The organism is Marinifilum sp. RC60d5, from assembly GCF_052400665.1.
Classification (GTDB): domain Bacteria; phylum Bacteroidota; class Bacteroidia; order Bacteroidales; family Marinifilaceae; genus JBQTGK01.
The window spans coordinates 57,672-115,342 of the sequence record NZ_JBQTGK010000003.1 but is presented as its reverse complement, the minus strand read 5'-3'; the positions used below and the strand labels follow the sequence as shown (position 1 = coordinate 115,342).

The window sequence follows — 57,671 nt, the reverse complement described above, 5'->3', positions numbered from 1 at the left end:
GTAGTTCCGTTATTAAAACGATCTGTTAATAAAAAATACAGATTGGCTCCTTCCCAAACAAAAGGTGTTTTAGCTATTTCAACTTTCTTATCTACTGTAGAACAGCCGGCAAGAAAAAACAGCAATGCTGCAAAAATGCTGAATGTTTTGATCTTCATTATTTCGCTAGTTTTATGGTGATTGATTGATTAATATCTTCTTTAATAAGTCCTTTAAATCGAAGAATTTTTGATTTTTTATCCCATTTAAAGTCTATAGATTGTTTATCTATTAAAATTTTCTTTGGCGATTTTTTAATATTATGAACAATCCAGCTAACAGATTTATTCCCTGAACTGTATTGACTACCTCTTTCGGTATTTACATTTAACTCGAGCTTATGTTTTGAAGTTTTAGACGTAAATGTCATGAACTCATATTCTCCTTTTTCATAAGCCTTAGAAGTTTCTCCATTATCGTTATACAGTTCGCCATTACTTTTAGCTACCGATGAATTGTAGTAAAAATGCAAATCGAAATTTTCCAAGCTGTAATCTCTCGTATTTCTCATTCCAGTTTTCATGGGAATAAACGATCCTGCGCGAACAAAAACAGGAATATGATCTTCCTCTGTTTTTATAGCGTAGGTTTTACCTCCTGCATATTGTTTATCCGATTTAAAATCGAACCAATTAGATCCTTTAGGCAGATAAACATTTTTGATTTTTAAGCCTGCATCGGTAATGGTAGACACTAAAAATGCATCTCCCCATAAATAAGTATCTGCTACAGTAAGCAGTTCTTTATTCTCTGACTCCTCGAAAAATAAAGGGCGCATGAGCGGTAAACCTGTCTGATTATTTTTGAATGCCATTGTATAGATATATGGCATAAGCTGATATCTTAATTCTATTGATTTTTTAGCAAGAGATTTTGTTTTTGCCTCACGAAATACGGGTTCGGAAGGAACAGCTTCTTGCGCATGCGGACGAAAAATTGGCTGAAAAACACCATATTGTAGCCAACGGGTATACAACTCATCATCCAGATTATCACCGGCAAAACCACCTAAATCGGAGTGCATATAAGAAATTCCCTGCAATCCCATTTGCAAGGATATCTCGCTTTGAGGCTTTAAACCATCCCACGATCGACTTACATCACCAGTCCAGGGAATCATGCCATAACGCTGCGAACCAACTGCACCTGCACGCATTAAAATAAAAGGACGCTGATTCGGAAAATCTTTTTCATAACCTTCGTACACCATTTTAGCCCAGTAATGACCATAAATATTGTGAACCTCATCGGCAGATCCCTTAACATGTTGCAATGCTGATGGATGAACTTCTGGTTCACCCAAATCGCCCCACCAGCCAGCAACACCTTTGTTGGCTAATCCTTTATAGATATTCCAAAACCAATTAATTGCTTTGGGTTTGAAAACATCAACCAAGCCGGTATTCCCAAAATAAAAATCGTAAGTATATGGATTACCAATTGAATCGGTTCCTAAAACATCTGTTTTTACAGCCTCATTCCAACGATTCGAAGTTGTCAAAATAAATGGTTCTGTAATTAAAATTGTTTTAACTCCTTTGGCTTCTAAATCAGCAATCATTTTCTCTGGTTCAGGAAAAGAATCACGATGAAAAGACAGGTTTCCCATTTCACCTTTCATCTCTTTTCCAAACCAAAACAAATCCAGAATTATGGCATCAACAGGAATCGAATCTTTCAAAAACTGATCAATAGTTTCTAAAGTTTCCTTTTGAGAATGATATCCGAAACGACTCGAAAAATTACCAAAACTCCAACGAGGCAGCATTGGTTGTCTGCCAGTAAGACGGGTTAGTTCGAAAGTAAAATCGGCCCAGGTATCTGCGGCAATTACCTGATAAACTTTTCTACCACTAATGGTTTCGTAGCGAAGTGTATTGGTTTGTTTACTATCTAAATCTAAATACCCAATGGGAGCATTATCGAAATGAACAGCATATTTTTTCGATGAAACTACCAATGGCATGGTATAATTCATTAACTCGGAATGAGTTCCATATCCGTAATGCGCTCGATTATACAGTTGAAGTCGATATCCACGATGATTCATCCCCAAAACGCGAGCTCCACCTCCAAAAAGAACCTCATCCTTATCAATTGTAAAATCGATATTTTCGCTTGTATCAGTTTTAATGTATCCTTCTTTTTCTGCAATTAATTCTTTTCCCTTATAGCTATAGCTAATTTTAAATGGCGATTTTGAAATGCTAACATCTATTCCGGCCGATTCATAAAAAAGGGTATTTTTCTTATCAACAATTTTTGAAAATCCTTTTTGTGGTTTCATTACCACAGCATGCGATTCTATACTCTCTTTTTCTCCTTTCGGGATAAAAGCAGTTTCCACAATATTTTGATTGTAAAATTGAATTTTATAGGTCCCCTGATTGGTAAAAATCTCTAGCTGCTGATTACTTAATTTATAGGATTGATAAGTTCGCAAACTATTTTGACCAAGTGCAGAAAAAGAGGCACTTGCCACAAGAAAAAGGATACTAACTTGTAATACAATTCGTTTTATACAACTCATATTCGGAGATTTATTAGCTACATGATTTTCCAATCATAATAAGCCAATTGATAATTATTTTAATTCTAATAGTAATGGTGTCATAGCTTTTAAAGAGAGACTTGCTTTCGACAAATCAATATCTCGACCACTAATTATATTTTTTGCTGATTTATATTCATGTAAACTCTCAGAAAACCTGTCGAGCTTAAGCTTATGTATTTTTTGGCTGGCATTTAAAACAATCATAACTGTTTTTTTATTGTTCGATCTAAAATAAACATAAACATCGTTTTCGGGAATGTAGTGTATCAATTTACCGGTATGAATTACCGGATTATTCTTGCGCCAGTTTAGTAATTTACGGGTAAAATTAAATGCATGATTTTCTTCATCTGTTCTCCCTTTGGCAGTGAAAGTATTTCGTTTATCATCTTTCCATCCTCCAGGAAAATCGATTCTCATTTTTCCATCTCCATCGCTTTTTTTGCCTTCCATTAAAATTTCAATTCCCGAATAAATTTGAGGAATTCCTCTTGTGGTCATTAGGAAAGTCATCATTAACTTAAACTTATCAATATCACCTTGTAAGGTAGACATGATTCGTTGCGTATCGTGATTTTCAGAAAAAATAAGGATATTATTTTTATCGGGATACAAATAATCGGCCGACAAACTTTTGTACAAACGTACAAGGCCATTTTCCCATTCCTGTTTTTCGGAGAAAGCTTTTTCCATCGCAAAAAACAGTTGAAAATCCATTACACATGGCAAATAGGAATTATATCCGTCGGCGTTAAGCTTATCTTTTTGCCAGTAAGCAATATCGGCAGCCAATTTATACCAAGTTTCCCCAACAATATTCAAATAAGGATACTCCTTTAAAAGAGCTTTTCCCCATTTGGACATTCCTTTAGGATCGTTGTACGGATGCGTATCCATTCTAATACCGCTTAAATCGGCATATTCAACCCACCATATACTATTTTGAATCAGGTAAGTCATTAACAATTCGTTTTGCTGATTTAGGTCGGGCATACTTTTATCAAACCAACCATCCGAGAATTGAATTTTATCTACCTGCGAAGCATAAGGATCGAGAATTGTAGATTTCCTATGATTTGAATTTGTGTATTCTTTATGCTGATGAATCCATTTTTTTTGTGGCAGGTCCTTCATCCACCAATGTGCGCTGGCACAATGATTAAAGACCATATCCTTAATAAGTTTTATTCCGCGCTTTTTACATTCCTGTGATAATTTCAGGTAGGCTTCATTTCCTCCCAAACGGGCATCGATATTGTAATAATCGGAAATTGCGTAGCCATGGTAAGATCCTTGGTTTTCGTTATCTTCAAGTAAAGGTGTATTCCAAAGTGCGGTAACTCCCAAATTCTGCAAATAATCTAAATGATCTATAATCCCTTGAATATCGCCACCATGACGGCCATCTGGATTATTTCGATCTGCTTTTTCTACTAATCCTTCTACAGAATCATTCTTTGAATTTCCGTTTGAGAAACGATCGGGCATCAATAAATAAATTACATCCGATGAATCGAAACCTTTTCGCGCAGCCGATTGCTTAGCTCGTTCTTTCAATTCATATTTATGAATTATATTTTTTCCATGCTTATTTTTAAAACTAATATCGAAAACACCAGGTTTTGCAGTATTAGTAATCGATAAATCTAAAAACAGATAATTCTTACTCTCAACCTTGTGTATACATTTTAGGTTCACTCCATCATACGAAATCTCAACTTTACATTCACCAATATCAGTACCATAAACCAATAGCTGAAGGTTTGGATTTTCCATTCCAGTCCACCAAAACATTGGTTCTACTCTCTCAATTTTAGTTTTCTGTGCAAATGTTGTTAAACTAAAAAAAGAGAAAAATAAAATTGGGAACAAGGATATTTTTGCTGAGTTCATACAATAAGATTTGTAATATTAAAAATTCAGAATAAGAGGCATGCTCTTATTCTGAATTACCAAAACTAACTATTAGGCGTGTTCTATTACTAAACTACTTTCTTTTTCAATTTTATATTCATCGTCTTGAATAAATAGACTGATATCTTCCCCTTCTTCGTTAATAACGCCAACTCCTTCTTCTGAAACTCTAACATTTAAAAGATTTCCGCGGAAACGAATTTTAAATGAATATGATTTCCACTCCTTGGGAATTAAAGGATTCAATACCAATTTACCGTTCACAACACGTAAACCTCCAAATCCTTCAACAATAGACATCCAGGTTCCTGCCATACTTGTAATGTGCAGTCCTTCATGAACTTCTTTATTGTAATCATCCAAATCTAATCGGGAAGTTCGCAAATACAACTGATAAGCTCCATCGATATCTCCAATTTTAGATGCAAGAATAGAGTGAATACAAGGAGAAAGAGACGATTCGTGAACTGTTCTAGGCTCGTAGAAATCGTAATTTTTCTTTATTGTTTCCTCATCAAACTGATCTTCGAACAAATAAACTCCCTGTAAAACATCCGCTTGTTTTATGAAACATGAGCGTAAGATTCTATCCCAGGACCAATGTTGGTTAATTGGTCGAATAGCTGGATCTAAATCGGCAGCTAAAATTTGTTCTTTATCCATATATCCTTCCTGCTGCAAGAAAACTCCGGTTTCCTCATCAATCGGATAAAACATATTTTCATTGATATCTTTCCATTTTGCAGTTTCTACCTCAAAATCGAAATTCAAATTGCTCATAATCTCCTTTAAACGATCAGGATTAGATGCTTTAACTATTTGCAATGCCTCACGAGTATATTTCATACACCAATTTGCAATGGTACTTGTATACCAATTGTTATTGATATTATTTTCGTATTCGTTAGGGCCTGTTACACCCAGCATTACATATTTCTTCTTGGCTTCGGAAAAAGTAATTCTCTGGCTCCAGAATCTCGAAATACCTATAAGAACATCTAAACCATATTCAGCCAAATATTTTTCATCACCTGTGTGGCGTATGTAGTTATAAATTGCAAAAGCAATGGCTCCATTTCTGTGAATTTCCTCGAAGGTAATTTCCCACTCATTATGGCACTCTTCACCATTCATGGTTACCATAGGATATAAGGCTGCCCCATTTGTAAAACCTAATTTTTCGGCATTTTCTATTGCTTTTTGCAATTGCTTATGACGATAAATTAACAAGTTACGGGTAACCTCGGGCTTAGAGGTACTTAAATAAAAAGGTACGCAATACGCTTCTGTGTCCCAATAGGTTGATCCACCATATTTTTCACCAGTAAATCCTTTAGGTCCGATATTTAATCGTTCATCTTCGCCAGTATAAGTTTGGTTCATCTGAAAAATATTGAATCGAATTGCCTGCTGAGCTGCCACATCACCTTCTATAACAATATCGCTATGAGCCCATTTATCGGCCCAGGCAGATACATGCTCTTCCAGTAAAGAACCATAGCTTTTTTCAGAAGCTGCAGAAACAACAACTTGTGCATTGTTAAAAATATCCGCTTTAGCGTGATTTAAAGAACTTAAAACACTTGCATACTTATAAATAGACAATTCCTGATCCTGCTCAACATCAAATTCAACAGTATTGGCTACATATTTTTCTTCTTCTGTTAAAATTGGGTGTAGTTCTTGTTTTTGCCCGTCTTTACAAACCTCATATTTCATTCCCATGCAAACATGAAAATCTAATTTCTTTGTTTTGGCGGCAATATATCCTTCTCCTTTTATTGATTTAACAGCTAATACCTCCCAAAATTTCTCATCATAATTCGAATCCTCATTCATTACATCTGCATCGATATAGGGGGTAAAACTGATTTTACCATCAAAATTTAAAGGAGTAACAGAGTAACGAATTACACCCACTTCGGATGTTACGATACTTAAAAATCTTTTAGCTTCCACTTTTACTTTATTCCCATTAGATAAAGTTGCAATAAAAGATCGCTCTAGCACTCCTTCTTTCATGTTTAGGGTGCGCACAAAATTACTGACCTCACATTTTGCCAGGTCAAGCATTTCTCCATTAATTTTTACATCGATATTAATCCATGTAGGGGCATTAAGAACTTTTGCAAAATATTCGGGATATCCATTTTTCCACCAACCAACTCTGGTTTTATCAGGATAGTAAACTCCTGCCACATAGGTTCCCTGTAATGTTTCTCCTGAGTAATGCTCTTCGAACATGGCACGTTGTCCCATATTCCCATTCCCAAGACTAAATATACTTTCAGATGCGCGGTGGTTTTCAGGCTTAAACCCTTCCTCAATTATGCACCACTCATCATGCTTTAAATATTCATTCATGATAGCTTTTCTTTAAATTAGCATTCAGCCTTAGGCTATTAACTACTTATTGTTTTTAATTGAGCCATAGTAAAGCCTACAAAGCCCGGAATAACAATATTTGCTTTTCCCAGTACCTCTGGCGAACCAATACCTACACATTTCATATTACCATTCACCGCAGCTTCAACTCCTGCTTCGGCATCTTCAAAAACAATACATTCCGATGGAGAAACATTAAGCAATTCAGCTCCCTTAAGAAATACTTCCGGATCTGGTTTTGCTTTACTAACATGCGTTCCATCTACTACAGCATCAAAATAATCAGTCAGTTTCAACTGATTTAATATGGTCATGGCATTTTTACTTGCAGACCCTAAAGCTATTTTTATTCCCTGTGTTTTAAGTTCATTAAAGAAATCTTTTACACCTGGAAGAATTTCATCGGGAGTCATTTTTAAAATGTACTCCACATAGTTTTTATTTTTTTTCTCAGCTAGTTCAAGCTTTGTTTTATCATCTAATTCAACTCCACCAATTTCTAATAAGATATCCAAAGATGTCATTCTGCTAACTCCCTTTAGTCTCTCATTATCCATTTCGGTAAAGTCAAATCCTAATTCATTTGCTAAACTTTTCCAAGCGATGTAATGATACTTTGCCGTATCCACAACCACTCCATCTAAATCAAAGATGCATGCACTTATCTTTCCCATCGGTTTATATAAATAAAATTTAATTTTCTGTTTGCTTAACAAACAGTACAGATATGGATCCTAAAATCATGATAACTCCTGCAAATACAAGAATATAAATTCCCTGTCCGCCAAAAAAGCTTCTTAGAATAGGTCCGCCAAATACACCACTTAAAATTTGTGGCACTACAACAGTTAAATTGAATAATCCCATATAAATACCCATACGTTTTGCAGGTAAAGCTCCAGATAAAATAGTATAAGGCATTGCAAGAATTCCGGCCCATGCAATTCCAACTCCAATCATCGAAATCAATAACATATATTGATTAGAGAAAAGTATGGTAGAAATAAATCCTAAACCTCCGATAAGCAAAGCGCCGGAATAAACAGTTTTACGACTTGTAAGGCTTATTAATTTTGGCATTACAATAGAAAACAATGCTGCAACCAAACTGTACATCGCAAAACACATTCCAACCCAATTTCCTGCCTCATTAAAAGCACTTAAGATATTCTTGTTGGTTTCTGTTTCAGCATTAAAATCAATGGGCACACCAAAATAATGTTGCGAAATGGCTGTAGTTGAGTAAACCCACAATAAAAATAACGGGAACCACGAAAACAATTGAACAATTGACAATTGTTTCATTGTTTTTGGCATGTTCATTAGTAAAGTCCAAAAACTTTCTTTCGAAGATTTATCTTCCTCTGTGATGTTATTGTAGGCTTCAAATTCTTCTGGTGGATATTCTTTGGTTTTGAATACGGTAACCAAAACACTAATTAATAAAAGAGATCCACCAATATAAAATGACCAAATTACAGAAGGAGCAACATTACCACCTGTAGGATCGTTAGAGATTCCTGCAGCTGTTAATATAAAAGGTAAAGCTGATCCTATTACGGCTCCTACATTAATTAAAAAACTTTGCACCGAATAACCTACATTTCTTTGTTCCTCTGGGGTCATATCGGCAACCAAAGCTCTAAAAGGCTGAAATGTAACATTAAATGATCCATCCATTAATGCTAACATTACAACACCAAATATTAATGCACTACCGCCTTTTACAATCATTGGAGCATTTGGCATAAAAAACATTGCCAACATAGAAACAATTGCTCCGAATAAAATATACGGAGATCTTCTTCCTAACCTATTCCAGGTTTTATCGCTAGCCGCACCAACAACTGGCTGAACAATTAATCCCATAATAGGTGCTACCAACCAAAAAAACGACAATTCGTGAGGGTCGGCACCCAGACTAGTTAAAATTCTACTTGCGTTTGCATTTTGCAATGCAAAACCAAATTGCACTCCAAGAAAACCGAAACTTAAATTCCAGATTTGCCAAAAGCTTAAACGAGGTTGTTTCTTCATCTGATCAATTATTAAATACTCTGTCTAAAATATTAGACGCTTGAATTCACAAAATCATTTTAATTACATCAAAAGATGCCATTAAATAATTACAATTAATTAGGAAAGAAGAAATCTGGAAATAATCATGAATCAATGTGTTTGATTCCAAACACAGTACTAAAACCAACTAACCATTAAATATTATATCAAACATTTAATCGATTCTGATCGTTTTCATCTCCTTCATCTATCCGGAAATGAGATCATATTTTACCAGGAAGTTTTTTTATTAAGTCGGAATAGAGGTTTCCCTCTGCGGTCAAAAGTAGAGAAAATTTACGAATTCATCAAAAATCAAAAATCAAAAAAAGCTCTAAAAGCCCCTACTTTAGTAATACAACACCCATAACAAACGTTTGCAACAAAATGCAAAAAAATCTAATTTTTATTAAATATTACCTGTTTATTTACAACTTTTACTTCAGTACATAAAAAAGAGCTACCAATGGCAGCTCTCTCTATATATATTCATTTTTTTATTTACAGCTCTCTCGTAGATCCCCGAACAATTAAATTTGTTTTAACCACTTTGGTTACTGGTTCATAATCCATGTCACCATCACTAATCCTGCCCACAAGTAACTCACAGGCACGCAATCCAACCTCCGATCCATGCTGCTCCAATGTTGTTAATGCAGGATCGGATGTTCGGGACACAACACCATCAGTAAAACCAATTATGGAAATATCTTCGGGAACTTTAAAACCTACTCTTTTTACTACCGATAATGCTCCAGCTGCTGTTAATTCATTTACTGCAAAAATAGCATCCGGAGGCTGAGGTAATCGCAATAAATCAGGTGTTTTAGCTATAGCTTCCTCAAAACTGTCACATTTTAATATTAACTCCTCGTGAATAGGAAGTTTGTGTTTTAGCAGCGCTTGTCGATATCCTTTTTGTCGATTTTGACCTAATAACATGTGCTGAGGAGCAGACAAGTGTGCAATTCTTTTACACCCAATACTTATTAAATGCTCTACTGCTGCAAATGCACCAGCAAAATCATCTACAATTACATTATCCGAGGAAAGCTCATTACAAACTCTATCAAAAAATACAATTGGAATACCATTGTCTTTCAATTCTTTAAAATGACTATAGTCTTTCGTTTCTTTCGACATGGAAACCAAAACGCCATCAACTCTACTGGCAAGTAAAGCTTGTACATTAGCTACTTCCCGTTCATAAGATTCATTCGACTGAAACATCATAACATTATATCCTGCATCATGCGCAATCTTTTCTATTCCGCTAATTACTGATGAAAAAAAGTGATGAACAATTTCGGGAACAATAACACCAATAATATTTGTTTTACTATGGCGTAAACTTAAGGCTACAGCATTGGGTTTATAGTGCCATTCTTTAGCAAGTTGATTAACAGCTAATTTTGTTTTTGAACTTATATCGGGATGATCTTTTAAGGCTCTTGAAACTGTTGAGGCTGATATCCCCAATTCTTTTGCGATGTCTTTAATGGTAACCTGACCGCTTCTCATAAAATTTCTATAAATTAATATTTCCAGAGTTCATACAACTTCAATGTTATCAAAGTATTAATTCGCTTTAATGCACAAATTTAAAAGTTATGACAACCATTGTAAATATAGGTAAAATTAAACAATTGAAAGTTCAAATTTCATTTTTATTTCGATATTATTCAATTATGTCAATATATAAATATCAAACGTTTGCGGTAACGTTTGCGATGATTTATTCAAACTTAATTATCAATGATTTATACTATCATAAAGGCAATATTTATCTTTGATAACAGAAAACTAAGGCTAACTTAAGGATTAGATAATTGAGAATAAAGATGAACAATGGAAGCTTATTAGTCGGAAACTTGAGTTCATATTTTTCTTTCTTTTTTTTAACTATCTTTCCTAATTAACTAATTTATAATTATCTTAAATTTCTATTTTATGGAACTTAACATTAGTATGCTAAGAAGACTGCTTCTCATGCTTGTTATGGTATTTTCTTTTACCATAATACAGGCACAGGAAAAAGTAATTAGCGGAACAGTTACCGATGCAAACGATAGCATGGGTATTCCCGGCGTTTCCGTAGTTATAAAGGGTACTACTATAGGAACAACAACAGACATTGATGGAAGATATACATTAAATGTAGATGCAAATTCTACAATAGTATATTCTTTTGTTGGTTACAGAACTCAGGAAATTATTGTTGGAGAGCAATCTCAAATCAATGTGATTTTAAGTGTCGAAACCGAAAACCTTTCCGAGGTTGTTGTAATTGGTTATGGTACAGTTAAAAAAGAAGATAAAACTGGTTCCGTAACAAGTGTTTCTTCCAAAGATTTTAACAAAGGAAATATTACTTCTCCTCAAGATCTTTTGGTAGGTAAATCTTCTGGTGTTGTTATCACCTCAACAGGTGGAGCTCCTGGAAGCGGATCAACAATACGTATTCGTGGTGGTTCTTCATTAAACGCTTCAAATGATCCTTTAATTATTGTAGATGGAATGCCAATAGAAAGCGTTGGAAACAATGTAAGTGGTAGTTCAAATGCTCTTTCTTTTATCAATCCTAATGATATTGAAACATTTACTGTACTTAAAGATGCATCTGCAACAGCAATTTATGGTTCTCGTGCTTCTAATGGTGTAATTATTATCAACACTAAAAAAGGTGCAAAAGGAAAAATGAAAGTTAACTATAGTGCTAATTTCTCAGTTTCTACACCCGAAGATTACGTTAATGTTTACTCTGGTGATCAGCTAAGACAAATTGCAAACGAAAACAGAGGTCTTTACGATCCATTAAACTATGAAAAACTAGGTACTGAAAATACGGATTGGCAAGATGAAATTTTCAGAACTTCAGTTTCACACAATCATAACCTTGCATTTTCTGGATCAGAAAAAAACGTTCCTTATCGTGTTTCATTAGGTTACACAGATCAGAATGGTATTCTTGAAAATACTGACATGCAAAGATATTCGGGATCATTAAATTTAAGTCCTACATTTTTTGACAAGTCTTTAAAGGTAGATATGAATGCTAAATTCATGATGACCAATAATAATTTTGGTGATGATGGAGCAATTGGCTCTGCAATTTCAATGGACCCAACTCAACCTGTATACGATGGTAACGTTGAATCTGATGGTTACTACCAATGGCAAAACTATGGTGCTAACCTAGGTACTCCAAATCCTGTTGAACAAGCAAAAGCTGTAAACAACAAATCAGATGTTTATAGAATTGTTGCTAATGCCAAATTAAATTACACATTCCCATTCGTTGATGGATTACAAGCTAATTTAAATTTAGCAACAGACTATACTGAAAGTGATGGTCAAAACAATCGCCCAACTACCTCACCTTCAACACTTGTACCATCAGCTTGGGGGAAATTAAGCGATTACACTGCAGAAAACAGAAATAATCTTCTTGATTTTTACTTAAACTATAAAAAAGAGTTCAATTCAGATAACAGAATTGATGTTACTGGTGGATATTCATGGCAACATTTTGAAAGAGAAGGAACTGATTACACTAGATCTGTTGAAGATGCTGATCACCCATTACAAATAGATAATCAGTCTGAATTCAAAACAGAAAACTATCTAGTATCATTTTTTGGTCGTTTAAACTATGCCTTTAAAAATAAATACCTTTTAACAGGTACGTTCCGTTACGATGGTTCATCTCGTTTTATAGACGATAACAAATGGGGATTTTTTCCTTCTGCAGCTTTTGCATGGAAAATTCACGAAGAGTCATTTATGAAAGGAATAGGGGCTCTTTCTAATTTAAAACTTAGATTAGGATGGGGTAAAACGGGTCAACAAGATGTTGGTGATGACTATCCTGCTCAATCAAAATATACAACATCACGACAAGGCTATTATTATCCTATTGATGGAGTATATTCTCCTACTTTAAGACCTAATACTTATGATCCTGACATTAAATGGGAAGAAACAACAACTCAAAATATTGGTTTAGATTTCGGTTTCTTAAATAATAGAATTAGCGGATCGATTGAATATTATTTCCGTGAAACAGAAGACCTTTTGAATGAAGTAACTATTCCTAGTGGTAGTAACTTCTCGAATAGATTATTAACTAATGTTGGTAGTCTTGAAAATAAAGGTATCGAAATCAATATTAATGCTGTACCAATTTCAACACCAGATATGTCATTAAATATTGGTTTCAACTTCACTCATAACGAGCAAGAAGTAACCAAATTACTATTAAATGATGATCCTAATTATATCGGATTAACTTATGGTAGTGGTATGACTGGAACAACTCAAATTACTAGAGTTGGTGAAGAATCTTATTCTTTCTTTGTTAACAAACAAATTTACGATACAGATGGTAATCCGGTTGAAGGACTATATGAAGATATTGCCGGCAATGGAGGAGTAATTAATGGTGACAATGCTAACAAGTATATATACCACAGTCCTACCCCTAAATATATCTTAGGATTTTCAGCAAGATTTAATTACAAAAACTTCGATATGTCAACCTCATTAAGAGCAAACATCGATAACTACGTAATGAATCAAGTTGCTTCTGGAGCATCATATGATCAAATGCAACAAATTGGATATTGGAAAAATATGCCAACCTATTTGAGTGAAACAAATTTTGTAAAACGACAGTTTACTTCAGATTATTTTGTTGAAAATGCATCATTTCTTAAAATGGATAATATCAGTGCAGGTTATTCTTTCCAGGATATTGCAGGAAAAGGAATTGATGCAAGACTTAGCTTCACTGTTCAAAATGTATTCACAATTACAAATTATAGTGGACTAGATCCAGAAGTTGACGGAGGTATTGACAATAACTTTTATCCTAGACCTCGTACATTTACATTAGGTGTAAATCTAAATTTCTAAAACACAACAACAGATGAAGAAAAATATATATATAATATTCGGTTTTCTAGTTTCTGTACTGGCATACACATCATGTACAGATGACCTAGATGTAACTCCAATAGACCCAAATCAAATATTATCGGGAAACCTTGGAGACGATCCAGTCTATATGGAACAAACATTAGCTAAAATATATGCCAGCTTTATAATTTCTGGTCAAGCTGATGGAGACGCAGATATTTCATCGAGTGATGATGGCTTCTTTATTACCATGAGAGCACTTTGGAATCTACAAACAATTACCACTGATGAAGGTATATGCGCTTGGGGTGATGTTGGTATTGCTGATTTAAATACTCAAACATGGAGTGCTCAAAACCCTTTTTTAACTGCAGTATATCAACGTTTAAGTTTAAGTATAACTTATGCTAACGACTTTTTAAATGTTACTGCAGGTAGTACTGATGCTGATATTATTAGATACCGCGCAGAAGCAAGATTCTTAAGAGCTCTTGCTTACTACTGGCAAATGGATTTATTTGCAAATCCTCCATTTACAACTGAAAAAGATGGTGTTGGTAAATATTCTCCAGAGCAAATTCAAAGAGCTGACTTATTTAAGTTTATTATTGACGAATTAAAAGCTATTGAACCAGACCTAGGAGAACCAGGATCTAATTATCCTCAGGCAGATAAAGGTACTTGTTGGATGCTACTTGCTAAAATTTATTTAAATGCTGAAGTATATACTGGAACAGCACAGTGGGCTGAATGTAAAACTTATTGCGATAAAGTAATTGCAAGTCCTGCTTACTCTTTAGCTGATGATTACAGACAAAACTTTAGTGCCGATAATGATCGTGATCATGGAAACAACGAAATGATTTTTGCTTTTGCTGAAGATGGTGTTAATACTCAAGGAAACGGAGGAATCACATTTATTATTGAATCTTCAAGTGATGCAGACTATATTCCTGCTGAAACATTTCATGGTTTAACATCCAATACCAACTGGAATGGTAACAGAGCAAGAAAAGATTTACTGAACATTTTAGTTGATACAATTGCTGTTTACGGAAATGTTCCTGTTCCATCTACAGATCGTTTGTTTGAACAAGCTCCTGATAAAAGAATCTACTTGAGTCAAAAACAGCAAATTGATATTCCAACTCCTTCTTCTAGTGGAGCCTATGGTGTAGGTGTTTATAAGTTTACTGCTAAAAATCACGACGGTACACAAGCAGACAACTATAATCCAACTTTTGCTTCTACAGATTTTCCTGTATTCCGTTTGGCAGATGCTTATTTAATGAGAGCTGAAGCTTTATTTCACATCGAAGGTGCAGGAGCTGCTGTTGCTGATATCAATATAATTCGCGAAAGAGCCTATGGAGATACCAGTGGAAATATTACTGATGCTGATGTAGATGCTGATTTTATCTTAGATGAAAGAGCAAGAGAATTTTACTATGAAGGACAAAGACGTACTGACCTTATCCGCTTTGGTAAATTTACAGGAGGAGACTATGTATGGCAATGGAAAGGTGGAACTCATGATGGAACAAGTACTAGTAGCCATTTGAATATCTTCCCAATCCCAGGTGATGAAATATCATCTAATCCTAACATTAAGCAAAATGATGGTTATTAATCGTTTAAAATATTAAAAAATGAAAAAATACTATATATACTTATTCGCATTAGTTGGAGTTTTAGGCTTCTTCACAAGTTGTGATGAAGACGGAGACCAACTGGTATTAAGCGATAACGTAATAGCTCCTACTCTTACTTTACCCGATTTAACTTTAGTAAGAGCCAATGGTACTGATAACGTAGTTTTTGAATGTACTCCTGTTGATCCTGGATTTAACGCATCTGCAACTTATTTTCTTGAAGCATGTCCAGCAGGAAATAATTTCGAAACTGTTACTCAAATTTACAACGGTGTAACTTGCAATAATATTGAATTAACTGTAAACGAGCTAAATTCAATTTTACTAAACGGTTTTCCGGAAGATGTAACAACTTCTGTCGATTTTAGAATAAGATGCGTACTCGAAGCTGATGCCGGACTCGGAGTTGACGACTTTGTATACAACTCAGAAACAGTAAATGGTAATATAACCATATTTGGTTTACTTCGTCTGGATGTACTAATTGACGGAAAAGATACACAAAAAATCCAATCGCCAGGTAGCGATGGCATTTACGAAGGATATGTGAAATTTGATGCTGGTGATGCATTTACTTTGCATGATCCTGATAATGCAATTACTTACGGAGCCGGAACTAGTGGTCTTGCCGTAGATGGCTCTGCAATTACAGTTGCTGATGCTGGCTGGTATAGTTTCACTGCTAATACCAATGATCTTTCCTATACTATGGAAGCATATAACATTGGTCTTGTTGGTGATGCAACTCCAAATGGTTGGAATGCTCCGGATTCTAAAATGGATTACAACTTAGCTGATCGTACCTGGGATATTACTATCGATTTAACTGATGGTAATTTCAAATTCAGATTAAACGACGGATGGGCATGGAATCTTGGTGGTAACGGAACAGCCGACGGTAGCGCTGACAACTATGATGATGATAACATGACAGTTCAGTTAAGTCAGGGTGGTAAAAATATTCCTGTATCTGACGGAGCTGGTAACTATACCATTAAACTAGACATTAATGGATCAGTAGCAACTGTTGTTAAAAATTAATACATGAATAAATTAAGGGGTGCCATTACACATTGCACCCCTAATATATTATCTATTTTATTCAAAATATTAATCATATTAGTACTAAACATTTAAGTATGAAAAAAAATATATTTACCAAATTAATAGGTCTTACTCTCTCGGCTTTACTTTTAGTATTTGCCGGTTGCGATAAAGATGACCTGGTTAAATTAGATGCCGAAATGGCTACCTGGCAAAACGACGGAATTACTTCTACTTCTGTTGAAATAAGCGGAATGGTAGTAGCCGAAAGCGATGGCATTATTGAGTATGGTGTAGCTGTTGCTACTGCAGAAAATCCAACTATTTATGACAATAGAAATCCTGCTGAAAAAATCGACAAAGCAGTTTACTGGGTAACAGTAGAAGGTTTGGAACATTTAACAACCTACCACTACAGAGCTTATGCAATTATGACTGATGGTTCCATAATTTATGGAGAAGACGAAACATTTTCAACTCTTGCCAACCTTGCCACTGTAACTATTAACGAAGCAAGTAGTATTACTGATATTTTTGCTCAAATAACTGCCAATATTCCTTACGATGGAAAAGCAGAAGTGACCGCAAAAGGTGTGTGTTGGAACATGGAAACTCTTCCAACTATTGAAAATGACACAACTTTAAACGGAAGCGATATAGGTGAGTTTACAGCTGATTTAAAAGGCTTATTACCTGCAACAACCTATTACGCCCGTGCTTATGCAACTAACTCTATTGGAACTGAATATAGTGAAGAAGTGAGTTTTACAACTAGCAATGGTGTTGCGGTACTTACAACCGATAGTGTAAGAGATGTAACAAAAACAGAAGCAAACGTATATGGTAATGTAATTGTAACTGGTGGTGTTGATATTACCGAAAGAGGTTTTGTATATGCAATGGCTGAAAATCCAACTACTGCTGACACTAAAATTTCAGATGCTGAAAACACTACAGGAACTATGACAGCAGCTCTTTCTGGGCTTGCTTCAGGAACTACTTACTTTGTAAGAGCTTTTGCTACTAATAGCGAAGGAACAGCTTATGGTGATAATATCGAATTCTCAACCATAGCAGATATCACTACCTGGTACTTACCTGGCGATTACGTTGCTGATAGTTATCCTGGATCAACGTATAATAACTGGGATCCAGCTAATTCTCCTATTGTGAAAAACACTACCGACAATCCAACTATACTTGAAGGATTTGTATATATGGCTAATGTTGATAACCAATGGAAATTTACTGGTCTTCCTAAATGGAATGATCCAACAAATTACGGTGCTGGTGCAAATGAGGGTGAATTAGATATTACTGGTGGCAACTTCCACTCTCCTGCCGGATATTATAAAGTAAATGTTAATCTATCTAATTCTCCAATTAGCTATACTGCTGTTGCTACAGAGTGGGCAATTATTGGTGATGCTACTCCTGGCGGGTGGGGTCCTGATACCGACTTAACTTTCGATCCAACAACACAAACCTGGAGAGGAAACATGCACCTAACTGCTGGAGAGTATAAATTCAGAGCTAACAATAACTGGCCAATTAATGTCGGTCTAAACGAAGGAGATACTTATCTATCTCAGGATGGTTCAAATATGGTAAATGAAGTTGAAGCAGACTACGAAATTGCTCTTGACCTAAGTACTCCTCATGAATACACTTATGTTGCTAACCGTTGGGGATTAATTGGTGATGCTACTCCTGGTGGATGGGATACTGACACAGATATGACTTGGGATGCTACAAATGAAGTATTCACTGCAACTGTTGATTTAACTGTTGGTGAATTTAAATTCAGAGCTAATGACGACTGGGGTGTTAACTTTGGTGGCGACTTAAGTGCATTAACTCAAGATGGAGCTAACTATCCAATTTCAGAAGCTGGAAACTACACTATTACTTTAAATACTGTAACTAAAGCAGCTACACTTACTAAAAACTAATAATTCTTTCTTAAAAAGAGCATGCCTTTGGTATGCTCTTTTTTTTACACACAGCTTACTAAACCGGATTTGACTCAAGCAAAGCTAATTATGAAAAAATTTTACACTTATATTCTTTCGTTTCTATTACTGATTCCAGTAATTGCAAAAGCACAAATCACTACAGTTCCCGAGTTTCCTAGCGTAAATACAGAGATCACCATCAATTTCGATTCCTCAAAAGAATCTCGACTAGGCACTTTCTCTTCCGATTTATATGCACATACTGGAGTTATTATCGAAGGAAACACCGAATGGCAACATGTAATCGGAACCTGGGGAGATAATTCGGTTCAACCAAAACTCACCAATAATAACGATGGCACATACACACTTGTAATCACCCCAAACATTACAGAATATTATTCTGTTGCTTCAGGAGAAGTTGTAGAACAAATTGCACTTGTTTTTAGATCGGCCGATGGAAACCAACAAACCGATGATATTCTAATTGATGTTTACGAAGATGGCTTAAATGTTAGTTTCTCCTCTCCTGCCAACAATATGCGATTTGCAAAAAATGAAATTATTCAGGTTGATATTAAATCTAATATCAGCGAAAGCTTAAGCTTATATCTTGATGAAACTTTAGTTAAAAACACAACTACCGAACAAGAAATTAGTACTACAATACAAAGCAATATTTTAGGAGATCATAAACTCATAGCCGTAGCAACATACGGTGGCGAAGAAGCGCGCGATACCATCGATTTCTACATTAGAGAAGATGTAATAGTAGAAGACATGCCCGAAGGTATTATAGAAGGTATTAATTATATCGATGACAATACTGTGACTTTGGCAATGTACGCACCCAACAAAGATTACGCTTATGTTACAGGCGATTTTAACAACTGGGAAATTGACGACACCTATCTTATGAAAAAAGATGGTGATTATTACTGGCTAACTCTCGATAACCTAACTGTAGGAAAAGAATATATTTTTCAGTATGTTATTGATGGTAATATAAAAATTGCAGATCCTTATGCCGATAAAATTTTGGATCCATGGAATGATGAGTATATTTCGGATTCAACCTATCCGAACTTAATCGCCTACCCTTCTGATAAAACAACAGAAATTGCAAGTGTTTTCCAAACCGGACAAAACCAATACAACTGGACCGATTCACAATTTACAATGCCTGCCAAAGAAGATCTTGTTATTTACGAATTACTTATACGCGATTTTACCGATGCTGGAAACATAAAAACAGTTACAGATACTTTAGATTATTTACAACGCTTAGGTGTAAATACAATTGAATTAATGCCTTTTAATGAATTTGATGGCAACGATTCATGGGGATACAATCCGGCATTTTATTTTGCTCCTGATAAAGCTTATGGAACAAAAGATGATTACAAAAATTTTATAAATGAATGCCACAAAAGAGGAATTGCTGTATTTATGGATATGGTTTTAAATCATACCTTTGGCCAATCTCCTTTCTTAAGAATGTATTTCGATGGAACAAATCCTACAACTGACAATCCTTGGTATAATGTTACCAGTAACTTTCAAAATCCCGATGCCCAATGGGGATATGACATCAATCACGAAAGTGAAGCCACTCAAAAACTAGTAGATAGAATTAACGCCTACTGGATAAACGAATATCACATTGATGGATTCCGTTTCGATTTTACAAAAGGTTTTTCAAATACATCTTATGGCACTTCTTCGTGGGGAAGCGATTACGATGCCAACAGAATTCGGATTCTAAAGCGCATGAGCGACGAAATTTGGAATGTAAAATCGGATGCTGTGGTAATTTTCGAACATCTTGCTGATAATAGCGAAGAAACAGAGCTTGCTAACCATGGTATTTTATTGTGGGGAAATGCGAATGGAAATTACAACGAAGCCACAATGGGTTACAACGAAAGTGGCAAATCGGATCTAAGCTGGACTTCGTGGAAGCAACGTGGTTGGGATGCTCCCCAAGTAGTAAATTATATGGAAAGTCACGACGAAGAACGCCTGATGTATAAAAACCTTACCTATGGAAATTCTTCTGGAGATTATAATACCAAAGATGTAAGCACCGCTTTATTGAGAATGGAAGAAGCTGCTGCATTTTTCTTCACCATTCCCGGCCCCAAAATGGTGTGGCAGTTTGGAGAATTAGGCTACGACATATCCATTGATGAAGGAGGAAGAACCAGCAAAAAACCAGTTCTTTGGGAATATCAGAATAATTCCGACAGAAAAAAATTATATGAAGTTTATGCTGCTCTTATTAAACTAAAGAAAGAGGAAATTGCCTTCGAATCGAGCGATTTTACCCTAATAACAAGTTCGGCCCTAAAACGAATCGAAATCAACCATACAGATATGGATGTTCGTGTGATTGGTAACTTCGATGTTGAAGCTGGTGAAATAGATCCCAATTTTAGCAAACCAGGAATCTGGTACGACTATTTTAGTGGACAGGAAATCAGCGTAAGCGATGTAAACGCAAAAATAAATTTGGAAGCAGGAGAATATCATATTTACACAACTAAACAGTTAACTACTCCTGATATTGCTGCTGCTCCTGTTGCAAGCAATGTTAAAATCAGTGGAACATTTCAGGAAGATGAAATACTTACAGCTTCTTACGATTACTCTGATATTAATGACGATTTGGAAGGAATATCTATTTACCAATGGTACAGAGCCGATGATTCAAACGGAACAAACGAAGAAATAATTTCGGATGCTACAGGTTTAAGCTATACTCTTTCTGCCGATGACAGAAACAAATACATTCGTTTCGCAGTTACTCCGGTAGCACAAACTGGAGAATTATTACAAGGAAATATTGTTTACAGCAGTTATTCCGACGCAATTGTCTCCATTGTAAATGCTCCTTCGGCCTCAAATGTTTCAATTAGTGGTATTTTCCGCGAAGATGAAACTCTAACGGCTTCATACGATTACTCTGATGCAGAAAATGATGCAGAAGGAAACTCAATATTCCAGTGGTATCGAGCCGATGATACAAACGGAACAAACGAAGAAGCCATTTCGGGGGCCACAGAGCTAAATTATACTTTAATAAGAGCCGACAGAGCAAACTTTGTTCGTTTCTCGGTTACTCCTTTGGCGCAAACTGGCGTAGCCTTGCAAGGGAATATCGTTTACAGCGATTACAGCGACGAAATAGCCTATTCTACCGGCATTAATGATATCTTGGATCAGGAATTAAGTATGTATCCAAATCCGGTAAGAGACATTCTTCATATAGAAAATATGAAAGGTGTGAAATCATTACAATTATTCGACTTATCGGGTAAATTGCTAATGGCACTTAATACACCAAACAAATCAGCAGAAATAGACTTAAGCAAGCTATCGAAAGGAATGTACATAATGGTTTTTGAAATGGAAGACCACTCTAAATTAAGCCGAAAAATAATAGTTCAATAGTAGTTTTTTTTATAGTTTATAGATTAGTTAAAAATCCCGCTAACCAATTCATTTTGATAGCGGGATTATTTATATTTTACGATCCACAAACTCTGCTAATTTTTACCGAACAAATACTTCTATCAGTCTACTAAACAGAAATATTTACAGAAATTTCATCTTAGAAAGAAAATAAATTTAGAAATACCCAACTAAAAAGTATTAATACATTTGTATCTGCGTTTAAATAAAATATCGACCGAGAGACCTATTTCATGCGAATTGCGTGTATAACGAGTATAATTATTAATAGATAATTCGTAGGCATAAAACAGTTTATATATAATATTTTTATTATTTCCATATATTCTTGTTCCTGCCTTAAAAACCAAAGCATGATAATTCTCTCCAGTACCTTCATTTAAATGACTCTTATAAGAAAAACCACCTACCAGCGGATCGGAAGCAAAATCGACACCAATATTCAAATTATTGGCAGCCTTACTGTTTAATACACTTTCTCCTCGTTTTTCATACAACAACCAGGGAGTAATACTAAATTTACTTTTACGATTAAAACTATACATTTTAGTTAGATACTCACTTTGCACATGAAAAGTAAATCTCATTGGAAGTTTCTCTTTTTGTCCCTGAAACGATTCATTAGGGCGAGTAAAATGATGAAGTGCAAGACCTATTGTATGTGTAGCTGCATTTCCAAATATTCCTTCGGTCCGAAAGTTTACCAATCCTCCTAGCGAAAAATCGATATAATTTCTTTTGTTCTGATCGGCTACAAAACTACTGCCATAAATTTTACCATAAATTTCATCCAACTGATCGCTAAATGTCAACCTACTAATATCTATTTTTTTTTCGTTATAACTCGCCGATAATCCCAACTGAAAAAAAGCACCCGAATACTTATCCAAATCACCTCGCCAGGAATAATGTCCCCCAAAAGAATTTGTTGTTAATAGAGATTCTCCTTCAATATCCGACAAAAGAAAAACACCAAATCCATTAGAACTATAACTCTTCCAATCAACATTACAATGTTTCGTACTAAATTCACCAGGAAAATTTAGCCATTGCCTTCTGTAAATAAAATTCGTAGTAATTACGCCTTTCTCCATTCCCGCAAAAGCCGGATTAAAATATGTTCGATTTTGATTAAACAAAGAAAACTTATAATCCTGTGCAAAAACCAATTTTGTTGAAAACAAAACAAACAACCAAATCGTAAACAACACAAATTTTAGAAAAAATCTCAAGTTAAATATTTTTAAAGATTAATATCGAAAATAAAAACGCGTAAATATATAGCATAAAAATTAAAAAAAATAGCTTAATTTTAATTTTTACAATCTAATATAATAATAAGAACTTGCATTTTATTAGATATACTGTATTAATTCGTTATTTTTACGAAAATTTATTAATAAAGTTATTGTATTGATTAATATCAGTTTTAATTAAACAAAACACAATATTACCACTTTAAAAATATTTACAAACCCAATTATTCAATTAACAATATACAAAGAAATACAACTATTATTTAACAATTTAACTCATCACTATAAAGTAATTAATAATATGATCCCATTTTACTCAAAACAAATAAAAAGAATACTTAAAAGTGTAATTATTCTTCTCACACTTTTTACCAGTTTTAATGCATACGCCGAAGATCCACCAAACTGTGACTTTGGAGATGAAGATGGGTACTTTTATCACTGGGATTTTAGTGCTGAAAAATTGGAATTTAAATTCGAATTGAAAAACCTAACGGAAGAATCAATTGCTAATAATATTTCTGAATATACAATTGATTGGGGTGATGGATCTGCGACAGAAACAGTTGCACCAAAGAAATTCCCACTTAAACATACCTATAGTACACAAGATCAGTTTAACCTAATTATTACCGTTACCTATTTAGGAAAAAAATACTCTTATAAGTATATAGTCTATAATACTGTTCCTGATGCAGTAATTGAAAAAATCGAAGGAGATAATGGATGTACTGGACAAAAATTTGTATTTATATTAAAAAACTACAAAAACAATCCTCCAGCAACAACATACCGATGGACATTTGGAGATGACTCAACACCAATAATTTGGGATTATAATGATATTATTGACAACTCTTCCATTATTGATCATACATATACAAAAACTTCTTGTGATTTTGAAGGTGATGAAGATCACTTTGCTACAACTGTAAGCCCTAGAATAAGAATTGATGGGAATAACTTAAAAGGATTTGGAGTAAGTGTAAATGACATTACAATTTCCAAGGATATAAATTTAAACTTAGATCTATCTATAAATGGTGAAAATAAAATCATAACTGACAACCATACTGGCTGCATAAACAATACACTCTTTTATTTTAAAAACGACTCATACTATGGTTTAGATAATGCCTTTTGTGAAGCTACAACCGATCACGAATGGATAGTAACAAAATATGAAGAAGGAACAGAAGTAGGTAATGCTGAATTGGGAACCGAATATTACTTTAAAAAAGGAGATGAAAATTCCAAAGAAGATATATCAATAATATTTTTAGAAACAGGAACCTATAAAATAACTTTTCATTTAGCGAATGCGTGTAGTAGTTCTGAAGTAACTACCGGAGAAATTTCAATCTACGAAAACGAAAACACAACAACCTACACTCCCGACGCTTACTGTCTGGCAGATAATGAAACTGTAAGTTTTACAACTACTGAAGATCCGGAAATTGAAGCCATACAAGAAACTATATATTCATGGACAACTTCATCAGGAGATTACGAGTTTGTTGAAGAAACTGATAAGCATAGCCAAAACCCAAAAATTAAATTTAAGGAAGCAGGTAAACATACAGTATATCTCGAAAAAACCTCACTTTGTGGTACCGAGAATTATGAATACATAGTAGAAGTTTCGGATGTTCCTGTTGTAAGTATAAACATGCCCGACGACTTAAGCGAAGGAGGATATTGTGGAACATATACCTATAGTCCAACCGCAAGCTTTACCGATAACGGAAAAGAAACTTTTAAAATTGAAGACAATGAAATTGATGAGTACAAATGGACCTTCGATAACAATGGAACAATTACAAGTTCTACAAACAGAGAACCAGGAGCAATAACTTTCGACAAATATGGAAAATCAAGTATCAGCTTACAAGCACACAATAATTGTGGATGGTCTGAAATTGATAAAATTGAATTTGAAATATACGAAATACCAACACCTGTAATCGATCGTATTGATCAGGCCTGTCAGGAAGAAGAGATTAGCTATACCGCCCAACCTGATGACATGGCATCTTACCAATGGACTTTCGGCGATGGAACTTCAAACAATACTCAAGAATGTAAACACACCTTTTCCTCTTCGGGCACTTTTACCGATAAACTAACAGTTACATCGAGCGATGGATGTAGTAATTCTATTGAAAAAGAAATAGAAATTATAGCCAAACCAAGTGTTAATGCTGGAGCTAATTTATCAATTTGTAATAGCGATACTTCATTTGAAATAAACGATGCAAATGCCAAAGACTATCTTTCTATTAAATGGACTACAACAGGAGATGGTACTTTTTCTGATGACAAAATTCTTCAACCCACCTACACTTTAGGAACTGAAGACCATACTAAATCATCAATAGAACTGACTTTAACAGTACAAGGAAATGGAACTTGTGGTGAAGAAATAAGTACAAAAACCATTAACATCACTCCTATACCAACAATCAGCTTTGATAAAACATCTGATAAAATTTGCCAATATTCTACCTACGAAATTAAAGGTGTGAATGTTGAAAATGAGAGCTCTGTTGAATGGACTGCAAATAAATCCGGCACATTTGAAAATAAAAATGCAAACGAAACAAGCTTTACCCCTTCTTCCGATTTTTCTGGAACAGTAATCCTAACACTAACAGCTTTCGGTAATGGATCATGTGCTGAAACACAAGAATCGTTTAGCCTTACAGTTGTAAAACAACCAACAGTAAAGGCTGTAGCTGATAGTCAAATTTGCGAAGGAGAAGATATTAACCTAAATGGAACTTCAAGTAGCTCTGTTGTTAAATGGCTAAGCGATGGAGATGGTATTTTTTCTAACGAAAATGCCTTAACCGGCACTTATACTCCTGGCAGTAAAGATATAGAAAATGGATCTGTAAATCTGGAACTACAAGCCTTAGGCAAGGCTCCTTGTGAAATTTCTGATTTTACAAATGTAGAAATATTTAAAAAGCCAAGTGCAAATGCCGGAGCCGATGACAGTATGTGTAAAACTGTTTCGAGCTATACCATTATAACCGGAAGCAATGCAGATATGGCTAAAGCAAATAACTATAGTAGTATTTCATGGACTAGTTCGGGAACCGGGACGTTTACAGACAATACAATTCTTAATGCAACATATACTCCAAGCAAAAAAGATTTAGAAGACGGAAGTGTAGAATTAATCTTAGAAGCCAAAGCCAATGGCGCCTGCTCCCAATCGGCAACCGATAAAATGATTTTAACTTTAACGGATATTCCGGTAGTAGAAGCCGGCGATGACATAACATCATGTCAGGCAAGTCAAATTAATTTAAGCGCAACAGCAAAAAATCACTCCAGTGTATTATGGACTACATCGGGTAAAGGAATTTTTTCAGATCCAACTCAATTAATTACCAGTTACCAACCAGATCCTGATGAAACTGGAAATTACACGCTAACACTCACAGCAACATCTACAGGATCTTGCGATGATGTTTTCGACGAACTGCAAATCACAATAATTGGAAAAGTAAAAGCCAATGCCGGAAATGATGGTGAGGTATGCTCAAATGGAACTTACAATCTTTCCGATGGAGAATCAGGAGCTAGCACATATTCGGCTTCTGAATATGAATGGACCAGTGAAGGAGATGGAACTTTTGACAATCCAAAAAATATTAATGCCAACTATACTCCAGGCTCAAGCGATATTACAAATGGATCAGTAAAGTTGACTCTAACAGCTCAACCTGAAGCTCCTTGTAGCGAAGAACATTCAGACTCTATGATCCTGACAATCACCAAATCGCCAACAGCTAATACTGGAGAAAACAAAGCCATTTGTCAGGGAGAATCTTTTAATATGGAAAATGCCAGCACACAAAATAGCTCTTCTTTAAAATGGGAAACATCCTCATCCGATGGTTTCTTCGAGAACGAAACAAGCCTTAATGCAACCTACCACCCGGGAAAAGATGACACTGGCAAATACACTTTAAGCCTAATTGCTTATGGTGAAGGCTCCTGCTCATTCACAAAAGATGAAATGGAACTAGACATTACTCCAGCCCCAACTGTAAGCATAGAAGATAAAGCAAGCATTTGCGAAGATGGTAATTATACCATTCAAAATGCCCATGTTAATAACAGTCCTGGATATACATGGAAAACCTCAGGACTAGGCACTCTCACAAATACTGACGACCTAACACCAACTTATCAAACTGCCGAAAACGAAACCGGCGACATTACAATAAGCATTACTGCCGAAGGAAACGGAAAATGCGGATCCATAAGCGCTCCTACCACAATATCAATCATTCCTCATCCATTTATTGATGCTGGCGATGACGATGAAGTTTGCTCTAACCAAACCTATGCAATGAACATAGGTAGTGAAATGGGGCAAATTAATGCAAAATCGTGGTCGAGCATTGAATACAACTCTTCGGGAGACGGAGACTTTATCAATCAAGATGGATTACAGGCAACTTACATTCCTGGAGATAATGATAAAATAAATGGTGAAGTTAATATTTCAATTAAAGCCAATTCGATTAGTCCTTGTAACGAATTTGCCAAAGATATAATGACTCTAAAAATTACTCCAGCCCCAGAAATAAACGCTGGAGCCGATGATAAGATTTGCGAGGGAGATTCTTATGAACTAATAAATGCAACACAGCAAAATACATCAGAATTAATTTGGACAAGCTCGGATGGTGGTTCTTTTTCGAATGCAAATATTCTTCAAACAGTTTATACTCCCGAAACTGGTAAAACTGGAAATGTAACTCTTCAATTAACAGGAAAAGGCAATGGTTCATGTATAGAAAAATCTAGTTTAATGTCTTTACAAATTGTACCTGTTCCTAAAGTAAAAGCAGGTGATGATGCCAGTATCTGCTTTAATAAGAATTATGATTTAACATCAACAATTGCCAGCTCATTCTCAACAATACTTTGGACTACCAGCGGCTCGGGCACATTTAGCAATGCCAGTGAATTACATCCTACATATCTGCCAAGCAAAGAAGATTACGAAAGTGGCAAAGTAACACTTACCATTACCGTACAAGGCCTTACTCCCTGTTTACTAGAAGACAGCGATGAATTAGAATTACAGTTTATCGAAGCTCCTTTTGTTTTTGCTGGTAACGATGATGAAATTTGCGAAGAAAATGGAAAATATACCATTAAAGAAAAAAGTGCCGAAAACCCAACAGGTGCAGAAATAAATGGTGTTAGTTCATACTTATGGGAAACAAACGGTAAAGGATCTTTACAAAACAGTAATACTATAACACCTACCTATATTCCTGCCGAAAACGAGACAGGAGTTATTCAAATTACCTTAAAAGCTGTGGGATTTTCAAATTGTGATAATACCGAAGACACAATGGAATTAACAATTATCCCAACTCCCGAAGCTGATTTTAGCATAGGAACAAGCTGTATAGAAAGCACTGTTGCTTTTTCTGATAAAAGTGATGGTAAGATGTATTCCATTGAAAAATGGTCGTGGAACTTTGGTGATGAAAGTGTTTCTGAAGAGCAAAATACAGATCATGAGTTTACCGAATTAAAAGACTATACTGTTACTTTATCGGTTACCAATAACAAAGGCTGTTCCTCTTCAATAGAGAAAACTGCAAGTATTCATCCGCTACCCGAAGTAAAGTTTTCTCATGATACTTACGCTGCAATAGATATCCCTACCAAGTTTATAAATGAAAGTACAAATGCAGTAAGCTACTTATGGAATTTTGGCGATGAAAGCACATCTTCCGAAATCGATCCATCGCATACTTACGTAACAGAAAATGTTTTTAATGTACTACTAGAAGCAGAATCGGCAGATGGATGTTTTAATTCTTATAGCTCAACAATTGAAGTAATAGGAAAACCCGAAGCAGGTTTCACAAAAACACCCGATGGATGTGGTCCTTTAAGTGTAGAGTTCACCAATACTTCGAAAGGAGAATACCTAAACTATTTCTGGGATTTTGGTAACGGAATCACCTCATTGGAACAAAGCCCTAAACCAGTTACTTTCGAACCTGGTAAACTAGCAGACACAACTTATACTGTAGTGCTAAAAATTGAAAATAAAGCAGGAGTATCGAGTTTTACCGATTATGTAGTTGTTAAACCACTACCAATTCCGGCATTCGAAATTCTACCTACTTCCTATGGCTGCTCTCCGGTTGTTCGTAGTATTTATAACTACTCGAAAGGTTTACCCGATAAATATTCTTTTGATTTTGGTGACGACGAAACTTATGAGTACGAATCTAAAGATATTGAACGCCCTTTCGAGCATACTTTCTTTACCGGAGATACAAAAACAATATATCCAATTAACCTTACTGCAAGTAATGAATGTGGCGATAGAAGCATTACAAAAAATATGACGGTATTTCCTAACACAGCAGTTGCTGTATTTAAGGCCGATCAAATGGAAGGATGCGCACCTCTTACGGTAGCATTTGAAAACCTATCGAAAGGTGCTGGAGATTATTTGGAATCGGACTGGATTTTTGAAAACGGAGAAGTTGACATTAGAGATACAAAAGGAGAAACCGTTTATCACACCTTCGAAAAAGCGGGTGTTTACGAAGTACAACTTAGTGTTCACGACACTTGTGCAAGCGATATTACAACACAAAAAATAACTGTTGTTTCGGCTCCCGAAATCGACTTTGAAATTAAAATGGATAATCTATGCGATCAGGAGCAGGTATATCTTTCGGTAAGCGAAGACACAAAAAGCATGTTTACCAATTTTACCTGGGACATGGGAGATGGAAACTCTAAAACCGGAGCCGAAATCACGCACAAGTATACTTCTGCCCAAATTTTCACTATTCAATTATCGGCTATTTACTTAGATAATGGATGTGAAAAATCAGTAAGTAAAAAAATTGAAATTAATAAAAAGCCTAAAGCAGAATTTGCAATCAGCAATATAGAAGGATGTGAACCTCTTAATGTAAGCTTCACAAACAATTCGGCTGATTCTGATTTTTACCAATGGAATTTTAATGATGGGGCAAAAAGCACAAAAGAAAACCCTGAACATACTTTTAGCACGGGAGATTATGAAGTTTCTCTTATTACTGAAACAGAAGAGGGCTGTCTGGACACCATAACAATGAATGTTTTGGTACACCCAACACCTATTGCCGAGTTTAGTATTTCTAACAAAACAGCTTGTAGTGCTCCCTTCAGCTTAGCTGTAACAAATACTACTGCAAATAAAGAATTAAATTCATATACCTGGGATTTTGACAATGGAACAATTAGTAATGCAACAAATCCTACAGAGGAAACTTTTAATGACTATGGAGATTTTTCAATTAGTCTGATAGCCGAAAATCAATTCCTTTGTGCCGATACATCTGTTCTCGAATTTAATATTTATAAAAAGCCTATTCCTGCCTATCAAATTATTTCTAAAACTACCTGCGAAGGAGAAGTGATTGAATTTCAGGACTTATCGGAAAATTCACTACAAACCTATTGGGAATTTAGCGATGGATTTACAACAGAAGGCAAAAGTGCAAGCCATATTTTTACCAGTTACGGACAATACAATTTGCACTTAAAAACTGTGGGAGAAGGAAATTGTGCTGATAGTATCCTCGAAAAAAAAGCAATTAAAATTTATCCTATTCCAGTTGCCGATTTTTCGTGGGAAAATATCAATACTCTTCCCGAGGGTGTTGAAATAGACGAAGGAGAAACACTACCTAATAATGGAACAGTACAATTTAATAATTTAAGCGATGAGTTTAATGATGATTGGATTGCAGAACAATGGTGCAATTACAAATGGGATTTTGACGATTTAAATTCATCTTATGAAAAAAGTCCTGTTCATAAATACACTAATAACGGCGATTTTTATGTCACTTTATTTACCGAATCGCCATATTCTTGTAAAGATTCTATTACCAAAACTGTGGAGGTAGATTTAATGAGTGGCTTGTTTGTTCCTAATGCTTTTAATCCTGGTAATCCAGATCCTCAGGTTAGTTTATTTTTACCAAAAGGAATTGGATTATTTAAGTACCATATAGAAATATTAGACAGCTGGGGAAATTTTATCTGGGAATCGGAAAAAATAGAAGAAGGCAGACCTGCCGAAGGTTGGGATGGAACCAAAGATGGAGAAGTTATGCCACAGGGAGTTTATATTTGGAAAATAAGAGCTGTATTTAAAAATGGAGTAAGCTGGCAGGGAATGAAAATTAATGGTAAGTATTACCGTGAAGGTTCCGTTACCTTAATTCAATAGATTACTAAAATTCAAAATAAAATAATGGAGAGTCGGAATAAAATTTTAATTCCAGCTCCCCATTATTATGTCGTAACAAACTTACTACTAATCTTTATTTATAGGATGTGTAAAATAAAAAGTAGTTCCAAGACCAACCTGAGATTCCAACCATATTTTACCCCCCAATAATTCGCTTAAGCTTTTAGATATAGACAAACCTATTCCTACTCCATTATATGTTCTGGCCAAACTTTCATTTGCCTGTCTAAAAATTCCAAAAATATTATTTTTCTTTTCGTCGGGGATTCCAACGCCTGTATCTTTCACAAAAAATGTAAAAGGAATATTCGAATTTAAATCATTTTGTTGCATACCAAATTCTATAAATCCTTTATCTGTAAATTTTAATGCATTCTTTAACAAATTTTGGAAAATTTGCTTAAATCGATTCGGATCGGTTTCAAAAACCAAATGTTGATATCCATCTGGCAAAACCATTTTTAATTCTATACATTCTTTATCTAAAGCCTGTTGTTCCATTTTTATAACAGCATATACTTCATGAAGAATTTCTTCCAAACGGCATTTTTTCTTTTCAATTTTTACCGCTCCCGACTGTATTAAACTAATATCAAAAAGATCTTCAACAATATTTAATAAATTCAAGCCACTTTGATTAATCATCTTACAGTATTCAATAGCCAAATCCATAGAAATATCCTCATCAACCAGCTCCGAAAATCCAATAACAGCATTTAAAGGAGTTCGCAATTCGTGAGACATAGTCGCCAAAAATACAGACTTTAAGCGATCCGATTCTGTAGCATCTTTCAAAGCTTTATGTAACTCCTGTTCTGTTCTTTTTTGTTCAATAGATATACTAATCTGATGAGAAACCAATTCCAGCATTTCCCTATCATTTTCACTAACTGCATTTTCGTCATCATAACTTTGAATAACCAAAACACCAATAATTTTCTCTTTACCTTTTAAAGGCATTCCCAGCCATATTTTTGATGGTTCTCCTGCTAGCTCAACCTCTCCTAATCTCTCTAGTTCATCCAGTCTATCAACTGTACCCATAAGAACTTCTTCATGATCGACAACCCATCCCGAAAGTGATTTCCCTTTCGGAAAAGACTCAACAGAATCATATTCATCATCGTGATAGGGCATATTAAAAAGCTGTTTTTCGTGATCATACAGGGCAACAAAAAAGTTAGTTGTATCAATTATTGCAGATAACTCTTGTCGAATAAAGTGGATAAATTCAACCAATGTATTTTGAGAAAATACAGCATTGGATATATTTAAGATTATCTGTTGTATTTGTTCCTGCCTTTTGCGCTCGCTTATATCTTCTTTAACAGCAATAAAATTAGTTATTTCACCTTCATCATTCTTTAAAGCCGAAACTGTTGCAAATTCCCAAAACTGCTCACCGTTTTTTTTCAGATTCTGAAATTCACCTCTCCAAACATTTCCCACTTTAATTTCCTGCCACAAACTTTGATAACTTTCTGCAGGAATAAAACCAGAGCTTAAAACTTGCGATTTTTCTCCTTTCAATTCCCCTAAGGAATATCCTGTTAATTCTTCAAACTTAGGATTTACATACTCTATATCTCCATTAAAATCAGTAATAACAACCGAAGTTGGACTTTGTATAACCGACTGAGATAATTTACGAAATTCATTTTCTACACGAATCTGATTACTAACATCACGAATAGACAGTAAACATACCTCTTTCCCTTTAAAAATGGAGTTTTTAATATGAACTACAACTTCTTTTCTTATTTTATTTTTAGTAATGCCCTCAGCTTTAATCTTATGTCTAAACTGCTGAGCTTTTGTAGTGTATGGAGTAAACCAGTATTCCCTTCCTATAAATTTAAAAATAGACATCGTCGCCAATTCCTTCTCTGAATATCCACTTATTATTTCAGCACGCTTATTTACATCAACTATTTTATCACCTTCAACAATAAAAACAGCCTCATTACTAGCACTAGCTAATGTTTTATATTTATTCTCGCTTTCCTCAAGCTTCCTGATCATTCCATAACGATCAAGCACAATTCCTGTTATACTAGCAAGCTCACTAATCATAATCATATCCGCCTCATTCGGATAATAAATCTCGCTATGATATATTGCAAAAGTTCCTAGTATTTTTCCTAAAGGATCCTTTATTGGCTCGGACCAACATGATGCTAAACCTGCCTTTTGAGCAAGCTTCCTACTATTTTTCCAGTAAGGATGAGTATTTACATCTTCTACAATAACTCGTTTGCCCGTAAATGCCGAAGTACCACATGATCCATTTCCCAAACCAATGGGAAAATTGTTTATGGCTTTATTGTAAAAGTCAGGTAAATCGGGCGAAAATCTCAGAAGTAAATGCTTCCCTTCCTCATCTAGGCATAAAATCGAACAAATTGCACCGGAAGAAACACGCTGTGCTCTCAAAACTATTTCGTTTAAAATAAATTCTTCCGATTTTCCTTTATACAATAAATCCAATATATTCGATCGTAATGCTTTCATATAGTAAAAATATTATATTTTTCGATTTATAAAAAACTATGATAATTTTTGTTGTATTTGTCATCTCTTCCATTAATCACAAACAGATCTGACAAAGAAAAAAAGTGCTGTCCGTAAGAACAACACTTTAAATTCACAAATAAAATCTGTAAAATAATTTTATCCTACTAATCTTCCTTTTGGTTTTTGGGCCGCAAGCATTTCTTTTGTTTTGATATCTAACTTAGACTCTTTCTCCTCTGGCTGAGTAATTTCTCCTGTTGCCTGAGTCGAATCTCCTCCCATACTATACAATCCTTTTAGAATCATTGCATGTTTTTCTTCGGCAGGAATTGCTTTGTAAGCAGCTTTTTTCTCATCTTCTATTCTTTGCTTTTCAGCTTCTGCAGCTTCTATTTTAGCATAGTAAGCATCCGCTTTTTTGTTCTTTAAAAAAGGTCCGGCTACTGTAGGAAACAATTCCAATAGTAACATTTCTTTCTCATTTTCGGCAAGTTTAACCCCACCAAACTCTTCCAATACTGGATTCTCTGGCGATTTGTATTTGCTTACATCAAAATCGGATGCATTAAACTGTCCACAAATTTTTTCACGAAATTCCGGATCAATATCGATAGGTGTTTCACCATACTCGCCTTTTACAAGATTAAAAAACTGGTTATTAACATTTGTATATGGCTCTTTACCTGAGTTCACATCTAAAACATAGTTTACTGCCTGAACACCTACAATTTGAGATGATGGAGTTACTAATGGAGGACAACCAGCAGCTACACGTACCTCAGGCACTTTTTCCAATACTCTAGGTAATAAATCCTCTAATCCCAGTCCTTTTAACTGGGCCAGCATATTGGTGTACATACCTCCTGGTATCTCAGCGGCTTTTACTTCTTCGTTTGGAGCTGGAAAATTGAAGAATTTATCAATTGCACCACAAACCTCTAACAATTCTGCTTCCTTATCTACTTTAGCTAATTCAATAGCTCTATCGAATAATGCATCAATATCTTTTGGTAGATAATCAGCCGTAATATCAAATTCTAATGGAAACATTTTATATGAATCGAATTCTGCAATTCGCTCACGTATTCCTTTTAGTTCTTTATTTATTTTAACAACAGCATCTAAATTTACGCCAGTATCTAAACCCAATTTATCAGCAAAAATCTGAATAATTTCGAATGCCGGGGCAGCTGGTCCACCAGCAAAATTCAAGATGTTAGTATCCACAATATCAACACCATTAACAATAGCCATTAAAACAGCACCTAAACCATAACCCGGAGTACAGTGAGTATGAAAATCGATAGGTACATTCAACTCATTTTTCATTCTTCTAATAATCTTACCCGATAATGATGGAGGAATCAATCCAGCCATATCCTTCACGGTAATCATATCAGCACCCAAAGCTTCCATTTGTTTTGCTTTGCTTATAAAATAATCTACATCAAAAATCTTTTTAGGTAATTTTTTACCTGCTAACAATGCTTTTAAACGTTGCTTTCTTGTGAATTTAGGATCAACGGTATAACAAACAGCACAGTCGGCAATACCGCCTGCCTCTTTCATATACTTTATGGTAGTCTCCATGTTCTTTACATCGTTCAGACAATCGAAGATACGCATGATACCCAAACCTGATTTCACCGCATTCTTATTGAATCCTTCGATTACGGTTTCTGGATATGGAGAATATCCAAACAAATTTCTGCCACGAGACAAAGCTGTTAAATGAGATACATCACCAATTACTTCTTTAATTGACTCCAAACGATGCCATGGATCCTCGTTTAAGTAACGCATTACCGAATCGGGAATTGCACCTCCCCACACTTCCATAGCATAAAAATTAGCATCCTTATACAAAGGCAATACCGATTCAATCTCTGCTTGAGGAACACGAGTAGCAAATAATGATTGCTGACCATCGCGAAGGGTAAGGTCACGAATCTTTAATTTACCAGTACGCTTAATTGCAGCTCTTTCGGCAGCAATTTTCTTACGATTTTCTGCTCTCTGCGCTTCAAATTCTACTTTTCGTTTTCCTTCTAAATAACCTTTAGCTACCAATGGGAAAAGTTCAAGCAACATATATTCCTTATCATCCTTAGCCAATTTAACATTTCCAAATTGTGATAATATTGGATTTTCTGGCGATACATAAGCATCTACATCATAATCGATTTTTTCTGCTTTGCCGGTAATTTTCTTACGAAATTCCGGAGCGATATCAATTGGTGTTGTTCCATACTCTCCTTTTACTAAATTAAAGAACTGGTTGGATACATTGGTATAAAACGGACGACCAGAATTTTCATCGATTACACAATTTACAGCCTGAACACCAACAATTTGAGAAGAAGGAGTTACCAATGGCGGACAACCTGCATCCAAACGAACCACCGGCACCACTTCTAACACTCTCTCAAGCAGGTTTTCCAAACCTAAAGCTTTCAACTGGTTAAGCATGTTAGTATACATACCTCCAGGAATTTCCGCATCTTTAACCATTTGGTTTGGAGCTGGAAAATTAAAATATTCTTCAATTGCATGACAAGCTTTCAATAAGTCTTCTTCATTATCGGTTTTTGCCTGCTTAATTGCCTCATCAAATAACTGATCGATGTTTGCAGGCAATTTATCTTTTGTAATATCGAATTCGATTGGAAATTGCTTGTAGCTATCAACATCGGCTAAAGCATTGGTACGAATTTCTTTTAGTATTTTATTGATTTCCACTACTGTTTTAGCATCTCCATCTAATTCAATGCCTAATTTCTCGCAGAAAATATAGATTAGTTCATAAGCCGGAGCAGCAGATCCTCCAGCAAAATTCATAATATTGGTATCAATAATATCAACACCATTAATAATTGCAGTAAGAGCAGAAGCCAAACCATATCCTGGTGTAGAGTGCGAATGAAAATCTACAGGAATACTTAACTCCTCTTTAAAACGACGAATAATTTGACCTGCAAAAGAAGGTGAAGCCAATCCGGCCATATCTTTTAGTGAAATCATATCTGCACCTAAAGCTTCCAGATTTTTGGCCATGTTCACAAAATAATTAATGTCAAAAATCTGATCTGGAAGATTCTTTATGGTTAATCTTTCCAAATCTTCTTTTTTAGTAGGGAATTTAGAATCAACGGTAAAACATACAGCACAATCGGCCATACCTCCAGCTTCTTTTACATACTTAATGGTAGACTTCATATTCTCGATATCATTCAAACAATCGAAAATACGCATGATACCCAAACCAGACTTTATAGCCTGGGTATTAAAGTTTTTTATTACTGATTCAGGATATGGGCTATAGCCAAAAAGATTACGACCACGAGATAAGGCTGTAAGTTTGGAAACATCGCCTATTTCTTTTTTGATGGACTCTAAACGGTACCAGGGATTTTCATTTAAGTAACGCATCACAGAATCAGGAACTGCTCCTCCCCATACTTCCATTGCATAAAAGTTAGCCTTCTTATATAGATGTAATACTTTTTCAATTTCTGCCTGAGGCATTCTTGTAGCAAAAAGAGATTGCTGACCATCTCTTAATGTAAGATCTCTAACTAATAATTTCCTTTTTTTCATACCCTGACTTATTAAATTATTATCCCCACTTAGTACTCGAGAGAGTTGTTTTAAATTTGGTATAGAACTAATGTTATTTAATCCTACATCAAAAATAAAAACATTTTTTCATTAAGGAAATATTTCTATATTAATACCTGTATGTTCTACAATATCTGAATACATGGGTGTAATTACCCATGCACAATACTGATTTTTTTCTTTAATAATTAGAGCAAAAATTCGCAATCGATATAGAAAAATTAAAAGAAAAGAGAAGAAATTAGAAAAACATCAATAAAACCAAGTCTATTCTGCAAAAGATCGCATCTAAGTCTCTAATTAACCATTATAGTCTACTGTTTAATTAAAAGCAGAGGAAAACACCCATTCCCTAATTTTTGATTTACAAAAAAATGTTTTATAACATATTTTATAAGCTAGAATCTCATAAATAAAAAAATTTATCCATTACATTTTCAAATAAAAAACGACTCAGGCATTCTCCTAATATTCATAAATAAAACAGTTTTGTAATTTCTCTCTCATTTCGTAAAAAGATGTGTACTTTTATGGCGTTAAAATTGAAACTTTAGAACCTAATTTGAAGCCCATATTATCCCTGGGTTCAAATCATTAAATATCACACTGTGAGTATGATCGGACAATACGCAGAATTAAAAGTTGCCAAACTAGTTGATTTTGGCGTTTTTTTAGAAGGAGAAGATGAAGCATTAATATTGCTTCCTAATCAATACGTACCACCAAAAACACAATTAGACGATACTATTAAAGTATTTATCTATCGCGATTCGGAGGACAGAATTATAGCAACAACATTAACTCCTAATGCTACTGTAGGCGAATTTGCAGTTATGAAAGTAAAATCGGTTACCAATATTGGAGCATTCTTAGATTGGGGACTTGCCAAAGACCTTTTGGTTCCTTTTAGTGAACAAAGGGAAAAATTACAAGAAGGTCTCTCCTATCTTGTTTACGTTTATCTGGATAGTTCTACAGGTAGAATTGTTGCTACTGCAAAAGTCGATAAAATCCTTAAAGATGTTGAAGTATCTTATGCCGAAGGAGATGAAGTGGATATTTTAGTGGGCAAAAGAAATGATTTAGGCTTTCAGGCCCTTATTAACGACGATGCTTTAGGTATTATTTATAAAAATGAAGTTTTTGGCCATTTAAAAATTGGAGACAAAAGAAAAGCATATATCAAAAAAATCAGACCCGACGGAAAAATAGATATCAGCTTGCAAGAACAAGGATATCAGAATGAAGTACCTAAATTGGGTCAGCAAATTTTAGATATGCTTAAAGATGAAGAAGGATTTCTTCCTTTAAACGATAAAAGTTCACCCGAAGACATTTATTATTTGCTTAAAATGAGCAAGAAGAATTTTAAAAAATCAATTGGACTTCTTTACAAACAAAGATTAATTACCATTGAAGAGGCTGGAATTTATTTGGTTCAATAAACTAAAAAAATTACTTAAAAAACAAAATACGTAAACCACAACTAAGCTAACATGAACAATTCCCTTAAAACTTTTTCCTTAGCTGTCTTGTTACTATTTTCACTAACCTCAAAAGCTCAGGATAAATCCGATTGGAAAGCTGGAGTACCAGAGGGTTGCACCACAATTACTGTGGGTAAAATGGCTACCACAGACGGATCGGTTATTACATCTCACACCGATGATAGTCATCGTACCCGAGCATGGATGAATATTGTTCCTGCAAAAAAACATAAAAAAGACAGCAAGTTTTTCTTGTATGAACGATCAGCATATGATAGTTTGACAATGCCTACTTATCAGCACAAAAAAATTGGAGAAATCAATCAGGCAGAAACAACTTATCAATATCTGAACACTGCTTATCCGTGTATTAACGAAAAACAGTTGGCTATTGGGGAATCTACCTTTGGCGGAAGAGAAGAATTATTTTCGAAAAAATGCTTAATAGACTGCCAGCGATTGCAGCAATTAATGTTGGAAAGATGCTCTTCTGCCCGCGAGGCAATTGCTTTAGCCGATGATTTACTAACTAAATATGGATGGAGAGATTTTGGTGAATGCTTAACCATTGCGGATAAAAAAGAGGTTTGGCATTTCGAGGTTGTTGGTCCGGGAAAAGGAAAAATTGGTGCCGTTTGGGTGGCTCAGCGAGTACCCGATAATCATATTTCGGTAAACGCCAATGCAAGTACCATTAAAGAAATAAATATTAATGATTCTGATTCCTTCTTAGCATCCGAAAATATTTATAGCCTTGCCAAAGAAAATGGATGGTGGAAAGAAGGTGAAACATTTGTCTGGAATAAGGTTTATGCACCTAAAAGTCGTTTATCATTAGCTTCACGCAGAAGAGAATGGCGTGTTCTTTCAATGGCAGCTCCATCACTAAAACTGGATGCCAACGATAAAGACTATCCTTTTTCAGTAAAACCGGATAAAAAAGTAAGCTTGGACGACTTGGTCACAATTTTTAAAGATTATTACGAAGGAACACCTTACAACTTTGTAAAGAATATTAAACAAGCCAATAAAGAAGGAAAAGAAGTATTATCTCCTTTTGCAAATCCGTTTATGCCATACGAAATGAATCGTTTATTTAAAGTAAATGGCGGATGGGGAGAACTTGGCGAAAGAACCATTGCTCGCTGGTATACGATGTATGCCACTATTATTCAATGCCGAGACTGGCTACCCGATGAAATTGGAGGAATTGCCTGGCTGGCTCAGGATAATGTTGCAACATCTATATATATTCCTGTTTATGCTGGTACTACCGACTTAGCCGAAAGCTATAAAGTAAAAGCCCGAAGAACAGGTTATACACGCAAATCGGCATGGTGGGCTTTTAATCGATTAGGAACTTTAAGTGCTCAACGCTGGGGAGATATGCGTAAAGATGTTGATAAAGTATTTATTCCTTTGCAGAGCAAATATTTTGAAGAACAAGCAAAAATTGATGAACAATATTTAAATCTTAACAAAAAGAAACGGAAAGAGTTTCTTACCAATAGAAGCAAACAACTGGGAGGCGAAGTTGTTGAAAAAGCCTGGGAAATTGGCGATCATATTTGGACCAAATATGATGAAAAGTTCTAGTTTTAAAATAGGTCTTTTAAAAACATATACAAAAGCTTTATAAAAGCTATCAATAAAAATACATTTAGTTGCAATAGCTGAAACTTTACATTTTAGTTATTGCAACTTTTTTTTATCTGGTAAACTCACCTTGTCATTCTATAAAAGAATAAATTAAATACATGCACATTACGAATTTGCCATAAAAAACTCATTATCAAAAAAAAGGAACGAATCGACATTAAAAATCTTATGTGAAAAAGATTACACCCAGAATTATCGAATATAAATCAGAACCTATTTTTTGCGTTCTAATTCTCGTAAATTTTCCATTTTTTTCATCGATAAATAGGAGTTAATATCACCTAGATGTTCTTTTACCTTCTTATTTCCAAACTCGTAAACCTTATCAACTAAACCATCCAGAAAATCTCTATCGTGCGACACAACAATTACGGTTCCGTCAAAATCTTTTAATGCAGCTTTTAAAATATCTTTTGTTTTCATATCCAAATGATTGGTTGGCTCATCGAGAATCAACAAATTCACTGGTTCAAGAAGTAACTTAATCATTGCCAACCTTGTTTTTTCTCCTCCGGAAAGAACTTTCACTTTCTTCGTTGAATTATCGCCGCCAAACATAAAAGCACCTAAAATATCCTTTAACTTGGTACGAACATCTCCTTTTGCCACATGATCGATCGTTTGGAAAACCGTTAAATCCTCATCCATTAAAGAAGCCTGATTCTGAGCAAAATACCCAATCATACTATTATGGCCTAAAGTCAGAATTCCACCATGATCGATTTCCTGCATAATGGCTTTCACTAAAGTAGATTTACCTTCACCATTTCTCCCCACAAAAGCAATTTTTTCGCCTCTTTCGAGAGTAAAATTCACATTCTCGAACACCAAATGATCGCCGTAATACTTATCCACATCCTCCATAATTACAGGATAATTTCCCGAACGTGGCGAAGGTGGAAATTTTAATCTCAAAGCCGAAGTATCTTCTTCATCCACCTTAATAATATCAAGTTTATCCAACATCTTTACACGCGATTGAACCTGCAAAGTTTTTGAATATGTTCCCTTAAATCTTTCAATAAATGCCCTGTTCTCAGCAATCATTTTTTGTTGTTCGTCGTAAGCTTTTTGCTGATGAATTCGTCTGTCTTTTCGCAACTCCAAATACTCAGAATAAGTTGCTTTGTAATCGTAAATTCGGCCCATTGTAATTTCAATGGTTCGCGAAGTAATATTATCGACAAATGCACGGTCGTGAGAAATAACCATTACTGCTTTTCCCGAATTGATCAAAAAATCTTCTAACCACTGAATAGACTCAATATCCAAATGATTGGTTGGCTCATCCAAAAGAATTAAATCAGGTTTCTTTAATAAAATTTTTGCCAGTTCGATTCTCATTCTCCAACCACCACTAAACTCGCTGGTTGAACGAGTAAAATCGTCACGCACAAATCCCAATCCTAAAAGAGCCTTCTCTACTTCTGCATCATAATTAATCTCTTCAATTGAATAAAACGATTCACTTAAAGCTGATACATCTTCAATAAGTTTGTAGTAAGCTTCCGACTCAAAATCGGTACGGGAAGCCAACTGCTGATTCAAATCCTCAATTTGCTTTTCCATCTCAAAAATATGAGAAAAAGCCTGTGCTGTTTCCTCAAAAACAGTTCTGGTATTGGAAGTCATTAAATGCTGAGGAAGATAAGCAATGGTTTTATCCTTTGGGGAAGATACTCTTCCACGGCTAGCCGTATCTACTCCCGCAATAATTTTTAGAAGGGTAGATTTTCCCGCACCGTTTTTTCCCATTAAAGCAATACGGTCCTTTTCATTAATTACAAACGAAATATCTTTAAACAGAGTTGTTCCTCCAAACTCAACAGCCAATGCGTCTACACTAATCATCTTTTCAGTTTTAATAAGCCGCAAAGATAATTACTTTCCTGAATTCCAAAATATCCTCTCACAATTCTATTCAATAGAAAATTTTAAACTAAAAAAGCACCCCATAATGGGATGCCTTTATTACAAGCTCTGCTTATATCTATTATTTTACAGCTACAACTAAATATTTCGAAGCCTTCCAGAATTCTTCCGGATTAAGAATTGTAATTGCTTCAATCTCTTTTTCGTTTCCTTCTATTCTGTACGAATCGCTTGGATGTGAAGTAACAATACTCACTTTTTTACCCGATACGGGGATACTTGTTGTTTGAGTAATATCAATATCATTAAAATTTTCGGGATTAATTTTTTGGTTCAATTTATTTGTTGATCCAATTCCCAATAATCCACCTTCACTTGTAACAACTTGTTTCAATTTTAATTCTTTGATATCACCAATTACATAATGACCTGTATGCAAATTGTTTATTTGTTCTTCAATTATTTTATCCTTGTTATCATTTTCAGTATTTAAAGCAACAAGAGTACCATTTAATTCAGTTACCTGTCCATTTAAATTATCAACTTCAACATTTAATTGTGCTACTTGTTCTGTTAATGCTGTTAAAGAAGCATCTTTCTCTTTAATTTGTGCTTTTAGTCCTGCAACCAGTTTCTTCAATTTTGAGTTTTGGTACCAGCTATTCTTTAACTTCTTATCAAGACTTTCTATTTTCGCTTTGTTCTCTTCTAAAAGATCACGAACTAAACTCAAGTCGTTAACAATTTGTTCTTTCTGGCCTACCGAAGGATTCTCATTTGCATTAACAGCAATAATTTGCTCTTTTTCTTTAATAATATTCAAATTTGCAGCAATTACATCGAACGATTCTACAAAATCATCAATGGTAGAATCTTTTTCCTGAGCCATTTGCGTAAGCTGAACATTTTGCTCACGAAGTTGTTTTAGTTCTTTTTGGTTACAAGCCGTAAAAAATGGCAACACTAATAATGCTAATAATAACTTTTTCATAATTTTAATTTTTTATCAGTTTACATCAATTCAAATTCAGGATTACTTAAGAGAATACTGTGCCGCAATTTCTACTTGCAACAAGCACTTTTAGCTAAAACACTGAATAACTGACCACTTTAGTGTTTATTTTTTTCTAACTAAAAAAAATAATGCAAATTTCAGCTTTAAAAGTGTGGCAAAGTTTCTACAATTTGTAGAATTTAATTCTACAAAAAAAGCCTGTACTAGACAGGCTGGAGGAATGAGCTTTCAAAAAATCGAAAGCATCGGTTTTTATATATTACTAATTTTTATTCCATATTAAAGCAGCAGCTCCTAAAACAGCTGCATTATCCTTAATGCCAGAAGGTAATACCTTAATTTTATTCCTATAGATAGAAAGCAATTCTTTTTCTAATGTTTCGCGAACCGGATCAAACAGAATATCTCCTGCTTTGGTTAATCCTCCAAAAAGAAATATCGCTTCGGGACTAGTTACTGCTACCACATTTGCCAAAACTTCGCCTAACATTTTCGCGGTATAAGAAAAGGTTTCTTTGGCAACCAAATCTCCCCTACCTGCTGCTTCAGCCACCATTTTTGCTGTTAGTTTACTAAAAGGAATATCTCTTAACTCACTATCGCCTAAATGGCGGGCCAATAGTTTATAAACAGTTCTTTTAACTCCCGTTGCCGAAACATAGGTTTCTAAACATCCCTTTCTACCGCACCCGCATTCACGTCCGCTTTTACGTACAATCATATGCCCTACTTCACCAGCAAAACCATCGTGTCCGTATAACAAATCACCATTTACAATAATTCCACTCCCCAATCCGGTTCCCAATGTAATCACCATAAAATTATTCATCTTCTTGGCTGCACCAAATACCTTCTCGCCCATGGCTGCCGCATTGGCATCGTTAGTAATACTAACAGGCACATCAATTCTTTTTTTAACCAAATCAACCAAAGGTATACTTCCCTTCCATCTTAAGTTAGCAGCATTTTCAATAGTACCCGAGTAATAACTAGCATTAGGAGCTCCAATTCCTACTCCAATTATTTCCAACTTCTCTTTCGATTTATCAAGAATACTGTTCACATTATCAAATAACTCATCCAAATAGTTATTTATATCTTCATGCTTTTGAGTGGGTATATTTCCAGTAAGTAAACATTTTCCTTCCTCGTCGATACAACCAAAAACAGTATTAGTTCCACCTATATCGATACCTAAAACAACTTTTTTCATTGTTAATATTTTTCAAAAAATTAATTCGAATGTTTATGTCCTTTTAAAGCATAAAACAATATATAAGCATAACATAAAATGGCAACAACAAAGGAATTAGCTAAGCCAAAACTATCTGCTAAGATTCCCATAATCATTGGAACAACGGCGCCACCAACAATTGCCAGACATAAAATACCTGATCCCTGACTGGTATATTTTCCTAATCCATCAATGGCCAAAGTAAATATGGTTGGAAACATGATTGAATTAAATAAGCCAACCAAAACAATACTCCAAAGAGCAACATAACCACTTGTTAACATACTTGTAATAATTAAAACCACAACCATTACCGAATTAAATGCCAACACTTTCGATGCTGATATTTTTTGCATTACCGCTGACCCGATAAAACGACCGACCATTGCTCCTCCCCAGAAAATAGAAAGGTATTTGGTTGCATCAGCTTCGCCAAACAAGTGTAATCCTTCATCGCCAAAATACATTACCAAAGTACTTCCTATGGATACCTCTGCTCCTACGTAAGTAAAAATTCCAAGAGCTCCTAAAACAAGGTGTCGAAATTTCCAGGCAGAACCTTCAGCTTTAGCTTCTTCTGTATCCTGAATTTTAGGAAGTTTTACAAAAGCAAAAACCAAAGCAATAAGTACCAAAGCCAAAGCCAAACCTACATAAGGCATCTGAACTGCCTCGGCCTTACTGTTTATATCCTGACTTACATTATCTAATATTAACCATCCTCCAAAAATTGGAGCTACAGTAGTTCCCAACGCATTAAATCCTTGCGTTAAATTTAACCGACTCGATGCAGTTTCGGGTGTTCCCAGCTCGGCAACATAAGGATTCGCTGCAACCTGCAACACTACAATACCACAAGCCAGGATAAATAAAGCTCCTAAGAAAAAACCATAAGACAATAGAGCTGCAGCAGGATAAAACATTAATGCTCCTAAACCAGCAATACCTAATCCAGAAACAATCCCCATTTTATAACCTATCTTTCCAATAATCCAACCTGCAGGAAGCGACATTAGAAAATAAGCACCAAAAAATGTAAACTGCACCAACATTGCCTGTGTAATGCTTAAATCAAATAATCCCCTTAAATGTGGAATTAAAATATCATTCATACAGGTAAGAAATCCCCACATAAAAAATAAGGAAGTAAGCAGAGCTAAGGCTCCTTTTAAATTCATTCCCGTTTTAGGGGAGCTATTATTAGATGTTACATTTGTATTAATAGATACCATATCTTAAATTTTTCAATCGTTTGAATAAGTAATTGCAAATTACGATCATTTTAAACAAAGAATATTTTACTATTTTGCCATTTACTTGTACTATATTTGCACTTATTAACTTTTTACATCTTATCCATGATAATTTATTGTAATTTACAGATTGTAAAATATCATTAACAGCTATTTTTATTAAAAAAACAAGTTTAACAGTAACACAGCCGCAAGACATTAAAGTTATAACAAAACATTGCAAGTATGTCCTTAATACTCGAAGAAATATCTGTAAAAAACGAACACTCGTTTCGATCTAAAATAGACGTTTTATCTCATATTGAAGTGCCCTGGCATCATCATCCCGAGTTTGAGCTAATTTATATCGAAAAAAGTAAGGGTACTTTGGTTGTTGGCGACTGTATCGATCATTTTAAAGATGGAGATATGGTTTTTATAGGCCCCAATACACCACATGTAATGAAAAATGATGATTCTTACTATCAGAATAAGTCAGAGCTGAAAGCCATAGCCTGGGTTGTTCACTTTAGAGAAGATTCTTTTGGTAAAGAATTTTTTCTACTGCCCGAAATGCAAAAAGTCAGACAATTTCTGATCAAATCTTTTCAGGGAATAAGAATTGAAGGAAATAGTAAATACAAAATTATTCAGCTGTTAAAAAACTTACATTCTGCCGATTATTCTGAGAGGATTATTTTCCTATTACAAATTCTGCGCATTATTTCTTTATCGGATGAGTTAGAATATCTGGCCTCGAAAAGTTTTGTTGATTCTTTTAGCCAAAGTAGCAATCATAAATTGTATAAAATATACGAATATGTAAGCAAAAATTTTCAGGATAAAATTGAATTAGATGAAGCTGCAAAAGTAGCAAATATGAGTAAAACTGCATTTTGCCGTTTTTTTAAAAGTAAAACACAAAAAACCTTCTCGGAATTTCTAAATGAAATGCGCATTAATTATGCTAAAAAATTACTGGCCGAAGGAAAATTAAGTGTCTCGCAAATTGCTTACGAGTGTGGTTTTAACAGCCCATCATATTTTAATAAACAATTTAAGGCCAGTACCGGAAAAGCACCTTTACAACTTCGTGGGCATAGTTTATAGCTAATTAATACAAATCCCGACAGTGCTTCAATAATTCTTTCGAATTGGCATAATTTTCATCAGCACTTATTAATAAATATTTCTTTTCCAGATCACCTAAACATCCGGCACTTGTACAAATTCTAAGCTGATGTTCTCCAACGGTTTCAGCCCCGTAATGGGCAGCAATATGTCCACATACCAAAGTGTTCATAGGCCTGTCAATTCGGTCTTCACTACTTAGTTTTAACAAATCATCAATATACTTTAAATAGTCATCTCCATATTCCTTTTCGTTTCCATTCATTAAAATATCCCATAAAAGTTCGCCTTTCGCTGTATCCATAAAATTAAAACCAACATGCATATTATATTTGTCGATACTCGCTATATGTTCTTGAAAATTCTGCTTGTGATTCAATCTTTTAAATCCTGCAGGCACACATCATGTTTTGATCCAGAACGCTTAGAGGCTCCGGTATGATTAATTAGAACACCACCGTGGGTGCGAATCATAATAGGCATATCCATAAAAAATGTAACAATCTTTTTCCGAACCTTCTTAATTCTATTTTCAAACCACAAAGTAAATTCTAAAGGCCCTTTTTGCAAAGGGATATGATAAATATGTACAAACTCATGATTACCAAGCAAACAAATGACATCACTCTCTTTGGTGTTTGCCTTAAGATGTATTAACTCCTGTATTATCTCCAACGATTCGTCTTTCTGTTTTCCTGGGTATGCATGAATCAAATCTCCTAAAAAAATCAAATAATCTGTCTCCACTCTCTTTTAACCTGTTATAGGTTTTCAAAACTTGTCTAAAATCAAAACCATTACCATGTATGTCCGACACAATCATTAACGTACCTATGGAAATATCGCGAATCATATTTATAAAATATTAAAATTACCCATTAATAGATCTGTAAAAGTTCTATATTTTTAATAAATTAAGAAAGTTTGATCTATTTTTAAGTAACATTTTAAAATTAATATAGCATGTTAAAAGAATTAATAAAAAACACTCACAAATATTTTTGGAATCTTAACAGCGACGGAGATGTTATTTTAGGAAGTTCGGATTTGGACCCAAAAGCAAGAGTAACTTTTACTTATACTAAAAAATGGATTCATATAGCTCCCATAATTGAGGAAATGCCAGGTGTTTATATAGGTAAACCAAAAATTTTCCTAAAAAAAACTGAAGAGTTCGAACTAGTTGTTGAATTAATAAAATTGGTAAAGGCCTTTTTAAAAACAGATACCAAATTAAATCCTGATAAAACATACAAAAATACGATGAAACTGTTACACAAATATTATCAGTAATAATATTCAGATGAGAACATCACAACTCTTCATTTTTGTTTGCTGCCTTTTTTTTGCCTTGAAAGGATATACACAAACATATAAAAAGCTAGCAATAGGAGATTCCTTTCCCAACATAAAAGGAAAACTACTCTCATCTAAAGAGATAAGTATTCCTGAACATTGCAAAGGTAAAGTGTCTGTATTAATCGTTGCATTTAAACGTGAAACTCAAGATCAGGTTAATACATGGACCCAACCTTTACTACAAGAATTTGGTATGCATAAAGATTTCCGATTTATAGAAATTCCTATGATAAGTAGCTTATTTAACTGGATGTCGGGCTATATTGACAATGGAATGCGCAAAGGAATTGCTTCTGCCATGCATAAAAATGTTATGACCTATTATGGGCCATTAAACTCCTACTACAGATATTTTGATGTTGAAGACAAAAAACTATGCTACCTATTTTTATTGGATAAAAATGGTACTATTCAATTTATTGATAAAGGAGAAGCACAAAAACAGAATCTACATTTATTAACAAATAAAATTAAAGAACTAATTGGTTCATAAATACATTAATTTCAATTGCACCTTTTTCCTGATTTTTTCTGAAGTTTAGCTAATAAAATATAATTTTACGCTTTCAACATAAACACAAACAGAATGAATAAAAGAGGATTTGCAAGTGATAATTTTTCAGGTGTACTCCCTGAAGTAATGGCAGCTATTAATGAAGCCAACAACGGACACGTAATGGCTTATGGAGGTGATCATTATACAGAATCAGCAATTAATAAATTTAAACAACTATTTGGAGAAAATATTGATGTTTACTTTGCCTTTAATGGCACGGGTGCTAATGTCATAGCTTTATCGAGCTTAACACAATCTTATAATTCCATTATTTGCCCGGCAACTGCACATATTCAGGTTGATGAATGTGGTGCTCCCGATAAATTTACCTCTTGTAAAGTAATTCCTATTGACACTCCTGATGGAAAATTAACTCCCGAATTAATTAAGCCTCAACTACATGGATTTGGCTTTGAGCACCATTCACAACCTAAAGTAATTTCGATTACTCAATGTACCGAACTTGGCACAGTTTATACACCCAAAGAAATAAAAGCCATTTGCGACCTTGCACATGAAAACAATATGTATGTTCACATGGATGGTGCTCGCCTTGCTAATGCAGTAGTAAGTTTAGATATCGATGTAAAAGAAATTACAAGTAATGCTGGAATTGATGTTTTAAGTTTTGGTGGCACAAAAAATGGAATGATGTTAGGGGAAGCGGTAATTTTCTTTAATCCTGAATTATCTAAAAACACCAAATACATTCGCAAACAAAGCATGCAACTTTGTTCTAAAATGAGATACATAGGAGCACAATTTGATGCCATGCTAACCAATAATTTATGGTTGAAAACTGCCAAACATGCCAATGCAATGGTTAAATTATTAAAAACTGAAGTAGAGAAAATCCCGCAAATTAAAATTACTCAAAAAGTTGAATCGAACGGAATATGGGCTTTGGTTCCTAAAAATAAAATTGAAAAATTACAGGAAGAATATTTTTTCTGGATTTGGGATGAACACGCTGGTGAGGTTCGCTGGTTATGCTCATTCGATACCTCTAAAGAAGATATTCTTGGCTTTGTAGAAGTATTAAAAAAAGAACTGGCTTAATTTAAACTCACTCATTTTATAATTACACATCAACTTATAAATGGCCGAATTATACGAAAATTACTCTTTAAAAAAACACAATACTTTTGGTATTGAGGCTTCTGCCAAATACTTTTTCGAATTCGAAAGTCAGAATGAAATTTGCGACTTTTTGGATAAAAATAATATTGTTGATACCAATTATCTAATTTTAGGTGGAGGCAGTAATATGTTATTTACCGAAGATTTTGACGGATTGGTTTTGTATCCATGTATTAAAGGAATTGAAATTTTAGAGGAAGACGAAAACACAGTATTACTTCGCGTAGGATGCAAAGAAGACTGGGACGAATTCGTTGCCTGGTGCGTAGAAAGAAACTATTCTGGAATCGAGAATTTATCATTAATTCCAGGTGTTGTAGGTGCTTCACCAGTTCAAAATATTGGAGCTTACGGTGTAGAGGTTCAAGAGGTAATCGAAAAAGTTGAAGCCGTTTCTATCGAAAGCAGATCTCCTGTAACTTTTAACAAGCTACACTGTGAATTCGACTATCGAAATTCTGTTTTCAAAAATGAATACAAAAATCTTTTTATTATTACTCACGTACAGTTTCGTTTGCAAAAACAAGCCCAATTTAAAGTTCATTACGGAGCTATTAGTGAAGAATTAGAAAATTACAATGAAGTAAACCTCAAAATTATTCGTGAGGTAATTATCAAAATACGCGAAAGTAAATTACCAAACCATGAAGTATTGGGTAATGCTGGTAGCTTTTTTAAAAATCCGATTGTAGAAAAAGAACAAGCCGATAAACTAAAAGCTAAATTTGAAGCGATGCCAACCTACGAAATAAGCGATTTTGAAACTAAAATTGCAGCTGGTTGGTTAATAGAACAATGTGGATGGAAAGGCAAACAAATTGGAAATGTTGGAGTACATAACGACCAGGCTCTTGTTCTTGTGAATTATGGCAATGCAAAAGGATACGAAGTACTAAAACTAGCCAATGACATTCGCAAATCGGTACTATTTAAGTTTGGGATAAAACTCGAGATGGAGGTTAATGCAATATAAAAAACATTACAAAAAAACAATGCCCATCTACAAAAAAACGCAAAGTACTAAATGGTAAGCACTTTGCGTTTTTTTATTTTTTAGCCTGATAATTTATTCGCAAACTGATAGTGCTACTTCATTATCCCTCTTTTATTTAATGCATTTTGATATTTTCGAGCATTGCGATTGTGCTCGCGAAGTGATTTGGCAAAAATATGATAACCAGAAAAATCAGGATTAGCACAAAAATAAATATATCGGTGTTTTTCGTAATTCAATACGGCATTCAAGCCAGATACCGATGCCTGACGAATTGGCCCGGGAGGCAATCCACGATATTTATAAGTATTATAGGGAGAATCTATTCTCTTGTGCTTGTTCAATACTCGCTTAATTGAAAAATCACCCAATGCAAACTTCAATGTTGGGTCGGCATCCAATTTAATTCTACGATTCAGTCGATTCATATATACTCCTGCCACTCGGGCTTTCTCATCTTTTTTTATGGTTTCTTCATCAACAATCGAAGCCAGCGTACTCACCTCGGCAGGAGATAAGCCAATTTCCTTCGCTTTCTTTAATCTATCGGCATTCCAAAATCGCGAATACTCTTCATGCATTCTATCCATAAAAGATTTTGAATCGGTATTCCAATACAACTGATAAGTATTGGGAATAAACATACCAATAATGGTTTCAGCTTTAAATCCATATTTTGCAATTCGCTCTTTATCCTTTAAACTAGCAAGCAGACTAATGGAATCTGCCTCAATCTGTTTGGCTATTTTTCCAGCAAAATCTTCTAATGTTCGGGTGTTATTAAACGTAAGATTAATGGGTACCTGTGCTCCCGATCTTAGCAAATCGACCAAATCGTTATTACACATACCATTTTTAATCTGATATCTTCCGGCATGAATGTGGCGTGCATAATTCTTCTTATCCATTACCCACTCCAATGAACTGATGTTCTTAATCATCTTACCCTCGGCAAATATCTGTAAAATATTGTACTGACTTGCATCGGTAGGAATATACACAAAGCTGCTTTGCTTTTCTCCCAAATCAACATTCGTTGAGAAAATTTTCATATATAAATTAAACAGAATTGCTCCTGCAACAATCAAAATCAACATGATTGCCACAAAAAACACTTTCCATTTTCCTGATCGAATATTACCTAAACGCAATAAATTTATCATTTGTTTACTATTGAATGAGAATACTAAGTTCGCAAAAATAAAAGAAAAAATCAGATCCTATTTTCTCAAGAGAAAAATTTCTTACAATACGTATTTAATTAATAAACACTTCTATCGTCTGAAAAAAGAAATCCTTAATTCAAAATAATTTAAATTCTTATTAACTGTTAAGCGATAAATGTTCTCTGCTAAGCTAGATTTATTATCTTTGAAATGCACACAATAAAACAACATAAATGAACATATCAGCTAGTTTCGATAGTGGTAAAATTAAAGTAATTAAGGCTACTAATCCTCAAGACATTCAGCTTGAAATTCCTAATGACACCAATTCTGAGCATTTTCAATGGTTTTATTTTAGATTAAGCGGAATGCAGGAACAATCGGTAAAAATAAAAATTACAAATGCACATAAAGCCTCTTATCCTGAAGGATATGAACAATACAACACTGTTGCATCATACGATAGAGAGCATTGGTTTAGAATTCCTTCTACCTACAACGGAAAAGAATTATGCATTGAGCACACTCCCGAATATAACTCGGTATATTATGCTTATTTTGCACCTTACACCTACGAACAACATCTCGATTTAGTACACAATGCACAAATGTCGCAAGAATGCGAATTGGTCTCTATTGGAAAAACTATTGAAGGGAAAGATATCGACATGTTAATTGTTGGTGAACCTGATGAAGAAAAGAAAAAAATATGGATTATTGCTCGTCAGCATCCCGGAGAAAGCATGGCCGAATGGTTTATGCAAGGCCTAATCGGAAAATTGCTCGATGAAGATGATCCTGTTTCAAGAACTTTGTTAAATAAAGCAGTTTTCTATATTGTTCCGAATATGAATATCGACGGAAGTATTGCCGGAAACCTTCGCGTGAACACCAAAGGATTTAATTACAACAGAGAGTGGGCAGAACCTAATATTGAAAATAGTCCGGAAGTATTTCATGTTCGTAATTTAATGGATGAATATGGCTGCGACCTAAATTTAGATATTCATGGCGACGAAGCTTTACCATATAATTTTATATCAGGTATTGAAGGCATTCCTTCTTTCGACGAAAGATTAAAAAATTTAACAAAAAATTTCATTAACACATGGGTAGCTACCTGCCCTGATTTTCAAAACACTCACGGCTATCCAAAGAACAAACCAGGCGAAGGAAATTTAGCAATTTGCTCAAAACACATTGGAGAACGATTTAAATGTTTATCTTTGACGATCGAAATGCCATTTAAGGACAATAATGATTTACCTGAACCAGAATGTGGATGGTCTCCAGACCGAAGCATTTTACTTGGAGAATCGGTTCTTCAGCCTATTCTAAAAGTGGTAGATCAACTAAGATAATAAACGATTATACTTTTACTAAGTATATTACTCGAAAGGCCCATACTCAAGCTTCCGTGAGCGTGGGCTTTTTATATACCCCAAACTCTGTAAACTTTCAGGCTCGATTATTGTTCTCATTTTTTATATTTTTATAATCGAACTATAAATATCCGCATGAAGTATAAAATAAAATCCATTCTTATCATTCTAATTTCCTGTTTATTTTTTCAAACAAAAGCTCAGGTTAGTAATCATCTTATAACAATCATTACAGAGTATCCTTCCGATTTTTCATCAACAAACGATCTGGTAAGGCTTATCAACAAAGACTTTAAAAATAAAGAAGAAAAAGCCGCCGCTGCATTTACATGGATTGCCCTAAATATTGCCTACGATACAAAACAAGTGGGTAAACCAAACCGAGTTCGTTTCTCGTACCGAACAGAAGAAGAATTACTTGCCAAAAAGAAACAGTACAGAATTGATTTAGCCGAGAAAAGCCTAAAAAAGAAGAAAGCTTTGTGTGAATCATACTCTACCCTTTATCAGATATTATGTAATAAAATGAATATTGAGTGTAAAATTGTTCCTGGAACAGCAAGAAGATATGTTTCTGAAATTGGCAAGAGCAATCTACCTTCCAATCATGCGTGGAATGCAATTAAAATACATAATAAATGGCTATTAGTAGACGTAACCTGGGCCGCAGGATGGGTTGATTATTCTAAAATGAAATTTCACAAAGAATTTTCACCAGCCTACTTTGCATCATCACCAGAAGAATTTGCCATGAAACATTATCCTGACAATGAGGAGTGGCTACTTAAGCAAACAATCCAAAACAAAACTGATTTTGCACTTCAGCCCATTCCTTTTAAAGCTTTTTTTGGGAAAGGGATTAAATTAATCTCGCCTAAAAAAGGCATTCAAAACATAAAAAAAGGAAATGCTCTAGAATTTAAGCTATTAAACGTAACAAAAGAGACAGAAATTGCCTATCATTTTAAAAGTGACAAATTTGGCAAAAAAGTAAAATCCATTCGCAAAAATAATTCCCTATTATTTAAGATCTATCGCGAATTTAAAGGAAAAAATGAATTAATAATTTACTTTGACAACATACCTGCTTTGGGATATAAAGTAAATAGTAAATAAAAAATCCCAATTCCTAACTAATTTGGGATTTGGGATTTTATATATAGCGCTTGATTTCTCTTAATTCTCTTCTCTAAAAAACAACTTATAATAACTTAAATCGCGAGCCGCATCGTATCCTTTTTCTAAAAATTTTCTTTGTCCATGAATGTAAACATGAAAATTTTTATCGAGCTTTAAGATATGTTTAAAATGCTTTTGCTCGCCTTTTACTGCGTCATTACTAATTTCAAATTCCTGTGCTACCGAAGTTCCACTTTCATTCTGATAATAATCTTTATATTCATCGAAAGCAGTAGCCACTTCAGGCTGTTCAATTACCTCTTGCTTAAATAAATCTTCGTTAAATTCTTTTTTATCCTTAAAAAAGTTAATCGACTTATTCATTAAATCAATCTGATCGGCTTTGGCAACTTCGTTTTCGTCGTTATACACATCACCAATAAAACCTTTACACATATCCAAATAGTTTTGAGTATGATAAAAATTATCTTCACGCAATTTTAAATCCAGAAACTCTTCCTTCCAATACAAAGCATCTTTATTTGGGTTTGTTTTATCAACAATACAAACCTTAAATCCTTTTTCTTTTTCGGTATTAAAAATCAGGCAACCTTTATCTAATTTCTTGATATTTATTCCATTCTCACAGCCCAACTCAAAATTTTCCTGTTTCTGATACACTTTCAAAAAAGTATCTTTATTTTCAGATTTAAAAATCCCTAATGCATCACACACTTCCCCATCAACAACACAATTAGAAAATGCGACCAAATAAAACTCACCTCCTTTTATGTTCGGATGATTCGATTTTTCGAATAAATGAACAGCAATATTGGTAGATTGATCGTAGAAACTCTCATTATTTTCAAAATACTCCGAAGCATAGCAATACACTTCGTTCATGCTTAATCCTTCTTCGTTCTGAAAATGAAAAAACTCTTCTTTGTTAAAGGCTGTTAAAAAGTATTTTAACAGAATATCTCTAACATCGTCATCTTCAATCTGAATTTCAGATTTTGAAAGTTTCAAATCTTCCTCTAAATGTTTGTTTCCAACATTGTGAACCACAATGCGATCCAAATTTATATCTTCAAAATTAAACATGTACTAATTATTTTAAGAACGCCACAAAGATACTCACTTTCGTTAAATAACATGAAAAATATTCTTAGCTTGTTGGCGAATTTAATAATCCTATTATAAACAAGCTGTTTAAGACATTCTCTTCTTGTTCGGATACTCTCTATAATAAAGAAAACTACTTTCAAACATTGTAAGTGTAACTTAACACTTACTTCTTTAGTAAAATAATTCTTTACAAATCAATTACAATTGCTAAATTTAACTAAACCAAACAATAAAACATGCCTAAAACTTATCTACTCATCATCCTATTTTCACTTTTCTTAATTGATAAAATGCAGGCTCAACAAAAAGAACAAAGCTCTAAATTGGGGATTAAATATCTTGAATATTTTCCTGAAATTATCGAAGGTAAGGATAAGCTTCCACTCCTTATTTTTCTTCATGGAATGGGAGAAAGAGGCAATGATCTAAATAAATTAAAAGTTCATGGTCCTCCATCTTTTCTAGATAATAAAAAAGACTTCCCTTTTATTACTATTTCACCTCAGTGTCCTGATACTGTGTATTGGAATGAGGAAATTCTTCTGCCTTTTTATGAGGAAATCATTAACAAATATCCCATTGATAAAGATAGAATTTACATTACAGGTTTAAGCATGGGAGGTTTTGGCACCTGGGGATCGATAGTTGCTAAGCCTAACTTATTTGCTGCTGCAGCCCCCATTTGCGGCGGAGGAAATCCGAACAAACTTGAAGCTGTAAAATCAATGCCTATCTGGGTATTTCATGGAGCCAAAGATAATGTTGTTCCAATCATCAGATCGCAAGAAATGGTAGACCGCTTAAAAAAGTTAGGAAGCAAGGTAAAGTTCACTATTTATCCTAAAGCAGATCATAATTCATGGACCATAACTTATGCAAACCCGGAATTGTATAAATGGTTTTTATCGCATAAAAAGAAATAAATCCAGAAATTAGTTGCTTAGTATTCTTTAAAAATGCTAAGCAACTCATCTTTTTCAAAGCTTTTTTTACTTCTGTTTTCTATACAACAAATATCCTACAATTAATATCCATAAAATGGATAAGCCTGCCAGAGGAATAAAAAGAATATAAAATCGCCCGAAAATGTATTGATAAATTCTTCCTGTGTGTATTTCTAAACACAAATTCCATAAAGACATTTCACTCTCTTGAATTTTTGGGGGCATTTGAGCAAATCCAGAATTGTCAGTTAAATTACCTGCCCCTAAATTGTAATCAAATAATATTTCATTGCCTTTTACATCTTTCAGATACCCGGCAATAGGATGAGCTGCAATGGGAGGTCCCATTCTTTTGACCGCAATATGAGGCTTCCGTGTTATGTAATCGAAAACTAAATTTTGTTCTGGCATCCAGTAAAAAATCCCACTAAACGAAGCAATCAAATATTGTCCTTTCCCTATTTTCTCCAGCACATTAACTCCCATTACTGAAACAGGAGGCTGCGCTGTGTATTTTTTCGGAGCTGATTTAAAAAAATCATCAGAATAATAAATTCCTTCATTGGTA

Annotated in this window: 35 protein-coding genes (2 of these 35 cut by a window edge); 16 read left to right on the top strand and 19 right to left on the bottom strand. The window is 34.5% G+C overall.

The genetic code is table 11. The annotated features are described in order from the left end of the window. From ACT3CE_RS08020 to ACT3CE_RS07990, 7 genes are all read right to left on the bottom strand, one after another. On the bottom strand, positions 1-158 hold the beginning of the coding sequence (locus ACT3CE_RS08020; RefSeq protein WP_444709249.1) for an alpha-amylase family glycosyl hydrolase. It extends 1,495 nt beyond the left edge of the window; only the first 158 of its 1,653 coding nucleotides appear in the window; it begins with the start codon at positions 156-158; its stop codon lies off the left edge, out of view. Next, positions 158-2,569, bottom strand: a complete 2,412-nt coding sequence (locus tag ACT3CE_RS08015; protein ID WP_444709248.1) for a TIM-barrel domain-containing protein — start codon at positions 2,567-2,569, stop codon at positions 158-160. The genes ACT3CE_RS08020 and ACT3CE_RS08015 overlap by 1 nt, the downstream gene beginning before the upstream one ends. 54 nt (positions 2,570-2,623) lie before the next feature. Beyond that, positions 2,624-4,486, bottom strand: a complete 1,863-nt coding sequence (locus ACT3CE_RS08010; protein WP_444709247.1) for a glycoside hydrolase family 13 protein — start codon at positions 4,484-4,486, stop codon at positions 2,624-2,626. A gap of 72 nt (positions 4,487-4,558) precedes the next feature. Then, positions 4,559-6,871, bottom strand: coding sequence for a glycoside hydrolase family 65 protein (locus ACT3CE_RS08005; RefSeq protein WP_444709246.1), 2,313 nt, complete (start codon positions 6,869-6,871; stop codon positions 4,559-4,561). 38 nt (positions 6,872-6,909) lie between these two features. Continuing rightward, a complete protein-coding gene (pgmB, locus tag ACT3CE_RS08000) occupies positions 6,910-7,566 on the bottom strand; it encodes a beta-phosphoglucomutase (protein WP_444709245.1) in 657 nt (218 codons plus the stop codon). 19 nt (positions 7,567-7,585) lie between these two features. Further along, a complete protein-coding gene (locus tag ACT3CE_RS07995; protein ID WP_444709244.1) occupies positions 7,586-8,929 on the bottom strand; it encodes an MFS transporter in 1,344 nt (447 codons plus the stop codon). A gap of 522 nt (positions 8,930-9,451) precedes the next feature. Next, positions 9,452-10,486: a LacI family DNA-binding transcriptional regulator gene (locus ACT3CE_RS07990; protein WP_444709680.1), complete on the bottom strand. Its 1,035-nt coding sequence runs from the start codon at positions 10,484-10,486 to the stop codon at positions 9,452-9,454. A 414-nt stretch (positions 10,487-10,900) separates the two neighbouring features. Here ACT3CE_RS07990 and ACT3CE_RS07985 point away from each other — a divergent pair, with 414 nt between their 5' ends. The 5 genes from ACT3CE_RS07985 to ACT3CE_RS07965 all read left to right on the top strand — a co-directional run bounded on the left by ACT3CE_RS07985 (position 10,901) and on the right by ACT3CE_RS07965 (position 21,971). Further along, complete coding sequence (locus ACT3CE_RS07985; RefSeq protein WP_444709243.1) at positions 10,901-13,864, top strand: SusC/RagA family TonB-linked outer membrane protein; 2,964 nt, start codon at positions 10,901-10,903, stop codon at positions 13,862-13,864. Positions 13,865-13,877: 13 nt separating this feature from the next. Then, entirely contained in the window at positions 13,878-15,497 is a 1,620-nt protein-coding gene (locus tag ACT3CE_RS07980) for a RagB/SusD family nutrient uptake outer membrane protein (protein WP_444709242.1), read from the top strand. Positions 15,498-15,516: 19 nt separating this feature from the next. Next, on the top strand, positions 15,517-16,560 hold the full coding sequence (locus ACT3CE_RS07975) for a SusE domain-containing protein (RefSeq protein WP_444709241.1): 1,044 nt from the start codon (positions 15,517-15,519) through the stop codon (positions 16,558-16,560). A 98-nt stretch (positions 16,561-16,658) separates the two neighbouring features. Beyond that, on the top strand, positions 16,659-18,515 hold the full coding sequence (locus tag ACT3CE_RS07970; protein WP_444709240.1) for a hypothetical protein: 1,857 nt from the start codon (positions 16,659-16,661) through the stop codon (positions 18,513-18,515). A gap of 90 nt (positions 18,516-18,605) precedes the next feature. Next, the gene (locus ACT3CE_RS07965) at positions 18,606-21,971 is read left to right on the top strand and encodes an alpha-amylase family glycosyl hydrolase (protein WP_444709239.1); all 3,366 of its coding nucleotides are present in this window, start codon (positions 18,606-18,608) and stop codon (positions 21,969-21,971) included. A 191-nt stretch (positions 21,972-22,162) separates the two neighbouring features. Here ACT3CE_RS07965 and ACT3CE_RS07960 read toward each other — a convergent pair whose 3' ends face one another. After that, the gene (locus ACT3CE_RS07960) at positions 22,163-23,224 is read right to left on the bottom strand and encodes a PorP/SprF family type IX secretion system membrane protein (protein WP_444709238.1); all 1,062 of its coding nucleotides are present in this window, start codon (positions 23,222-23,224) and stop codon (positions 22,163-22,165) included. A 325-nt stretch (positions 23,225-23,549) separates the two neighbouring features. Between ACT3CE_RS07960 and ACT3CE_RS07955 the strand changes: the two genes are divergently transcribed. Beyond that, positions 23,550-31,532, top strand: coding sequence for a PKD domain-containing protein (locus tag ACT3CE_RS07955; protein WP_444709237.1), 7,983 nt, complete (start codon positions 23,550-23,552; stop codon positions 31,530-31,532). 87 nt (positions 31,533-31,619) lie between these two features. On the opposite strand, the gene ACT3CE_RS07950 is transcribed toward ACT3CE_RS07955, so the two are convergent. Together ACT3CE_RS07950 and ACT3CE_RS07945 are read right to left on the bottom strand one after the other, a co-directional pair. Next, the gene (locus ACT3CE_RS07950) at positions 31,620-34,064 is read right to left on the bottom strand and encodes a GAF domain-containing protein (protein ID WP_444709236.1); all 2,445 of its coding nucleotides are present in this window, start codon (positions 34,062-34,064) and stop codon (positions 31,620-31,622) included. Between the two features lie 159 nt (positions 34,065-34,223). Beyond that, complete coding sequence (locus ACT3CE_RS07945; protein WP_444709235.1) at positions 34,224-37,664, bottom strand: hypothetical protein; 3,441 nt, start codon at positions 37,662-37,664, stop codon at positions 34,224-34,226. 635 nt (positions 37,665-38,299) lie between these two features. Between ACT3CE_RS07945 and ACT3CE_RS07940 the strand changes: the two genes are divergently transcribed. Both ACT3CE_RS07940 and ACT3CE_RS07935 read left to right on the top strand, forming a co-directional pair. Beyond that, entirely contained in the window at positions 38,300-39,130 is an 831-nt protein-coding gene (locus ACT3CE_RS07940) for a CvfB family protein (protein ID WP_444709679.1), read from the top strand. 51 nt (positions 39,131-39,181) lie between these two features. After that, positions 39,182-40,768, top strand: a complete 1,587-nt coding sequence (locus ACT3CE_RS07935; RefSeq protein ID WP_444709234.1) for a dipeptidase — start codon at positions 39,182-39,184, stop codon at positions 40,766-40,768. 276 nt (positions 40,769-41,044) lie between these two features. Here ACT3CE_RS07935 and ACT3CE_RS07930 read toward each other — a convergent pair whose 3' ends face one another. The 4 genes from ACT3CE_RS07930 to ACT3CE_RS07915 form a co-directional block, all read right to left on the bottom strand. Continuing rightward, positions 41,045-42,682, bottom strand: coding sequence for an ABC-F family ATP-binding cassette domain-containing protein (locus tag ACT3CE_RS07930; protein ID WP_444709233.1), 1,638 nt, complete (start codon positions 42,680-42,682; stop codon positions 41,045-41,047). 142 nt (positions 42,683-42,824) lie between these two features. Further along, a complete protein-coding gene (locus tag ACT3CE_RS07925; protein ID WP_444709232.1) occupies positions 42,825-43,694 on the bottom strand; it encodes a Cbp1 family collagen-binding glycoprotein adhesin in 870 nt (289 codons plus the stop codon). Positions 43,695-43,980: 286 nt separating this feature from the next. After that, a complete protein-coding gene (locus tag ACT3CE_RS07920) occupies positions 43,981-44,931 on the bottom strand; it encodes an ROK family protein (RefSeq protein ID WP_444709231.1) in 951 nt (316 codons plus the stop codon). A 20-nt stretch (positions 44,932-44,951) separates the two neighbouring features. Beyond that, positions 44,952-46,184 carry a sugar MFS transporter gene (locus ACT3CE_RS07915; RefSeq protein WP_444709230.1) on the bottom strand — a complete coding sequence of 411 codons (1,233 nt, stop codon included), beginning with the start codon at positions 46,182-46,184 and terminating at the stop codon, positions 44,952-44,954. 246 nt (positions 46,185-46,430) lie between these two features. Between ACT3CE_RS07915 and ACT3CE_RS07910 the strand changes: the two genes are divergently transcribed. Next, the gene (locus ACT3CE_RS07910; protein WP_444709229.1) at positions 46,431-47,294 is read left to right on the top strand and encodes an AraC family transcriptional regulator; all 864 of its coding nucleotides are present in this window, start codon (positions 46,431-46,433) and stop codon (positions 47,292-47,294) included. A 4-nt stretch (positions 47,295-47,298) separates the two neighbouring features. Here ACT3CE_RS07910 and ACT3CE_RS07905 read toward each other — a convergent pair whose 3' ends face one another. Continuing rightward, complete coding sequence (locus tag ACT3CE_RS07905) at positions 47,299-47,715, bottom strand: hypothetical protein (protein WP_444709228.1); 417 nt, start codon at positions 47,713-47,715, stop codon at positions 47,299-47,301. Next, positions 47,691-48,062, bottom strand: coding sequence for a metallophosphoesterase (locus tag ACT3CE_RS07900; protein ID WP_444709227.1), 372 nt, complete (start codon positions 48,060-48,062; stop codon positions 47,691-47,693). Before ACT3CE_RS07900 ends, ACT3CE_RS07905 begins: the two co-directional genes overlap by 25 nt. A 216-nt stretch (positions 48,063-48,278) precedes the next feature. Here ACT3CE_RS07900 and ACT3CE_RS07895 point away from each other — a divergent pair, with 216 nt between their 5' ends. The 4 genes from ACT3CE_RS07895 (at position 48,279) to murB (ending at position 51,343) form a co-directional block, all read left to right on the top strand. Beyond that, on the top strand, positions 48,279-48,608 hold the full coding sequence (locus tag ACT3CE_RS07895) for a hypothetical protein (RefSeq protein ID WP_444709226.1): 330 nt from the start codon (positions 48,279-48,281) through the stop codon (positions 48,606-48,608). Positions 48,609-48,618: 10 nt separating this feature from the next. Continuing rightward, positions 48,619-49,167, top strand: a complete 549-nt coding sequence (locus ACT3CE_RS07890) for a hypothetical protein (protein ID WP_444709225.1) — start codon at positions 48,619-48,621, stop codon at positions 49,165-49,167. 93 nt (positions 49,168-49,260) lie between these two features. Then, positions 49,261-50,289, top strand: coding sequence for a threonine aldolase family protein (locus ACT3CE_RS07885; protein ID WP_444709224.1), 1,029 nt, complete (start codon positions 49,261-49,263; stop codon positions 50,287-50,289). 40 nt (positions 50,290-50,329) lie between these two features. Beyond that, positions 50,330-51,343 carry a UDP-N-acetylmuramate dehydrogenase gene (murB, locus tag ACT3CE_RS07880; RefSeq protein ID WP_444709223.1) on the top strand — a complete coding sequence of 338 codons (1,014 nt, stop codon included), beginning with the start codon at positions 50,330-50,332 and terminating at the stop codon, positions 51,341-51,343. Between the two features lie 113 nt (positions 51,344-51,456). On the opposite strand, the gene mltG is transcribed toward murB, so the two are convergent. Continuing rightward, positions 51,457-52,527 carry an endolytic transglycosylase MltG gene (gene mltG / locus ACT3CE_RS07875; protein WP_444709222.1) on the bottom strand — a complete coding sequence of 357 codons (1,071 nt, stop codon included), beginning with the start codon at positions 52,525-52,527 and terminating at the stop codon, positions 51,457-51,459. Positions 52,528-52,763: 236 nt separating this feature from the next. Between mltG and ACT3CE_RS07870 the strand changes: the two genes are divergently transcribed. Then, positions 52,764-53,891 carry a M14 family metallopeptidase gene (locus tag ACT3CE_RS07870; RefSeq protein WP_444709221.1) on the top strand — a complete coding sequence of 376 codons (1,128 nt, stop codon included), beginning with the start codon at positions 52,764-52,766 and terminating at the stop codon, positions 53,889-53,891. 156 nt (positions 53,892-54,047) lie between these two features. Next, positions 54,048-55,028, top strand: coding sequence for a transglutaminase domain-containing protein (locus ACT3CE_RS07865; protein WP_444709220.1), 981 nt, complete (start codon positions 54,048-54,050; stop codon positions 55,026-55,028). Positions 55,029-55,088: 60 nt separating this feature from the next. Here ACT3CE_RS07865 and ACT3CE_RS07860 read toward each other — a convergent pair whose 3' ends face one another. Then, entirely contained in the window at positions 55,089-56,135 is a 1,047-nt protein-coding gene (locus ACT3CE_RS07860; protein ID WP_444709219.1) for a nucleoid-associated protein, read from the bottom strand. 260 nt (positions 56,136-56,395) lie between these two features. Between ACT3CE_RS07860 and ACT3CE_RS07855 the strand changes: the two genes are divergently transcribed. Continuing rightward, positions 56,396-57,082 carry a prolyl oligopeptidase family serine peptidase gene (locus ACT3CE_RS07855; RefSeq protein WP_444709218.1) on the top strand — a complete coding sequence of 229 codons (687 nt, stop codon included), beginning with the start codon at positions 56,396-56,398 and terminating at the stop codon, positions 57,080-57,082. 66 nt (positions 57,083-57,148) lie between these two features. Here the strand turns inward: ACT3CE_RS07855 and ACT3CE_RS07850 are convergent, their stop codons facing one another. Next, a protein-coding gene (locus ACT3CE_RS07850; protein ID WP_444709217.1) for a PepSY-associated TM helix domain-containing protein crosses the window boundary here: on the bottom strand, positions 57,149-57,671 show its 3' portion. It continues 983 nt past the right edge of the window; 523 of the gene's 1,506 nt are visible here — the last part of the coding sequence; the start codon falls outside the window, past its right edge; it ends in the stop codon at positions 57,149-57,151.

Coding starts and splice junctions, on each gene's coding strand:
- ACT3CE_RS07950 (WP_444709236.1), bottom strand. CDS start 34,064: ATGAAAGCATTACGATCGAATATATTGGATTTATTGTATAAAGGAAAA.
- ACT3CE_RS07915 (WP_444709230.1), bottom strand. CDS start 46,184: ATGGTATCTATTAATACAAATGTAACATCTAATAATAGCTCCCCTAAA.
- ACT3CE_RS07890 (WP_444709225.1), top strand. CDS start 48,619: ATGAGAACATCACAACTCTTCATTTTTGTTTGCTGCCTTTTTTTTGCC.
- ACT3CE_RS07975 (WP_444709241.1), top strand. CDS start 15,517: ATGAAAAAATACTATATATACTTATTCGCATTAGTTGGAGTTTTAGGC.
- ACT3CE_RS07885 (WP_444709224.1), top strand. CDS start 49,261: ATGAATAAAAGAGGATTTGCAAGTGATAATTTTTCAGGTGTACTCCCT.
- ACT3CE_RS07920 (WP_444709231.1), bottom strand. CDS start 44,931: ATGAAAAAAGTTGTTTTAGGTATCGATATAGGTGGAACTAATACTGTT.
- ACT3CE_RS07980 (WP_444709242.1), top strand. CDS start 13,878: ATGAAGAAAAATATATATATAATATTCGGTTTTCTAGTTTCTGTACTG.
- ACT3CE_RS07995 (WP_444709244.1), bottom strand. CDS start 8,929: ATGAAGAAACAACCTCGTTTAAGCTTTTGGCAAATCTGGAATTTAAGT.
- ACT3CE_RS07930 (WP_444709233.1), bottom strand. CDS start 42,682: ATGATTAGTGTAGACGCATTGGCTGTTGAGTTTGGAGGAACAACTCTG.
- ACT3CE_RS08005 (WP_444709246.1), bottom strand. CDS start 6,871: ATGAATGAATATTTAAAGCATGATGAGTGGTGCATAATTGAGGAAGGG.
- ACT3CE_RS07945 (WP_444709235.1), bottom strand. CDS start 37,664: ATGAAAAAAAGGAAATTATTAGTTAGAGATCTTACATTAAGAGATGGT.
- ACT3CE_RS07970 (WP_444709240.1), top strand. CDS start 16,659: ATGAAAAAAAATATATTTACCAAATTAATAGGTCTTACTCTCTCGGCT.
- murB (WP_444709223.1), top strand. CDS start 50,330: ATGGCCGAATTATACGAAAATTACTCTTTAAAAAAACACAATACTTTT.
- ACT3CE_RS07895 (WP_444709226.1), top strand. CDS start 48,279: ATGTTAAAAGAATTAATAAAAAACACTCACAAATATTTTTGGAATCTT.
- ACT3CE_RS07965 (WP_444709239.1), top strand. CDS start 18,606: ATGAAAAAATTTTACACTTATATTCTTTCGTTTCTATTACTGATTCCA.
- mltG (WP_444709222.1), bottom strand. CDS start 52,527: ATGATAAATTTATTGCGTTTAGGTAATATTCGATCAGGAAAATGGAAA.
- pgmB (WP_444709245.1), bottom strand. CDS start 7,566: ATGGGAAAGATAAGTGCATGCATCTTTGATTTAGATGGAGTGGTTGTG.
- ACT3CE_RS07855 (WP_444709218.1), top strand. CDS start 56,396: ATGCCTAAAACTTATCTACTCATCATCCTATTTTCACTTTTCTTAATT.
- ACT3CE_RS07910 (WP_444709229.1), top strand. CDS start 46,431: ATGTCCTTAATACTCGAAGAAATATCTGTAAAAAACGAACACTCGTTT.
- ACT3CE_RS07870 (WP_444709221.1), top strand. CDS start 52,764: ATGAACATATCAGCTAGTTTCGATAGTGGTAAAATTAAAGTAATTAAG.
- ACT3CE_RS07860 (WP_444709219.1), bottom strand. CDS start 56,135: ATGTTTAATTTTGAAGATATAAATTTGGATCGCATTGTGGTTCACAAT.
- ACT3CE_RS07940 (WP_444709679.1), top strand. CDS start 38,300: ATGATCGGACAATACGCAGAATTAAAAGTTGCCAAACTAGTTGATTTT.
- ACT3CE_RS07985 (WP_444709243.1), top strand. CDS start 10,901: ATGGAACTTAACATTAGTATGCTAAGAAGACTGCTTCTCATGCTTGTT.
- ACT3CE_RS07955 (WP_444709237.1), top strand. CDS start 23,550: ATGATCCCATTTTACTCAAAACAAATAAAAAGAATACTTAAAAGTGTA.
- ACT3CE_RS08010 (WP_444709247.1), bottom strand. CDS start 4,486: ATGAACTCAGCAAAAATATCCTTGTTCCCAATTTTATTTTTCTCTTTT.
- ACT3CE_RS08015 (WP_444709248.1), bottom strand. CDS start 2,569: ATGAGTTGTATAAAACGAATTGTATTACAAGTTAGTATCCTTTTTCTT.
- ACT3CE_RS07925 (WP_444709232.1), bottom strand. CDS start 43,694: ATGAAAAAGTTATTATTAGCATTATTAGTGTTGCCATTTTTTACGGCT.
- ACT3CE_RS07935 (WP_444709234.1), top strand. CDS start 39,182: ATGAACAATTCCCTTAAAACTTTTTCCTTAGCTGTCTTGTTACTATTT.
- ACT3CE_RS07865 (WP_444709220.1), top strand. CDS start 54,048: ATGAAGTATAAAATAAAATCCATTCTTATCATTCTAATTTCCTGTTTA.